This window comes from Gordonia amarae NBRC 15530 (assembly GCF_000241345.1).
GTDB lineage: Bacteria > Actinomycetota > Actinomycetes > Mycobacteriales > Mycobacteriaceae > Gordonia > Gordonia amarae.
In genome coordinates, this window is sequence record NZ_BAED01000040.1 from 1 (window position 1) to 57671 (window position 57671).

General features: G+C 67.8%; 51 protein-coding genes and 1 pseudogene (1 of these 52 running past the window's edge). 15 read left to right on the plus strand and 37 right to left on the minus strand.

The window, feature by feature from the left end; translation table 11 throughout:
- The first annotated feature begins 93 nt into the window (after positions 1–93).
- From glgX to GOAMR_RS10350, 3 genes are all read left to right on the plus strand, one after another.
- Entirely contained in the window at positions 94–2835 is a 2742-nt protein-coding gene (gene glgX / locus GOAMR_RS10340) for a glycogen debranching protein GlgX (RefSeq protein ID WP_005186763.1), read from the plus strand.
- Complete coding sequence (gene treY, locus GOAMR_RS10345) at positions 2835–5180, plus strand: malto-oligosyltrehalose synthase (protein WP_005186765.1); 2346 nt, start codon at positions 2835–2837, stop codon at positions 5178–5180. Before glgX ends, treY begins: the two co-directional genes overlap by 1 nt.
- A 158-nt stretch (positions 5181–5338) precedes the next feature.
- A complete protein-coding gene (locus GOAMR_RS10350) occupies positions 5339–6253 on the plus strand; it encodes a CE1 family esterase (RefSeq protein WP_005186766.1) in 915 nt (304 codons plus the stop codon).
- Positions 6254–6258: 5 nt separating this feature from the next.
- On the opposite strand, the gene GOAMR_RS10355 is transcribed toward GOAMR_RS10350, so the two are convergent.
- Positions 6259–6921 (minus strand): nitroreductase family protein, encoded by a 663-nt coding sequence (locus tag GOAMR_RS10355; RefSeq protein WP_005186767.1) that lies wholly within the window; start codon positions 6919–6921, stop codon positions 6259–6261.
- Positions 6922–6968: 47 nt separating this feature from the next.
- Here GOAMR_RS10355 and treZ point away from each other — a divergent pair, with 47 nt between their 5' ends.
- The 4 genes from treZ (at position 6969) to GOAMR_RS10375 (ending at position 11610) form a co-directional block, all read left to right on the plus strand.
- Positions 6969–8738, plus strand: coding sequence for a malto-oligosyltrehalose trehalohydrolase (treZ, locus tag GOAMR_RS10360; protein ID WP_005186768.1), 1770 nt, complete (start codon positions 6969–6971; stop codon positions 8736–8738).
- A 250-nt stretch (positions 8739–8988) separates the two neighbouring features.
- Complete coding sequence (locus GOAMR_RS25545) at positions 8989–10200, plus strand: DUF6745 domain-containing protein (RefSeq protein ID WP_040514946.1); 1212 nt, start codon at positions 8989–8991, stop codon at positions 10198–10200.
- Positions 10201–10241: 41 nt separating this feature from the next.
- A complete protein-coding gene (locus GOAMR_RS10370) occupies positions 10242–10739 on the plus strand; it encodes a DUF8820 family protein (protein WP_005186778.1) in 498 nt (165 codons plus the stop codon).
- A gap of 121 nt (positions 10740–10860) precedes the next feature.
- On the plus strand, positions 10861–11610 hold the full coding sequence (locus GOAMR_RS10375; RefSeq protein ID WP_005186781.1) for a carbon-nitrogen hydrolase family protein: 750 nt from the start codon (positions 10861–10863) through the stop codon (positions 11608–11610).
- Here the strand turns inward: GOAMR_RS10375 and GOAMR_RS10380 are convergent.
- From GOAMR_RS10380 to lspA, 6 genes are all read right to left on the minus strand, one after another.
- Positions 11607–11993: a PPOX class F420-dependent oxidoreductase gene (locus GOAMR_RS10380; RefSeq protein ID WP_050942675.1), complete on the minus strand. Its 387-nt coding sequence runs from the start codon at positions 11991–11993 to the stop codon at positions 11607–11609. The two genes, GOAMR_RS10375 and GOAMR_RS10380, sit on opposite strands and share 4 nt — an antisense overlap.
- A gap of 68 nt (positions 11994–12061) precedes the next feature.
- The gene (ilvA, locus tag GOAMR_RS10385) at positions 12062–13444 is read right to left on the minus strand and encodes a threonine ammonia-lyase IlvA (RefSeq protein ID WP_050942676.1); all 1383 of its coding nucleotides are present in this window, start codon (positions 13442–13444) and stop codon (positions 12062–12064) included.
- 152 nt (positions 13445–13596) lie between these two features.
- Entirely contained in the window at positions 13597–13836 is a 240-nt protein-coding gene (locus tag GOAMR_RS10390) for a hypothetical protein (protein ID WP_005186786.1), read from the minus strand.
- Positions 13837–13930: 94 nt separating this feature from the next.
- Positions 13931–17476 carry a DNA polymerase III subunit alpha gene (dnaE, locus tag GOAMR_RS10395; RefSeq protein WP_005186788.1) on the minus strand — a complete coding sequence of 1182 codons (3546 nt, stop codon included), beginning with the start codon at positions 17474–17476 and terminating at the stop codon, positions 13931–13933.
- Positions 17477–17720: 244 nt separating this feature from the next.
- On the minus strand, positions 17721–18644 hold the full coding sequence (locus GOAMR_RS10400; RefSeq protein WP_040514947.1) for an RluA family pseudouridine synthase: 924 nt from the start codon (positions 18642–18644) through the stop codon (positions 17721–17723).
- Positions 18637–19293: a signal peptidase II gene (lspA, locus tag GOAMR_RS10405; RefSeq protein ID WP_005186792.1), complete on the minus strand. Its 657-nt coding sequence runs from the start codon at positions 19291–19293 to the stop codon at positions 18637–18639. Before lspA ends, GOAMR_RS10400 begins: the two co-directional genes overlap by 8 nt.
- A gap of 146 nt (positions 19294–19439) precedes the next feature.
- On the opposite strand from lspA, the gene GOAMR_RS10410 reads away from it, so the two are divergent.
- A complete protein-coding gene (locus GOAMR_RS10410) occupies positions 19440–20375 on the plus strand; it encodes a hypothetical protein (RefSeq protein WP_244427380.1) in 936 nt (311 codons plus the stop codon).
- 77 nt (positions 20376–20452) lie between these two features.
- On the opposite strand, the gene GOAMR_RS10415 is transcribed toward GOAMR_RS10410, so the two are convergent.
- The gene (locus GOAMR_RS10415) at positions 20453–21013 is read right to left on the minus strand and encodes a WKL family lipoprotein (RefSeq protein ID WP_005186796.1); all 561 of its coding nucleotides are present in this window, start codon (positions 21011–21013) and stop codon (positions 20453–20455) included.
- Positions 21014–21183: 170 nt separating this feature from the next.
- On the opposite strand from GOAMR_RS10415, the gene GOAMR_RS10420 reads away from it, so the two are divergent.
- On the plus strand, positions 21184–22149 hold the full coding sequence (locus GOAMR_RS10420) for an asparaginase (protein WP_005186798.1): 966 nt from the start codon (positions 21184–21186) through the stop codon (positions 22147–22149).
- Here GOAMR_RS10420 and GOAMR_RS10425 read toward each other — a convergent pair.
- The 6 genes from GOAMR_RS10425 to GOAMR_RS10445 form a co-directional block, all read right to left on the minus strand.
- Entirely contained in the window at positions 22146–22367 is a 222-nt protein-coding gene (locus GOAMR_RS10425) for a YlcI/YnfO family protein (protein WP_005186799.1), read from the minus strand. The two genes, GOAMR_RS10420 and GOAMR_RS10425, sit on opposite strands and share 4 nt — an antisense overlap.
- Positions 22364–22678, minus strand: a complete 315-nt coding sequence (locus GOAMR_RS24140) for a hypothetical protein (RefSeq protein WP_005186801.1) — start codon at positions 22676–22678, stop codon at positions 22364–22366. Before GOAMR_RS24140 ends, GOAMR_RS10425 begins: the two co-directional genes overlap by 4 nt.
- Complete coding sequence (locus GOAMR_RS10430; protein WP_005186803.1) at positions 22671–23567, minus strand: hypothetical protein; 897 nt, start codon at positions 23565–23567, stop codon at positions 22671–22673. Before GOAMR_RS10430 ends, GOAMR_RS24140 begins: the two co-directional genes overlap by 8 nt.
- Complete coding sequence (locus GOAMR_RS10435; RefSeq protein ID WP_005186804.1) at positions 23549–24340, minus strand: helix-turn-helix domain-containing protein; 792 nt, start codon at positions 24338–24340, stop codon at positions 23549–23551. The genes GOAMR_RS10430 and GOAMR_RS10435 overlap by 19 nt, the downstream gene beginning before the upstream one ends.
- Before the next feature lie 62 nt (positions 24341–24402).
- Positions 24403–25719 carry a DNA polymerase IV gene (locus GOAMR_RS10440; protein ID WP_050942682.1) on the minus strand — a complete coding sequence of 439 codons (1317 nt, stop codon included), beginning with the start codon at positions 25717–25719 and terminating at the stop codon, positions 24403–24405.
- 97 nt (positions 25720–25816) lie between these two features.
- Entirely contained in the window at positions 25817–26272 is a 456-nt protein-coding gene (locus GOAMR_RS10445; RefSeq protein ID WP_005186807.1) for a nitroreductase family deazaflavin-dependent oxidoreductase, read from the minus strand.
- A gap of 178 nt (positions 26273–26450) precedes the next feature.
- Between GOAMR_RS10445 and GOAMR_RS10450 the strand changes: the two genes are divergently transcribed.
- Positions 26451–27161 (plus strand): TetR/AcrR family transcriptional regulator, encoded by a 711-nt coding sequence (locus GOAMR_RS10450; protein WP_170319147.1) that lies wholly within the window; start codon positions 26451–26453, stop codon positions 27159–27161.
- Between the two features lie 139 nt (positions 27162–27300).
- Here the strand turns inward: GOAMR_RS10450 and ileS are convergent, their stop codons facing one another.
- The 21 genes from ileS to GOAMR_RS10555 all read right to left on the minus strand — a co-directional run bounded on the left by ileS (position 27301) and on the right by GOAMR_RS10555 (position 53491).
- Entirely contained in the window at positions 27301–30570 is a 3270-nt protein-coding gene (gene ileS / locus GOAMR_RS10455) for an isoleucine--tRNA ligase (RefSeq protein WP_085949047.1), read from the minus strand.
- A gap of 323 nt (positions 30571–30893) precedes the next feature.
- Entirely contained in the window at positions 30894–31943 is a 1050-nt protein-coding gene (locus tag GOAMR_RS23615) for a hypothetical protein (RefSeq protein ID WP_005186811.1), read from the minus strand.
- Between the two features lie 26 nt (positions 31944–31969).
- Positions 31970–32788 carry a DivIVA-like cell division protein Wag31 gene (wag31, locus tag GOAMR_RS10465; RefSeq protein ID WP_005186812.1) on the minus strand — a complete coding sequence of 273 codons (819 nt, stop codon included), beginning with the start codon at positions 32786–32788 and terminating at the stop codon, positions 31970–31972.
- A gap of 362 nt (positions 32789–33150) precedes the next feature.
- Complete coding sequence (locus GOAMR_RS10470) at positions 33151–33471, minus strand: YggT family protein (protein WP_005186814.1); 321 nt, start codon at positions 33469–33471, stop codon at positions 33151–33153.
- A gap of 184 nt (positions 33472–33655) precedes the next feature.
- Positions 33656–34435, minus strand: a complete 780-nt coding sequence (locus tag GOAMR_RS10475) for a cell division protein SepF (RefSeq protein ID WP_005186815.1) — start codon at positions 34433–34435, stop codon at positions 33656–33658.
- A gap of 272 nt (positions 34436–34707) precedes the next feature.
- The gene (pgeF, locus tag GOAMR_RS10480) at positions 34708–35463 is read right to left on the minus strand and encodes a peptidoglycan editing factor PgeF (protein ID WP_005186816.1); all 756 of its coding nucleotides are present in this window, start codon (positions 35461–35463) and stop codon (positions 34708–34710) included.
- A gap of 28 nt (positions 35464–35491) precedes the next feature.
- A complete protein-coding gene (gene ftsZ, locus GOAMR_RS10485; RefSeq protein ID WP_040514991.1) occupies positions 35492–36679 on the minus strand; it encodes a cell division protein FtsZ in 1188 nt (395 codons plus the stop codon).
- A gap of 287 nt (positions 36680–36966) precedes the next feature.
- The gene (locus tag GOAMR_RS10490; protein ID WP_005186820.1) at positions 36967–37665 is read right to left on the minus strand and encodes a cell division protein FtsQ/DivIB; all 699 of its coding nucleotides are present in this window, start codon (positions 37663–37665) and stop codon (positions 36967–36969) included.
- Positions 37662–39215, minus strand: coding sequence for a UDP-N-acetylmuramate--L-alanine ligase (murC, locus tag GOAMR_RS10495; protein WP_005186821.1), 1554 nt, complete (start codon positions 39213–39215; stop codon positions 37662–37664). The genes GOAMR_RS10490 and murC overlap by 4 nt, the downstream gene beginning before the upstream one ends.
- Positions 39212–40303, minus strand: coding sequence for an undecaprenyldiphospho-muramoylpentapeptide beta-N-acetylglucosaminyltransferase (gene murG, locus GOAMR_RS10500; RefSeq protein ID WP_005186822.1), 1092 nt, complete (start codon positions 40301–40303; stop codon positions 39212–39214). The genes murC and murG overlap by 4 nt, the downstream gene beginning before the upstream one ends.
- A gap of 135 nt (positions 40304–40438) precedes the next feature.
- Positions 40439–42094, minus strand: coding sequence for a putative lipid II flippase FtsW (gene ftsW, locus GOAMR_RS10505; RefSeq protein ID WP_005186823.1), 1656 nt, complete (start codon positions 42092–42094; stop codon positions 40439–40441).
- The gene (gene murD / locus GOAMR_RS10510) at positions 42091–43647 is read right to left on the minus strand and encodes a UDP-N-acetylmuramoyl-L-alanine--D-glutamate ligase (RefSeq protein ID WP_005186824.1); all 1557 of its coding nucleotides are present in this window, start codon (positions 43645–43647) and stop codon (positions 42091–42093) included. The genes ftsW and murD overlap by 4 nt, the downstream gene beginning before the upstream one ends.
- Before the next feature lie 10 nt (positions 43648–43657).
- Positions 43658–44749 carry a phospho-N-acetylmuramoyl-pentapeptide-transferase gene (mraY, locus tag GOAMR_RS10515; protein WP_005186825.1) on the minus strand — a complete coding sequence of 364 codons (1092 nt, stop codon included), beginning with the start codon at positions 44747–44749 and terminating at the stop codon, positions 43658–43660.
- Between the two features lie 98 nt (positions 44750–44847).
- Positions 44848–45366 (minus strand): hypothetical protein, encoded by a 519-nt coding sequence (locus tag GOAMR_RS10520; protein WP_005186827.1) that lies wholly within the window; start codon positions 45364–45366, stop codon positions 44848–44850.
- Positions 45363–47060, minus strand: a complete 1698-nt coding sequence (locus tag GOAMR_RS10525) for a UDP-N-acetylmuramoyl-L-alanyl-D-glutamate--2,6-diaminopimelate ligase (protein WP_005186830.1) — start codon at positions 47058–47060, stop codon at positions 45363–45365. Before GOAMR_RS10525 ends, GOAMR_RS10520 begins: the two co-directional genes overlap by 4 nt.
- A 257-nt stretch (positions 47061–47317) precedes the next feature.
- The gene (locus GOAMR_RS10530) at positions 47318–49297 is read right to left on the minus strand and encodes a peptidoglycan D,D-transpeptidase FtsI family protein (RefSeq protein WP_005186832.1); all 1980 of its coding nucleotides are present in this window, start codon (positions 49295–49297) and stop codon (positions 47318–47320) included.
- Positions 49298–49318: 21 nt separating this feature from the next.
- Positions 49319–50221, minus strand: a complete 903-nt coding sequence (gene ftsL, locus GOAMR_RS10535; protein ID WP_005186834.1) for a cell division protein FtsL — start codon at positions 50219–50221, stop codon at positions 49319–49321.
- A gap of 3 nt (positions 50222–50224) precedes the next feature.
- Complete coding sequence (gene rsmH / locus GOAMR_RS10540) at positions 50225–51220, minus strand: 16S rRNA (cytosine(1402)-N(4))-methyltransferase RsmH (RefSeq protein ID WP_005186835.1); 996 nt, start codon at positions 51218–51220, stop codon at positions 50225–50227.
- Positions 51221–51486: 266 nt separating this feature from the next.
- Positions 51487–51927, minus strand: a complete 441-nt coding sequence (gene mraZ, locus GOAMR_RS10545) for a division/cell wall cluster transcriptional repressor MraZ (protein WP_005186845.1) — start codon at positions 51925–51927, stop codon at positions 51487–51489.
- Positions 51928–52393: 466 nt separating this feature from the next.
- Positions 52394–52801 carry an SCO2097 family morphological protein gene (locus GOAMR_RS10550; RefSeq protein ID WP_005186849.1) on the minus strand — a complete coding sequence of 136 codons (408 nt, stop codon included), beginning with the start codon at positions 52799–52801 and terminating at the stop codon, positions 52394–52396.
- A gap of 231 nt (positions 52802–53032) precedes the next feature.
- The gene (locus GOAMR_RS10555; RefSeq protein WP_005186852.1) at positions 53033–53491 is read right to left on the minus strand and encodes an SAV_6107 family HEPN domain-containing protein; all 459 of its coding nucleotides are present in this window, start codon (positions 53489–53491) and stop codon (positions 53033–53035) included.
- Positions 53492–53840: 349 nt separating this feature from the next.
- On the opposite strand from GOAMR_RS10555, the gene GOAMR_RS10560 reads away from it, so the two are divergent.
- Together GOAMR_RS10560 and GOAMR_RS25335 are read left to right on the plus strand one after the other, a co-directional pair.
- Complete coding sequence (locus GOAMR_RS10560) at positions 53841–54500, plus strand: GNAT family N-acetyltransferase (RefSeq protein WP_005186859.1); 660 nt, start codon at positions 53841–53843, stop codon at positions 54498–54500.
- Between the two features lie 140 nt (positions 54501–54640).
- The gene (locus GOAMR_RS25335) at positions 54641–55435 is read left to right on the plus strand and encodes a hypothetical protein (RefSeq protein ID WP_005186862.1); all 795 of its coding nucleotides are present in this window, start codon (positions 54641–54643) and stop codon (positions 55433–55435) included.
- Between the two features lie 7 nt (positions 55436–55442).
- Here the strand turns inward: GOAMR_RS25335 and GOAMR_RS25340 are convergent, their stop codons facing one another.
- The gene (locus GOAMR_RS25340) at positions 55443–55706 is read right to left on the minus strand and encodes a hypothetical protein (RefSeq protein WP_005186864.1); all 264 of its coding nucleotides are present in this window, start codon (positions 55704–55706) and stop codon (positions 55443–55445) included.
- A 58-nt stretch (positions 55707–55764) separates the two neighbouring features.
- Between GOAMR_RS25340 and GOAMR_RS25550 the strand changes: the two genes are divergently transcribed.
- On the plus strand, positions 55765–56121 hold the full coding sequence (locus tag GOAMR_RS25550) for a hypothetical protein (RefSeq protein WP_005186868.1): 357 nt from the start codon (positions 55765–55767) through the stop codon (positions 56119–56121).
- Here GOAMR_RS25550 and GOAMR_RS25880 read toward each other — a convergent pair.
- Positions 56035–56235: pseudogene (locus GOAMR_RS25880) on the minus strand (hypothetical protein); the annotation flags it as partial. The gene GOAMR_RS25550 and the pseudogene GOAMR_RS25880 overlap by 87 nt on opposite strands.
- On the opposite strand from GOAMR_RS25880, the gene GOAMR_RS10580 reads away from it, so the two are divergent.
- Positions 56173–57081: an LppM family (lipo)protein gene (locus GOAMR_RS10580; RefSeq protein WP_005186871.1), complete on the plus strand. Its 909-nt coding sequence runs from the start codon at positions 56173–56175 to the stop codon at positions 57079–57081. The pseudogene GOAMR_RS25880 and the gene GOAMR_RS10580 sit on opposite strands and share 63 nt — an antisense overlap.
- Positions 57078–57671 carry the beginning of a benzoate/H(+) symporter BenE family transporter gene (locus GOAMR_RS10585; RefSeq protein WP_005186874.1) on the plus strand. Its footprint extends 606 nt past the window's final position, so 594 of the gene's 1200 nt are visible here — the first part of the coding sequence; it begins with the start codon at positions 57078–57080; its stop codon lies off the right edge, out of view. Before GOAMR_RS10580 ends, GOAMR_RS10585 begins: the two co-directional genes overlap by 4 nt.

The following is a 57671-nucleotide window of genomic DNA, read 5'->3' on the forward strand; positions in this document are numbered from 1 at the left end:
GGTAGCCGCGCCGGGTGACGCGGGCAGAAAGACCGGCGAGTGAGATGCGCTGGTCGAGATGACCAGTCCGGTCATCACCGATAGGGTTCTCGCATGGATGCACCGAGCGCAGGACTGACCGACCCTGCACGGCCCGGCGAACCCGCTGACACCGCCGCCCCGGAACCCCCGCCCATTCAGGTGTGGCCGGGTACCCCGTACCCGCTGGGCGCCACCTATGACGGTGCGGGCACCAACTTCTCACTGTTCTCCGAGGTCGCGACCGCCGTCGATCTGTGCCTGATCGACGGCGCCGGCAACGAGCGCCGCATCCGCCTCGAAGAGGTCGACGGCTACTGCTGGCACTGTTATCTACCGAATGTGGGTCCCGGCCAGTTCTACGGTTTCCGGGTGCACGGCCCGTACGATCCGCCGGCGGGGTTGCGCTGCGATCCGAGCAAACTGCTGCTCGACCCGTACGGCAAGGCTTTTCACGGTGATTTCGACGGTGACGCGTCGTTGTTCTCGTACCGGTTGCCGGAGAAGCCGCGGCCCGAGACCGACGATGCCGATTCGGTCGCGGAGCCCACGGATACCGACGGGCAGTCGTCTCCGGACGCGGTGATCTCGTGGATTCCCGAGTCCGGGCAGACCGCGGAGTCCGCAGGTGCCGACGGCGCCGCCACGTCGCCCGGAACCGGGGCAGAGCCGGCCGGCCCGGATGCGGGGGGTGTCAAGTCCGCCGCCGACGTGGTCCCGGCCGAACCCGTCTCCCATGAATCTGCCGGTACCGATCCTGCTGGTGTCGATTCTGCTGGTGTCGATCCTGCTGGTGTCGATCCTGCTGGTGTCGATTCTGTGGGGGCGCCCGCCGTCGGTGACGGCGCGGCCGCGCAACCGGCCGACGGCACTTCGCTCGCTGAGGGTGCAGCACCGGCCACCGCCGCGACGGCCGCCACCGAGGGCGCGGATGCTCCGCAGGCCCCTGAGGCCGCAGCCGATTCCAGCGTATCGCCGGCGGAGGATGCGGTACCGGCCGACGCCGCGCCGGAGGCGATCGAGGAACCGGCAGCAGCCGCCGGGGACACCGGCAATCCTGCTATGCCCCAGCTCAATTCGCTGGGCCACACGATGCTGTCGGTGGTGATCAATCCGTACTTCGACTGGCAGAACGATCATGGCCCCGGCCACCCCTACCATCAGACGATCATCTACGAGGCTCATGTCAAGGGCATGACCGCCACCCACCCGGACATCCCGGAGGAGTTGCGCGGAACCTATGCGGGACTGTGCCATCCGGCGATCATCGATCACCTGAAGGAACTCGGGGTCACGGCGATCGAGCTGATGCCGGTGCACCAGTTCATGCAGGACACCGTGCTACGTGACCAGGGTCTACGAAACTACTGGGGCTACAACACATTCGGCTTTCTGGCCCCGCACATCGAATATGCCTCAGACCCGGACCGACCGGCGTCGGCGGTCACCGAGTTCAAGGCGATGGTGCGCGAATTCCACAAGGCCGGAATCGAAGTCATCCTCGACGTGGTGTACAACCACACCGCCGAGGGTAACCATATGGGACCGACCATCAACTTCCGCGGCATCGACAACCGCGCGTACTACCGGCTCGTCGACGACAACCGGGAAATGTACATGGACTACACGGGCACCGGGAACAGCCTCAACGCCCGGCACCCGCACACGCTGCAGTTGATCATGGATTCGCTGCGGTACTGGATACTGGAAATGCATGTCGACGGTTTCCGGTTCGACCTGGCCTCGACACTGGCCCGCGAATTGCATGATGTGGACCGGCTTTCGGCGTTCTTCGACATCGTGCAGCAGGATCCGGTGATCAGTCAGGTCAAGCTGATCGCCGAGCCCTGGGATATCGGCGAGGGCGGCTACCAGGTGGGCAATTTCCCGCCGCAGTGGACGGAGTGGAACGGCAAATACCGTGACACGGTGCGTGATTACTGGCGGGGTGAACCGGCGACGCTGGGCGAGTTCGCCTCCCGGCTCACCGGATCATCGGATCTGTACGAGGCCACCGGCCGCCGCCCGCTGGCCAGCATCAACTTCGTCACCGCCCACGACGGGTTCACGCTACGGGATCTGGTGTCGTACAACGAGAAACACAACGAGGCCAACGGCGAGGGCAATCGGGACGGCGAAAGCCACAACCGGTCCTGGAACTGCGGCGCCGAAGGACCCACCGACGACCCGGACATCCTGGAGCTGCGGGCCCGGCAGCAACGCAACGTCCTGGCCACCCTGTTCCTGTCGCAGGGCACCCCGATGCTCGCCCACGGCGACGAGATCGGGCGTACCCAGCACGGCAACAACAATGTGTACTGCCAAGATTCGCCGCTGGCGTGGATGGATTGGTCGCTGGCCGAGAAGAACTGCGACCTGCTGACCTTCACCCGCAAAGCCATCGCGTTGCGCACCAAACATCCGGTGTTGCGCAGGCGGCGGTTCTTCGCCGGGGTGCCGATCCGCTGGGGCGACCAGACCCTCGACATCGCGTGGCTGACCCCGGCGGGACAGGAGATGACCACCGACGACTGGCACAGCGGTTTCGGCAAGTCGCTGTCGGTGTTCCTCAACGGCGACGGGATCGGTGAGACCGATACGCGCGGACGCAAGATCACCGACGACAGTTTCTTCATCTGTTTCAACGCCCACCACGACACGATCGACTTTCATCTGCCGCCGTCGTGGTACGGGCTGAACTGGGAGGGTGTGCTTGATTCGGCGCATCCCACCGGCGACACCTCGGTGACGGCGTCGGCGGAGCAGCCGTTGCCGGTCCGGGGCAGGTCGGTGCTGGTGCTGCGGAAGACGGCCTGATGGTCGCCCCTGCCGCAGGCGGGTCGTATTTGGGCGGGCCTCCGGTGGCGACCTACCGGGTCCAGTTGACGCCGGACTTCGGTTTCGACGATCTGATCGCGGTGCTGCCGCACATCGCGGAACTCGGTGTGTCGCATCTGTATCTGTCGCCGATCGGCACCGCGATGCCCGGTTCGACGCACGGCTACGACTGGGTGCCGCCGCCGCAGGTGGCGGAGGTTCTCGGTGGTATCGAGGGGCTGACCCGGTTGCGCGGTGCGGCAACCGCACTCGGCCTCGGGATCATCGTCGACATCGTCCCCAACCACACCGGTGTCGCCGACACGATGGCCAACCCATGGTTCGCCGATCTGCTGGCGAAAGGGTCGGGTTCGGAGTTCGCCGACTTCTTCGACGTCGACTTCTCCGTGGACAACGGCGCCGACGGCAAGATCGCGCTGCCGGTGCTCGGTGCCGATGCCGATCCGGCCGATTTCACGCTCGATGCCGGCGGCACGGTGCTCCGGTATTTCGATCACGCCTTTCCGGTGGCCGAGGGCACCGGCGACGGAACGCCCGCACAGGTACATGAGCGGCAGCATTACCGGCTGGTGCCGTGGAACTCCGGGATCGTCGGCTACCGGCGGTTTTTCACCGTCAACGAGCTCGCCGGCCTGCGGCAGGAAGATCCGCGGGTGTTCACCGCCACCCATGAGTGGATCGCACGGCTGCTGATGGCCGACCTCATCGACGGGGTGCGTGTCGATCATCCGGACGGGTTGTGGGATCCGCAGGACTATCTGCGGGAACTGCGCGAACTCCTGGGTGAGGACCGGTTGATCTACATCGAGAAGGTCCTGGCGCCGGACGAACCGCTGGAGCCGACGCTGCCGGTGGACGGCACCACCGGGTACGAGCAACTGCGCATCATCGACGCCGTGTTCACCCCGTCCGCCGGGGTGGTCGAACTCGCCGAGATCCACGATCGGGTCGTCGGGAATCCCGGTGACTCCGGGTGGATCACAGAGGCCGAGCATTCCCGCAAGCTGCTCACCCTCACCGAGATGTTTCCCGCCGAACATCGTCGGCTCGTCCGGGCCATCGCGTCGTCGCTGCCGGAGGGCCGGAGCCTCCCGGACACCGAGATCGCCGAGGCCACAGCCCAGCTGATCGCCGGGCTCGGTGTGTACCGGGCCGACTATCCGTCGTTGCGGCAGCGCCTGCTGTATGCCGCGGACCGGGTGCTGGCCGACCGCCCGCACCTGGCTGATGCGCTCGCGGCCATCGCGGAACTGACCGCCCTGCCGGGGCGGGTGTCGTCGCGGCTGGCGCAGACGTGCGGTGCGGTGACGGCGAAGAGCGTCGAGGACAGTATCTTCTACCGGACCGCGCGGCTGCTGTCGGCGCAGGAGGTGGGTGGCGATCCGGCCAACCCGTCGCTGTCCCCCAACGAGTTTCACACCGCCAATATTGCTCGGGCCCGTGACTGGCCGGCGGCGCTGACCGCCACCTCGACCCACGACACCAAACGCAGCGAGGACGTGCGGGCCCGGATCGCGATGATCGCGCAGGTACCGGGCCGGTGGAGCATGCTGGTGCGTGAGGTGTGGCGTAATGCCCCACCACCGGAGCCGCTGACCGGATATTTTCTGCTGCAGAACATCGTCGGCGTGTGGCCGGTCGATGATGCGGGTTCGCCCGCACCGGCTCTCGATGCCGAGCTGCGGAGCCGGCTGCGCGACTACGCCTGCAAGGCCGCACGGGAAGGTGGAATCGGAACCTCGTGGATGACCGTCGACGAGGGTTTCGAGACCGGCCTGAGCATCTGGATCAACACAGTCACCACCGGCCCCGTCGCCGGGACGATCAGTGCCTTCGTCGGCCTGATCGCCCCCGGCTGGATCCAGGAATCCCTGTCACGCAAGGTGATCGCCGCACTCGGGCCGGGCGTGCCGGATATCTACCAGGGCACCCAGTGGTGGGACGATTCGCTGGTCGACCCGGACAACCGGCGTCCCGTCGACTACTCGCGGCCCGCGGACCAGAAAACGGAACTCATGAGGCTCGCGCTATCTGTCCGTGGTCGTCATCCGGCGGCATTCGGCCCCGGCGGCACCTACCTGCCGCTCCCGACCGACGGTCCCGCCGCGAGCCACGTGATCGCCTTCGCCCGCGGCTGCGGCGACACGTCGGACGTGGTGGTGGTGACCGCCCGCTGCACGCACCGGCTCGACCCGTCGGACACCACGGTGCGGCTGCCGGAAGGCACCTGGACCGATGCCGCAGGCAGCGGCACATTCACCGGCACAGCACTGCTGTCCGACCTTCGCGCGCATTCCCCGGTCGCGATCCTCGAACGCACCTGAACGCCGGACACTTCGAGGAAGTGGCGTCGTGCTGTGTCCTCGTCCATATCCGTAAACACTTGGTCGATCGCCCGGCAGCGGAACATTCCATAGATTGAATACCTTGTGGTATCGAAATCATGCCATGCTCGACTCCGTACCGAAAACGAGGGGGATCCATGCGAAGGTTCATCGTCGCGTTCATCACGGTCGTCGCCGCCCTGTGCTACACGGTCACCCCGGCTACCGCGGCGCCCGTCGCGCCCGGCGAACCGCGGGCCACCGGAGACCTGCGTACCGGCTCACTCACCACCCGCGCGGGAACGCGCGAATTCCAGGTGTATGTGCCCCGCACGCTCGGTCCCGGCCGGCCACTCATCGTCTGGTTACACGGCGCGAGCAGGGTCCGGCACGGCGACCCGCGCGAGTTACGCCGCACCAGTACCTTGCTCATCGAGGCGGACCGGCTCGGCTACGCGGTGGTGGCACCCCGGCAGTCGCTGCGCGCCGATCCGGCCGGTACGTGGCGGATCGTCGATCCGGCCAACCTCATTCGGGGATCCGGCGAGGCATCGATCGTCGCCGGGATCGTGCGCCGTAGCATCCGCGATCTGAAGGCGGACCCCGCGAGGGTGTATGTGGCCGGTCATTCGGCCGGGGGCGCGATGGCGCTGGATGTGGCCGCGCTGTACCCGGAACTGTTCGCCGGTATCTCCACGAGCGCCGGGATGCCGTTCGCGGCTGACCCGACGGGCGAGGCTACCCGCAGGGCCCGCGGCGGCATGCCATTGCCGACGTTCGTCGTCCACGGCGACAGGGACAGCTTCGCCCCACTGTTCGTGGGCACCGCCACGGTGTCGGCGGCGCTGGGAGCCAACGGAATCCCCGGTGGCCGCCCTTCGTCGAGGACCGTCGTCCCAGCCGGTCCCGACCCCTATCGGACGATCGTGACACGCTACGGCAGCGGACAGCGCGAGGTCGTGTCGGCCGTGGTGATCGGCGCCGACCACCCGACCGGTCCCGGTGGGCTCACCGTGAACGGCCCTGCGCTGGACCGGCGGGTGATCTCGTTCCTGCTCAGCAAGCATCGCTGACACATCTAGAACCCGTGCGCCGCAGCGGCCCAGGTGACGTCGGCGACCGATCGACGGTCTGCGGTCGAGGAGGCATGACCGCCGGCGGGAACCCGGGGCGAGTCGCCGTGCGGATACCCGATGGCCGCCATCGTGACCACCTCCCACGTCGTGGGCACCTCGAACTCGGCGGCCACCGCGTCCCGGTCGAAGGCCCGGAACTGGTGCACCGACAGGCCCATCGACGCGGCCTGGACGGTCAGGTGGGCGACGGCCTGCCCGAGGTCGTAGTGGGCGAACTCCGAATACTCGATCAGCTCTTCGGTACCGCCGGCGGTGTCAGTGTCGATGTACCGGTGGGCCAGGTTCGCGATCAGCAGCGCGGCGCGGGGCGCCCACATGCGGGTGCTCGGCGCGAGGTGACGCACCAGCGCGTCGTGCACCCGATCACCGCGTCTGCCGGCGATGAACGACCACGGCTGGGAGTTGCCCGCCGACGGGGCGCGGCGTGCGGCGTCGAGCAGCACGTCGACGGCCGCGGCATCGAGTTCGTGGTGCGGGTCGAAATCGGACGCGGAGAAGCGGTTCGCCAGCAGATCGAGCAGCGGGACGGTCGCGAGGCCGTCGGGCGTCGCGGTCGTGTGGTTGCGCATCATGGGGGTGTGCAACGCGGACCCGGCCGGTGCCATTCCGCCAACTCGTGCGCCCACCGCCGGGTACGCATAGCGTGAGAGCCGTGAGTTCCGCATCCGAGCATCCGCTGGTACCCGAGACCGTCGCCGACATCGCTGTCTGGGGGCCGGTCGCCGCACAGATCGACCTGCATCTGCAATCGTGTGTCGTGGCGCTCGCCAAGGACGGCGACGGCTGGTGGACAGTCCCCGGCGACGTTTCCGCGGAGCTGCGCGTGCCCGCCGAGGGGGTCCGCTACGCGTTCGCTGTCGACAGCGGTGACCCGGTCCCCGACCCACGGTCGCTGCGGCTGCCCGACGGTGTGCACGGCTGGTCGCAGGTACACACTCCCCCGGCTCCGGCGCCCTGGGCGGGGCGGCCGATCGACGGTGCGGTGATCTACGAACTGCACATCGGCACCTTTACGCCGGGCGGCACGTTCGATGCGGCGATCGAACGGCTCGATCATCTCGTCGACCTGGGCGTCGGGTTCGTGGAGGTGATGCCCGTCAACGCCTTCAACGGTGAGCACGGCTGGGGCTACGACGGCGTCGGCTGGTTCGCCGTCCACGAACCGTATGGCGGCCCAGATGGTTTCGTCCGGTTCGTCGACGCCTGCCACGATCGGGGTCTCGGAGTGATCGTGGACGCCGTGTACAACCATCTCGGCCCGTCCGGCAACTACCTGCCGACGTTCGGCCCGTATTTCACCGGCGGAGCCAACAATTGGGGGTCGACGATCAATCTCGCGGACGCCGACTCGGACGAGGTGCGCGCCTACATCGTGGCGAGTGCGTTGCGGTGGCTGCGCGATTTCGGTGCCGATGCCCTGCGCCTGGATGCGGTGCACGCGCTGATCGATCACCGGGCGGTGCACATCCTGGAGGAACTGTCGGTCCGCGTCGCCGAACTGTCGCAGGAGCTGGGGCGGCCGCTGTCGTTGATCGCCGAAAGCGACCTAAACGATCCGCGGCTCATCACCCCGTGGCACGGTGGGGGTCTCGGACTTGACGCCCAGTGGAACGACGACGTGCATCACGCGATCCACACCGCGGTGTCGGGCGAACGGCAGGGCTACTATGCCGATTTCGGATCATTCGAATGTCTGGCAAAGGTGCTGTGCGGCGGCTTCTTTCACGACGGTACCTATTCATCGTTCCGGCGCCGACACCATGGCCGGCCCATCCCGGTCGATCAGGTGCCCGCATCGCGGCTCGTTGTGTACACCTGCGATCACGACCAGATCGGCAACCGCGCCATCGGCGACCGACCGACCGCCTACCTCGATTCCGGGCAACTCGCCATCAAAGCGGCACTCGTGCTGCTGTCCCCGTTCACCCCGATGCTGTTCCAGGGCGAGGAATGGGCGGCGCGAACCCCGTTCCAGTACTTCACCTCCCATCCCGAGCCCGAACTCGGCGACGCGGTACGCAACGGTCGCCGGGCCGAGTTCGCCGAACACGGCTGGCACACAGAGGATGTCCCCGACCCACAGGATCCTGAGACGTTCCGGCGCTCGGTCCTCGACTGGAGCGAGCCGTCGCGGCCCGAGAACGCCGCCATGCTCGACTTCTACCGATCCCTGATCTCGTTGCGGCACAACGAACCCGATCTCTCCGACAATCGGTTCGAATCCGTGACGGTCACCTACGACACCGGTGCACAGTGGTTCGCGATGCACCGGGGCGCGTGGAGCATCGTGTGCAACCTCGGCACCGCACCAGTGGGCGTTCCGATCCAGCTCGGCGTCGCCCTGGCCTGGGGCGACTACCACGAGACCGGCTCCGTCCTGGCGCTGGCCGCCCACACCGTCGCCATCGGTCAGCGACGCTGACACCCGGCGGTTGGCCTGCCAACCTGTGGGCCGCAGCCAGTGATCCCCACAGCCGGTTGAGTGCGAGCCTGCGAGCCTCGAAACCTGGCGAGCCGACACTGTCGTCGCGCCGGATTCGAGGCTCGGTCGCCGGGCGACCTCGCACCTCAATCAGCGCGGTACAGGACTCAGTCGGGCCCTTGCGCGAATCGGGCGACCGAGTATTGTGAAACGCTATGACTACAGGAAAGGCGGACACCGCCACCGTCGCGTGAGCGCCGCACGGACCCGTTCACGGGTCGTTATCCCCGAAGAACCACCATGCACAGTTGATCTGGCTCGTGCGATAGTCGCAACCCGTGACGAATGGCTCGCACATGGCCTGTGCACCTCACCCGCCGACCGCCTCAACGCGGAATCCGCCGTGTCGGAGATCTATGCACGGTGCGGTCGCCGAAGGCCTTCGTTCGAATGGTTGCCCTCACCGCGGTCAGGAGTGGAAACCGTTGCAGCACTCGGTGTATCAACACTGGCTGCGGATGTCTTCGCGAGTCCGAGCGGCCAGATCGCCGAGCTCGTGGCAGCAGCGACCAAGAGCATGAACGCACGGCTGCGCAGCCGTGACATGGCTTGGCTGGAAGCACTCACGACGACCGAAACAACGCGCTTGCACCCACCCGACGAAGCCGCTCGCGCCGGTGCTCCACCCGGCCACATCATCGAGGCAACGGTATGGGAGTCATTGCAGGCCAGCCTGATCGACAGCGTGGTGGCACCGATCCGTGCATCGCTGCCCGGTCGCATCGGCGTCGTCACCTGGTATGGCCAGCACGAGGGTCATCGATTTGCCCACTACGACGCGTTCCGCCGACACGGACTGACAACGTTCCGGTCCGACGACAACCACTTTCTCGACATCTTTGCCGCCGTCACCGCATCCACCGGCTGGTGGTGGGCACTACCGGACGTCTGCATCATGGCCGATCGGCCCACTGCACTACACACCGAATCGATCCCCGGCAGCCTGCACGGTGAACGGCGGCTGCACCATCACGGCAGCCCGGCCATCGAATTCGCAGATGGTCAACAGGTATTCGCACTCCACGGCACGATCGTGCCGCAATGGGTGCTCGACGATCCCACTGTCGAACGCATCGCCAACGAACCCAACATCGAGATCCGGCGGTGCGCCATCGAACGGCTGGGCTGGGACGGCTATCTCGCCGCCGCCGACCTCACCCTGATTCACAGTGCACCCGATCCAGGCAACCCCGGACAGCGACTCTCCCTGTACTCCACCCCGCTCGCCTGGCTCAATGGTGAACGACTTCTGCTGGTGGAGAACGGATCTCTTGAGCGAGACGGACACCGTCGCCGCTACGGACTGCATGTACCGGGGGACGTCTCCAACGCTCTGGATGCCGCGGGCTGGACCTACGGCATCAGCGGCGCGGACTATGCCCGGCTCACCCGCCGCACCTGACCCCGCAAACCCATCATTCTCGACAACCACAGGTACACAACATGAATTCACTGACACTGTCCACCCTGACCGAACTCTCCGGACGCGACGTGCTCGACCACCTCGACACCAGCGTGACGATCCCCGTCATCGACGGCCTACAGGCCCAAGGCGATCTGATCGTCGTCCCCGAGCGGCTCCTCACCGGCATCGTCATGCCCATGACATGGACGCGGGCCGACAGCGTCCCGGCATCAGGTATCGAACTACTCCGAAGCGCCAGCGGCGGCAATCCCCATAGCCTGGTGGCCGACCAAGGATGTTGCACCTGGTACTCGCCGGTCTTCGACCGTCGCGCACTCGCGCTCGGCATCCTCGACGCGGGGACCGTCGCCTACCTCATCCACCCCGAACACGGCGCCAGCGGCATCGCCCCGGGTCGCTACGTCATAGGCCGCCAACGAGAGTCGGTGCCCCGGCGGCACCAGCCATTGCGCCCGCGCCCCCGCGGACGCAACACCCCCCACACCATCGACTGGACCACCTACGTCGAGGACTGACCTTCCCCGCGTCGTGATTCTCGTCCTGCGGATCAGATGTCGCGATATCCAATTCGCTGGACGACGTTGACGACGCGGGACCGGCACTGACAAGTGGCCTGCGACAGGAGACACTGGGTCTATGAACTCGCGACGGTCGACGCTGCGCGTTGCGGCCGCCCAACCGGAGGTCACCGATCTGGTGTCGACCGTGCGTGCACACGCTCGCGCCGTCGACGCCTGCAATGCGGATCTGGTTGTGTTTCCTGAACTTTCGCTGACGGGATACCACTACGACACATTACCCTTCTCGCTGGACACGGATGCTGCCGCGCTTGACGCGATCGTGTCCGCGTGCGCGCGCACAGACGCCGTGGCAGTCGTCGGGGCTCCTGTGACGTATCGAGACGGGAAGGCGATCGCGATGCTGCGAGTTGACACTTCAGGTGTGTCGGTGGCGCATATCAAGTCGAGTCTCGGGGCCGCTGAGAACGAGCACTTCATTCCTGGTCTGGGCCCATCCGTCATCGACGTCGGGGGGTGGCGGATCGGGCTGGCGATCTGCAAGGAGACCGGCGACGACGCACACACGCGCGCGCTCGCCGACGCGGGAATCGACGTGTACGCGTGCGGCGTCGTTCATCACGATCATGAACTTGACGAACAAGAACGCCGTGCTCGGTCAATCACGACCGAGTGCGGAGTGGCGGTGGTGATGGCCAGTTTCGCCGGCAGCACTGGCGAGGGCTATTCGTCGACGGCGGGCAATTCATCGATCTGGTCCCCGGACCGGAGGCGGTTGGCCTGCGCCGGTGCGGGCCCCGGCGAATTTGCGGTCGGTGACGTCAGCGGATGCCGTACGCAGATAGCCACACGACGGCGGCAAGACTAGTCGTCGATGCCGAATGCGATGACGCGGTCGGGGTGGATGCGGATAAGGGCGTCGTCGTGGCCGGGTTCCGAGGATGTGCCCGGCACCTGCTCTCCTCTGCCACGGATCTCGACCATCCGCACCTTCCACGGCCGCACCGAGAATACGTCGTCGACGATGAATGCGACGCGATCGTTGGTCGCGAGGTTGCGGTACTTGCGGCTCGTCGACATCGTGTAGCCGCCGATGTCGATGGTTCCCAGTTCCTGGTTGATTCGGAAACTCACCGGGGAGTTCTGGGGTGCGCCCGACTTGTCGACCGTCGCCAAACGTCCAAGTGTTTGCGATTCAAGGTATTTCAGAACGGCGGGGTCATCGAGCGCGGAATCTCCGAAAGAAGGCATAGCACCACCGTAGGACCTCAAGTCCGCTTGATGTCAATACTCCAGAACGTGGAACGTGCGAGGGGTGATCAGGTCAGATAGTCGTAGGCGGGGGTGCCGGGTTCGAGGCGTTCGCAATTCAGGCGCGAGTGGGACATGCGGTCCATCAGGCCGGCCAGGCCGGCGGGTTCGCCGAGTTGGACGCCGACGAGGGCGGCCCCGGTTTCGCGGTTGTTGCGTTTGACGTACTCGAACAGGGTGATGTCGTCGTCCGGGCCGAGGACCTCGTCGAGGAAGCGGCGCAGCGCACCAGGTTCCTGCGGGAAGTGCACCAGGAAATAGTGTTTGAGGCCCTGGTGGACGAGGGAGCGTTCGATGATCTCGCCGTAGCGGGACACGTCATTGTTGCCGCCGGACACCAGGCACACAACGGTGGCGCCGGCGGGGATGTCGAGTTCACTCAGGCCCGTGACCGACAGTGCGCCCGCGGGCTCGGCGATGATGCCCTCATTCTGGTACAGGCCCAGCATCGCCGAGCAGATCGCGCCCTCATCGACGTGGGTGATGTGTGCCGCCCCCCGGGGCAGCGACACCGGACCGGCCGGTTTCACCTCAACGCCGGAGGTGACGCCGATGTCGGTGAGCACCGGATGTTCGCTGACGCTGGCGCCCATTCCGGCCATCACCCGGTAGCCCAGGCCACCGATGCGTTTGACGGCGGCACCGTCGACGAACGGGTCGATCGTGTCGAGGGTGTACGGACCGCCGGTGGCCAGGGCCGCGGCCAGTGACACCGCACCGGTCGGTTCGACGCCGACGATGGTCACCTCGTCACTGATCGCGCGCAGGTAGCCCGCGACACCCGCGAGACAACCGCCACCGCCGACCGGCGCGATCACGTAGTCGGGCACCGTGCCGAGCTGGTCGACGATCTCGCGGACGATGGTGCCCTGACCGGCGGCCGTGCGGACGTCGTCGAAGGCGTGGATCCAGGTGGCACCCGAACGCATGACGTCGGCCTGCGCGGCCGCGGCGGCGGCGTCGTAGGTGTCGCCCACCGCCAGCAGTTCAACGAATTCTCCTCCGTGCCAACGGATTCTGTCGCGTTTCTGTTTGGGGGTGGTGGTGGGCACGTAGATCCGGCCGTGTACCTTCATCGACCGGCAGGCATAGGCGACGCCCTGGGCGTGGTTGCCGGCGCTCGCGGCCACCACACCTTTCGCCAGTTCTTCGTCGGACAGCTGGGCCATCACGTTGTAGGCGCCGCGGATCTTGTACGACCGCACCGTCTGCAGGTCTTCGCGTTTGAGATAGATCTGGGCGCCGGTGTCGGCGCTCAGGCGGGGGCAGGCCTCCAGCGGGGTACGCGCCACCGCGCCGGCGATTCGTTCCGCGGCCGCTTCCACGTTCGCCACACCCAATGCCGACGCGAGGTCGGCGTCTGCCGTTTGCTGCACAGTCACGGGTTCCATGGTCTCACCGGTGGTGCGTGGCTGAACGGTAAGGGTGGTGGTCCGGTCAGGTGGTCGGGTCACCGGCCCCTTCGAGACCCTCGCTCCTCCGTCGCTTCGGCCTCAGGGATCACGTCGGGTGGTCCCTTATGCGGGCGCTTCGGGGTGTTCGTTCACGATGTGGGGTTGCCGTCGAGCAGGCGGGCGGCCCACCAGACGGTGGTGAGGGTGAGGGCGCAGGCCCACATGGTGATCTCGCCGGAACCGGTGAGCACGACCGCGAACAGTGCGGCGACGACCGCGGCGATCAGGGCCCAGACCTTGTAGGCGGGCCAGGCGACACCCGCGATGTCGATGGTCGCGTGGACGCGGCGGGGCCGATCGGTGTCCATTGACTCGATGATCGTGGTCATGGCGCCTCCCAACACGGTTTCCACCATCCTAGAACCCGAATGTTCGGTTCGCCGAACATTCGCGCAACGGTGTGACTGAAAACGCAGGCGACCGCTACGAGGTGAGGCAGCTCGGGCCCAGCAGCGCCTTGAGATCGCCCATCAGCGCCGAGGTGGGATTCACCCGCAGGCTCTCGGTCAGCTTCAGCAGCGTCTGGCGCTGATCAGCGACAAGAGTGACGTGCACATCAGCCATGCCGGGGTGCCGGGTGAGCACCTGCTTGAGCTGCTGCACCCGGTCGGGGGTGCACATCCGGGCAGGCAGCGTCAGGCTGACCGGTTTGGTGGCGCCGGCCGACGCGAGGTCGGGCACCGCGAGGTCGTTGGCGCTGATCATCATGCTGTCGTCGCGCATGTTGACGCGGGCCTTGATGAGCACGATGTTGTCGGCGACGATGTCGAGCCCGTACGTCTGGTAGGCGCGCGGGAAGAAATACACCTCCACACCACCGACCATGTCCTCAAGGGTGACAGCCGCCCACGGCTCACCCTTCTTGTTCACCCGGCGGGTGACCGAGGAGATGATGCCGCCGATGGTGATCTGCGCACCATCGGAGATGTTGCCCTCGAGCAGTGAGGTGATGGAGGTGTCGGTGTGCTGGGCGATGGCGTGCTCGACACCGGCGAGCGGATGCCCGGACACGTAGAGGCCGAGCATCTCCCGTTCGAGGGCCAGTTTGTGTTTGGTGTCCCATTCCTCGTCGGGCACCTTCACGGCGAACACGTCGGCCATCGAATCGTCGGCACCGCCGGCGTCACCGAACAGGTCGAACTGGCCGACGGCTTCGGCCTTCTTGGTGCCGAGCACCGATTCGATGGCGTCGCTGTGTACCAGGAACAGGCCCTTGCGCGGATGGTTCAGTGAGTCGAAAGCGCCTGCCTTGACCAGGGATTCGGTGACCTTCTTGTTGCAGGCCACCACGTCGATCTTGTTGAGGTAGTCCGAGAAGCTGGTGTACTTCCCCTTTTCCTCACGCGCGGACAGGATCGACGAGACGACACCGGTGCCGACGTTGCGGATGGCGGCGAGACCGAAGCGGATGTCGGCGCCGACGGCGGCGAAGTTGCGCTGGGATTCGTTGACGTCGGGCGGCAGCACGGTGATGCCGAGTTTGCGGCAGTCGGCGAGATAGATGGCGGCCTTGTCCTTGTCGTCGCCGACCGAGGTGAGCAGACCGGCCATGTATTCGGCCGGAAAGTTGGCCTTGAGGTAGGCGGTCCAGAACGAGACCAGACCGTAGCCGGCGGCGTGCGACTTGTTGAACGCGTAGCCGGCGAACGGGAGCACGGTATCCCACAGGGCGGTGATCGCGGCCTGGGAGAATCCGTTGCCACGCATGCCGTCGGCGAAACCGTCGTAGGCCTCGTCGAGGATCTCCTTCTTCTTCTTGCCCATCGCGCGGCGCAGCAGGTCGGCCTGTCCGAGCGAGTATCCCGCGACCTTCTGCGCGATCTGCATGATCTGCTCTTGGTAGACGATCAGGCCGAAGGTTTCCGCGAGGATGTCCTTCAGTGGCTCTTCGAGTTCCGGGTGGATCGGCTTGATGTCCTGCAGGCCGTTCTTGCGTTTGGCGTAGTCGGTGTGCGCGTTCACACCCATCGGGCCGGGCCGGTACAGCGCCAGGACGGCCACGATGTCCTCGAAGCCGGTGGGCTGCATCAGTTTCAGCAGGTCACGCATGGCCGCGCCGTCGAGCTGGAACACGCCCAGGGTGTCGCCGCGGGCGAGGAGTTCGTAGGTTTTGTCGTCTTCGAGAGCGAGTTTGTCGAGGTCGAGGTCGATGCCGCGGTTGAGTTTGATGTTCTCCAGCGCGTCACCGATCACCGTCAGGTTCCGCAGACCCAGGAAGTCCATCTTCAACAGGCCGATAGCCTCACACGACGGGTAATCCCAGCCGGTGATGATCGCCCCGTCCTGGGCACGCTTCCACACCGGAATCGCGTCGGTCAGCGGCTCCGAGGACATGATCACCGCACACGCATGCACACCGGCGTTACGGATCAGACCCTCAAGACCCAAAGCGGTGTCGTAGATCTTCTTCACATCCGGGTCGGTCTCGATGAGCGTGCGCACCTCGGTGGCCTCGGAGAACCGCTCATGCTCGGGGTTGGTGATACCCCACACCGGAATGTCCTTGGCCATGATCGGCGGCGGCAACGCCTTGGTGATCTTGTCGGCGATGGCGAAACCCGGCTGCCCGAACTGGACGCGCGCCGAATCCTTGATCGCGGCCTTGGTCTTGATCGTGCCGAAGGTGATGACCTGGGCGACCTTGTCCGACCCCCACCGATCGGTCGCGTACCGCACCATCTCACCGCGGCGGCGATCGTCGAAGTCGATATCGATATCGGGCATCGACACACGCTCAGGATTCAGGAACCGCTCGAACAGCAGACCGTGCGGGATCGGGTCGATATTGGTGATACCCAACGCCCACGCCACCAGCGAACCGGCAGCCGAACCACGCCCCGGCCCCACCCGGATCCCCACCTCCAGCGCATGCCTGATCAGGTCACCGACCACCAGGAAGTAGGCAGGGAAACCCATCTGATTGATGACCCGCAACTCGTACTCAGCCCGCGTACGGTACTCCTCGGGAACCGTCCGCCCGGCGAACCTGCGCTCCTCCAGACCGGCGAACACCTCGCGACTGAGCCACGACTCCTGCGTATAGCCGTCCGGCACCGGGAAGATCGGCATCCGGTCCCGATGGGTGAACACGTCCTTGTACGACTCGACGCGCTCCCCGATCTCCAACGTCGAATCACACGCGCCCGGCACCTGCGCATCCCACAGCTCCCGCATCTCGGCCGCGGACTTGAGGTAGTAGCCGTCACCGTCGAACTTGAACCGCGTCGGATCCGACAACGTCTTGCCGGTCTGCACACACAACAGAGCCTCATGCGAGGAAGCGTGCTCACGCGTCACATAGTGACAGTCATTGGTCGCCAGCGGTTTGATGCCCAGCTTGCGACCCACATCCAACAGGCCCTCGCGGACCCGGGATTCGATCTCGATCCCGTGCTCCATCAACTCCAGATAGAAATTCTCCGGCCCGAAGATCTCCTGCCACTTCGCCGCCGCCTCCAGAGCCTCACGATCATGGCCCAGGCGCAGCCGGGTCTGCACCTCCCCCGACGGGCAGCCCGTCGTCGCGATGATGCCTTCGGCGTGCGCGGCGATCAGATCCTCATCCATCCGCGCCCACTTACCCAACTGACCCTCGATCGAGGCGAGCGAGGACAGCTGGAACAGATTCCGCAGACCCGTCGCGTTCGCCGCGACCATCGTCATATGGGTGTACGCACCCGAACCCGACACATCATCGGACTTCTGATCACGGGTACCCCACAGCACACGCTTGGTGTCGAACCGCGAACCCGGCGCGATGTACGCCTCGATCCCGATGATCGGCTTGATGTCGTGCTTGACCGCCGAGTTGTAGAACTCCGACGCCCCGAACATGTTGCCGTGGTCGGTCATCCCGATCGCCGACATCCCCAACCGCTTGGCCTCGGCGAACAACGGCGACACCTTCGCCGCACCGTCGAGCATCGAGTATTCGGTGTGATTATGCAGGTGAACGAAGGAATCGGTCACGGAGTCGGGTCACCTCGCCGGCTAGGTACGTCACGCAGTCATGCGTCAGGGCTTCACCCACTCTAGGCGCAGGGTGCGACATCGTCCGACCGGCACACCGTTGGGAGCCTCGGGTCGCCGGACCCTTCGAGACGCTCGCTCCTTCGTCGCATCGCCCTCAGGGATCAAGAAGGTCGGCCACCCACTCGAACCCGACACCACCCTCAACGACCAAAAACGTCGGCCACATTCTTGATCCCCGAGGTCAGCCGCGCAGGACGTCGAGCGCGTGCTGCAGGTCCTCCGGGTAGTCGCTGGTGAACTCGACGCGCCGGCCGTCGGCGGGGTGGGCGAAGCCGAGGGTCTTGGCGTGCAGCCACTGCCGTTCGAGACCCAGTTTGGCGGCCAGTGTCGGATCGGCGCCGTAGGTCGGGTCACCGCAGCACGGGTGATGCAGGGCCGAGAAATGCACCCGGATCTGGTGGGTGCGTCCGGTCTCCAGGTGCACGTCGAGCAGTGAGGCCGAGGCGAACATCTCCAGCGTCTCGTAATGGGTGATGCTGGGTTTGCCGTTCGCGGTGACCGCGAACTTCCAGTCGTTGCCGCGATGACGGCCGATCGGGGCGTCGATGGTGCCGACCGGCGGATCGAGGTGCCCTTGCACCACGGCGTGATAGCCCTTGTCGACGGTGCGCTGTTTGAACGCCCGCTTGAGCAGGGTGTAGGCGCGTTCGGAGACGGCCACCACCATCACACCGGAGGTACCGACGTCGAGCCGGTGCACGATCCCCTGCCGTTCGTGGGCGCCTGACGTGGAGATCCGGAAACCGGCCGCCTCCAGCGCGCCGATCACCGTCGGCCCGCTCCAGCCGAGAGACGGATGCGCCGCCACCCCTACCGGTTTGTCGACGACGACGATGTCGGAGTCGTGGTAGATGACGTCGAGATCCTCGACCGGTGTCGGTTCCACGCGCAACGGTTCGGCGGGTGCCGGCAGCACCACGTGCAGCAGCGACCCGGCCGACAGCTTGTGAGATTTGCCCACCTCGACGCCGTCGACGGTCACATCACCGGCGTCGGCCAAACCGGCTGTGACGGTGCGGGACAGACCGAGAATGCGGGCCAGTCCAGCGTCGACGCGCATACCGTCGACACCGTCGGGAACGGGAAGCATCCTGGATTCACGCATCGTCGTCACCGGCTCCCGGGCGATTGCGGGCGGCGAAACCGGTGCGTGAACCGTCGTACTCGAAACCGAGCAGCGACAGCACGACGAGCAGGATCGCTCCGCACACGACGGCGGAGTCGGCGACATTGAACACCGGCCACCAGCCGACGGACACGAAGTCGACGACATGACCACGCAGCACGCCCGGCGAACGCAGCATCCGGTCGATGAGGTTGCCGATCGCACCACCGAGTACCAGCGCGATCCCGACGATCCACCACGTCGACACCAGCCGGGAGGCGTATCGGAGGATGCCGATGACCACGACGAGCGCGACGAGGGTGAGCACCCAGGTGTAGCCGGTGGCCATGGAGAACGCGGCACCGCTGTTGCGGACCAGGGTCAGGGTGACGGTGTCGCCGATGATCTGTATCGGGTCGCGCGGGTCGATATTGGCCACGGCCAGGGCCTTCGTGAGCTGGTCGAGGCCGATGACGATCAGCGCGATGACGCCCAGCACGCCGAGTGTCCGGCGGGCCCGGGAGTCGGTGGCCCCGCCGTCGCTCGCCTGGGTGCGCTGATCGTCACCCATCTGATCCGGGTTCACCTGCCCGTCGTCAGCACGCTCTTCCTCAGTCGGGAGCGCGGCGCTGCCTGTCGAATCGCTCATCGGGTCCTCATCCACCTGTCCATCATCCCTGAATCCTGCAATAGTCTGGCCCCGTGCCCCCGTTTGACCGTATGCCCCCACTCATTCGCGTGTCCCTATTGCCCGAATCGGCCGCTACGGCTGCGACTCGCCGACGGCGGCGCGTGGTGACCGTACCGGCGATCGCCACGGCATGTGCGATCACCGTGGCGCTGACCGGGTGTGGCTCGGACGACGGCGGCACCGCCACACCGTCCACCTCCGCCGCGGGATGCGCATCGGAGTCGACGGCCGGGCGCGACGACGTCGAACCGATCCCGATCGCACCCGCCAAGATCACCGTCACCCATCCGGGCGCCGAACCGCGGAAGGTTCCGGCGGCCACCCCCGCACGCGACACCGCGCAACGCACGACGGTGTCGGTCACCTCGACCGCCGTGTCGCGGACCGCCCAGGACGGCATCGACGACCGGAAACAGACCGTCGACATCCCGCTGACCGCGCGGTTCGGCTGCAAGGACTCCACCGACCTGGAACTGGCGCTGGACCAGCCCACCTCCCCGGATCCGACGCTCAACGGTCAGCTCGCGAAGTCCGCCGGCGGCGGGGCCGGGATGGCGGTCGGGCCGGGCACCATCCCGATCTCGCTCCGCATCCTGCCCACCAAGGACTCCGGCCCGGAGGCCCGCCACGCCATCGAACAGTCGCTGGTGCAGGCGCTGCAGGTGTCCGTCGGACTGCCCACCCAGCCGGTGGGCGTGGGCGCGGTGTGGACGTCGCAGCGCTCGATCAGCGGCGCGGTGACCGTCACCCAGACGATGACCGTCACCCTGAAATCGTGGACCGCCAACCGGCTCGTGCTCGGGGCGACATTCGAGGAGACACCGATCAACTCGGTGTTCGCGGTACCTGGCACCAGCGAGACCGTCACCCTGCGGCGTTACTCCAACGAGGGCACCGGCACGGTGACGCTCGACCTGGACCGGGCGCTGCCCTCCGACGCGACCATCACCCTGTCGGGTGCGCGCGAACTCGTCGGATCGGACGCGTCCGCCCCCATCGTGCAACAGACAGGGGCCACCGTGAACTGGCGTGCGCGCTGACGGTGGTCAGCCCGCATCCAAGTCCACGGTGGCCCGTGTCACCGGCAGTACCGGGTAGAGCGTTCAGGAAGCGGTGATCAGCTCGCGGCCGGGCACATCTTGGTCTTGACCGAGTCCCCGCCCAGCGCGACCAGACCGCAGACCGTGGCCTGCGACAGCTTCCAGCGGCCATCGGTGTAGGAGATACCGGCATCGGTCGTGGTCGCCGGGTTGTCGGGCAGCTTGATCTGCACCTTGACCTTGGCCTTGTTCGGGCCGTCCGAGGTGACCGGCGGGATGATCTTGTAGGTCACGTCGGGGTTGTCCTTGACGAGCTTGACCAGCGTGTCGAAGATGGCCGGATCCTTCTCGGCACCTTCCACCAGGTCGACCTTCTCCGAGCTGTCCACAGCCGGGTCGAGGGCGGTCTCGAGCATCTTGTTCAGCGTGGCCGCCGACGGGCGCACCTTGGCATTGGTCACGTCCTCGTCGGCGCCGGAGGTGCCGGAGGTTCCGGTGCCCGCGTCGGTCGCGGTCGAGGTCTGTGCGGCGGTCGTGGTGGGCAGCGGCGGGTCGTCGTCATCGGAACCACAACCGGTCGACACCAGTGCAATGGACCCCGCAATGACTGCTGCCGTAATCAACTTCGGATACTTCACCGATCTCCCTTACTGTCTTCGAATCGTTGGTTTCGCGGCGTGAGAACCCAGACGTTCTGACTGTCCCCCGGTTCTCGGCTCACACCACTATGCCAAACGATGCTGAGGAGATGTAAAGGAGGAAAGCGATACCGGTTGACGGGGCAACGCGCAGCCGACAGGGTGGATCCATGGCAGCGTCGAGGATCGTCTTGCTCACCACCGGCGGCACAGTGGCCGCCACCACCACCGCCGACGGTGCGGTCCCCGCACTGGCCGCGGCCGATCTGGTTCCGGATCTGGCGGCACCCCGGACGGACCCGCTGCCGGACATCTCGGTCACCGCGACCGACCTCATGTCGGTCGACAGCTCGGCCATGACGGCCACCGAACGGTTCCGCATCGTCGGGGGGATCGCCGACGCCCTCACCGACCCGGACGTGACCGGGGTGGTGGTCACCCACGGCACCGACACCATGGAGGAGACGGCTTATCTGGCCGACCTGTTCCACACCGACGACCGGCCCGTCGTGTTCACCGGCGCCCAGTTCCCCGCCGACGCACCCAATGCCGACGGCCCGCGCAATATCGAGGACGCGCTGCGGGTAGCGGCCGACCCGTCCTCACGCGGCAAGGGCACCCTGGTGGTGCTCGGCGGCCGGATGTGGTCGGCGCGCGGCATTTTCAAGGTGTCCACCGACAACCCGATCGCCTTCGACACCGCGCATCCGGACCTGCCGCGGCCGGTGATCGACGCCGACGTGACGAAGATCGGGCATGCGCGGGTCGACGCGTTCACCCTCTATCCGGGCGTCTCTCCGGGCATCATCGCCGCGGCGGTGTCCCAGAATGCCGCCGGAATCGTTCTCGCCGCAACAGGTTCGGGCAACACCCACCCTGATGTGACCGCCCAGGTGGCCGGTGCGGTACATGACGGCGTCGTCGTGGTGGTGACCAGCCGGGTGCCGTACGGCCCGATCGTCCCCACCTACGGCGGCGGTGGCGGTGCCGTCGATCTGCAACGCGCCGGTGCGATCATCTCCCGCTGGCTGCGCGCACCCCAGGCCCGGATCGCGCTGGCCGTGCTACTGGGCACCGGCCACGACGCCCCCCGCATCGCCGAGTTCTTCCGGGCCAGCGATCCGACCGGAGACTAAGCCGAGTGGCGTAGTTCGTGCTCGACAGCTCGGCGAATCCAGGCTGACACCGATCTGTCGTCGGCGGCGGCTGCGTTGCGGACTTGCTCCAGCAGTTCTTCCGAGAACCGGACGGGAACAGTGGCCGTCAACCGGCGCCGTCCGGGGCCCAGTGGTTCATGATTCTCCGGCTGAGCGTAGAAATCGTATTCCTGATCTGGGGTCATGTCGTCGTTCATCGATCTCTCCGATACTGGTCTGTAAGTTGTTTGGACGCTTCATAGCACCCGATCGGCCGACATTTCGCGGGGTCACCACTTCGCGACGGCGCGAGCGGCACCATGAGGATCTTGCCCGCGCACTCAGCCACCATGAGCCAGTGGGCGGGCGGTTTTGCCGGATAGAACAGTGGGTCGGACGCCCAGACATCGTGGATGTCTTCAAGGCCGAGGTACGGGTGCTTGAACAGATGCGCGGCTTGAACGCCTATCTCGAACGGATCAGCGTCATCGAGCGCTTCTAGATCGAAGCGTTCTGCCCGCTCAGTCACATGATGAGTGTATTACAAACGGATACAATCGGCTACGTTCGTCAATGGCTCGGACGAGACCCGCAGGATCATCTACAGAGATCCGCAGTCTGCGAACGGGTACGTGGCCGAGGTCCTTGATCGACACGGACTCGCGGAGGGAGATTTCGACGTTGGCGATGCCATACGCCATGACTGCGGTCCGATCTGCCGGTGAGAGTTTCAGCCCGGAACGTCCGGAGTTCGGGTGGTCGACCTGGGCCACCCCGAGGATCGCGTCGTAAGGCACTGACAACTCATTGAAGACCGAATCACGGACCACCAGCCCGGTATCGGTGAGCAGGTGCGGGCGGGTGTACATCGAAGCAAGTAGACCCATCAGCCACATCGCGCCGTAGACATGCAGGCCCAGAACGACCCAGATCCAGGCACTGCCGGGTATGACTGCGGCGAGGATCAGGTCGATCAGGGCTCCCTCTACGAGCACGACGACTACGAGCACACCGACGAACGTGCGCAACTGCGCGCCGTACCGGAACGACTCGACATTGTCTGGCCGGGGTTTTCCGAACGAACGTATCCAGGCCCCGATGCAGGCGAGCATCCTGGGCTCGATCAGGATGGCCTTCACCGCTTTGCGGGGGATCATCTCGCCCAAGCCGTCCTCTGCGGCGCGCCAGCGGTCCGCTCCTTCCGCGCGGCCGTTGTTGAATCGTCTGACCGCGGCAACTATCCGAATGACCGCGGCGACCAGCAGCAGCGACTCCACCGCCAGTATGATCCATACAGCGACGCCGAGTCCGATCCTCCCGGTAAGGACCAGCATTGCTTCGACCAGCACCAGTGCCGGCAACAGCCACGGCGCGACCCGCCGCCATGCTCGCGCCGACTTCACGACTGTTTCGCCCACCGCGCGAACGCCAAGCGTAGGCAGCGCTCCTGAGCCGGACTCATTTCGACGGCCAGCGCGTCCAACAAGTGATGCGCCGACGCGGGGTCGCCGTCCCCGTCCATGATGTCCCGAGGTAGCAACGCGCGGACCGCATCACCCAGACGCGCCGCGAACTCCACCAACTCGTCGACTCCCGGATCGTCTGCGGACGCTTCGGCAAGTCCTTCGAACCCCTCCGACAGAACCGCGAGTTGCGACGACAAATCGGAATCCTCCGCGATGAGTTCGTACGTCTGCCATAGGCTTTCTGACTGCTCATGCCCTACAGCGGCTTCCACCAGTTCACCCGTGATCGCTTCGCGATCAAGACCGGGATGCCCGACCGGCCGCGTTTGGCGTAAGCGAGTCAGCGCGTGCTGATGCGAGGCTGACTGGAGGAGACCATCCGGTCGCGCCAACAGTTCTTCGACCGCTTTGCGACGGGCGGCTAGTCGGGCCTCCTCGTCGGCGAGTCCGTCACGCAGTTCTTGGAGGATCTCCGCCATGTCACCGTCACCATCAGGGCGGTCGGCAAGCGCATCCTTGACCGCCGCGAGTGACAGGCCCAGATGCACCAGTCGTCGAACCCGCAATAGATGCACGACGTCGACAAGCCCGTACTGGCGATAGCCACCACTACTACGAGGAGGCTCGGGTACCACGCCGGCATGGTGATAGTGGCGAATTGTCCGTGTGGAGACGCCGACCAACTCAGCTACCTCACCGATCTGCAGGTCCCGTCCGTCAGCCATGAACCAATTCCACACCTTGACGCCACGTCAAGGTCAAGCGCGCAGCACAGGTCGACAGGCAGCTAGTCCCACGGCAGACTGTCGAGGGGGTCGGCTCGGCGGAGTTCGGAGGTGGTGGCCGGGAAGGTGACGGCGCGGCCGGGGGCGGTGGCGCTGGTTTCGAAGCGGACGGTGACGACGCCGTGGCCGGCGCCCTGGACCCAGCCGTGGCCGTGTTCGGGGTGGACGACGTCGGCGCCCGTCGACCATTCTGTGGTGTCCGGATCTCCCTTTTGCACGCTCACCACCCCTTCGGACACCGGTTCGGTTGCCGTGGTGGGTGACTCGGATGCGGGGTCGTCGAACAGTGCGTACTGCTCGGTGTCGGTGAGGCCTGAGAAGCTCACGCCGACCAGGCGAATCGGGCCGATCTCCAACGGGTCGAGGGCCAGGCGCTGGGCTGTCGCGGTGAGGGTGTCGAGGTCGGCGGTGCCCGATGCGAGAGTGGCCGAGCGGGTGAGGATCGACATGTCGGTGCGTTTGAGTTTGAGCACCACGGTCCGGGCTCCGCGGCCGTCGGTGAGTAGTCGGCGGTGGGCGTCGGTGGCGGCGCGGGCGATGGCGGTCCGCAGCGCCGGCATCACCGTGATGTCTTCCGGGAAGGTCGATTCGGCACTGATCTGTTTGGCGGAGGCACGTTCGGCGACGGGCCTGTCGTCGATGCCCTGGGCGAGTCGGTGCAGCGCCGGACCGAGGGTGACGCCCAGAACCGAGGACACCTCCATGTCGGACAGTGCGGCGAAGTCGCCGATGGTGTCGACGCCGAGCCGGGTCAGCTTATCCCCCGACACCGGGCCGATCCCCCACAGTTTGCGGACCGGAAGGGCGTGCAGGAAGCCGAGTTCGGCACTCGGCGCCAGCGCCAGCACCCCGTCGGGTTTGGCCATGCCGGACGCGATCTTGGCGATCTGCTTCCCGCTGCCGAAGCCCACCGACGCGGTCAGTCCCGTCTCCGTCTTGATGCGGGTACGGATGGTCTCGGCGAATGCGGTCGCCTCGGCCACCGACGCCCCGGCGAGTTCGGCCGGTTCGCCGAACGCCTCATCGAACGACAGCATCTCGATCACCGGAATAGCCTCGCGCACAATGGAAAAGGTACGTTCACTGGCCTTGCGGTACACGGACCCACGGGGCGGCAGGACCACCGCCCCTGCCCCCACCAGACGCCGGGCCTGATGCATCGGCATCGCCGACCGGGCGCCGAAGACGCGGGCCTCGTAGCTCGCGCCGGCCACCACTCCCCGGCCACCGAGGCCGCCCACCAGAACCGGGCGCCCGCGCAGCGTCGGGCGGGTCAACTGCTCGACCGAGGCGAAGAACGCATCCATGTCCAGGTGCATCACCCAGCGCGCACCGCGTTCGTCATCGGATGCTTCGGCCACCCTCGCATGGTAGATGGGGCCCCGGACGGGCCGGCCGGACGACCGTCGACACAGATCAGGCGGCCGGACGTACGGCGAAGACCGGGATGGTGTGGGCGTACGGGGCGATGTCAGCGGCGGACGCGTCGGCGGCCAGCTCCCCGGGGAGGAACTTACCCACCTCCCAGCCCCAGCGGCCGAGGTAGGCCGCGATGATCGCGGCACGATCGGCCACCGGGACCTCGGCGACCACGATGCCTCGGACCTTCCTGCCCCGACGCAGTTCCGCGGCCGGGGTCACCCGCACGTTCCGGACCCACTGGGTCTCGCCGCGGACCGCGACCAGGTACTCGGTGCCGTCGAGGGTCATCGGGTTGACCGGGATCCGTTGCGGTTGACCGGTTTTCCGCCCGGTGACGGTCAGTGTCCAGGCACCGGCGAGGTTGATACCGAGCCGGGTGAGGCCTCCGACGACAGCATTGAAGGCGCGATCGAATCCGGTGGGCGCAACGTAGTGGACGGTGGTGTTCATGGGAACCTCCGGGATTGTCTGAGAATTCAAGAGCACTGCTCTCGAAACAATGGTGCGCCATCGTTCGCAAGATTGCAAGAGCGGTGCTCTCGTTTGTGGCAGAATCGGGGTCGTGACCACGATCGAGACACCCGATTCCGGACGGCGGCGCGGCGGCCGGGCGGCCAACCGTGAGGCGATGGAACAGCAGATCCGCGAACTCGGACGCAGCCATCTGCGCACGCACGGGGCCGCGGGGCTGTCGCTGCGGGCGATCGCGCGGGACCTCGGTGTCGTGTCGTCGGCGGTGTACCGGTATGTGCCCAGCCGGGACGATCTGCTCACACTGCTGCTGGTGGAGGGGTACACCGATCTTGCCGACGCCGTCGACGCGGCCGTCGGGCGGGTCGATGACGAAGACCCGGAGTCACGGCTGCTCAATGCGGCGACGTCGGTACGGCTGTGGGCCGTCGCGGATCCGGCGCGCTGGGCTTTGCTCTACGGCAGCCCGGTGCCCGGGTATGCCGCACCCGCCGAGCAGACGGTGGTGCCGGGGACGCGGGTCGTCGCGACGCTGCTTCGAGAGTTGGGTGGCGCCTACGGGCGCGGGCTGGTGCGTGACGATCTACCTGGCGGCTCCGCGGTACTCTCGTCGGATCTGGCCGCGATTCGTGACGAGTTCGGGCCGGCCCTGCCTGACGCAGTGATCGCCGCGGGGTCGATGCTGTGGGCCACGTTGATCGGGGCGGTCAGTCTGGAGGTGTTCGGGCAGTACGGAGCCGGGACGTTCCGGCATCCGGAGGAGTTGTTCGAGGCACAGATGCGGCTGGTGTTGTCGCGGATTCTCTTGGGGAGTACCGGTTCTGGGGTGGTTGCGTCAGGTGGCGAAAGGTCGCCGGACCCTTCGTGACCCTCGCTCCTTCGTCGCTTCGGCCTCAGGGATCAAGATGTTTGGGCGCGCAGTCGTCGCGCAGTCGTCGTATCGCCTCAGGGATCACGACGGGGCCCGGGTGGCCGCCGCGGGCGCGAGTCCCGCGGCGGCAAACACGTCAGGTGTCGGCCTTGGCGATGTCGGCGGTGACGCCGTCGCCGAGTTCGATGGCACCGGAACCGGAGTCGGCGGGCACCACGTCGAAGACGACGGCAAGGACCTCACCGGCGATCAGGGCGGCGTGGCGCTGTGCCCATTCGAGGCGTTCGGCGGGTACCACCAGGCGGACCTCGATGCGGTCGGAGACGTCGAGATCCAGTGAGCGGCGGGCGTCCTGGAGTTCGCGGACGCGGTCCTTGGCCCAGCCTTCGGCCTCCAGTTCCTCGGTGACCGTGGTGTCGAGCACGACCAGCCCCGCCCCGCCCGGCAGCTCGGCCGTCGAATCGGGTTCCACCGCGACGAGCTTGCGCGAGTATTCACCGTCGACAAGGTCGACGCCGTCGGCGGAGACCACCTCTGTGCCGTCGGATTCGGTACGCACCGACCAGTTTCCGGACTTGACCGCCTTGATCACCTGCTGCACCTGCTTGCCCAGGCGGGGACCGGCGGCTCGGGCGTTGACGGTCAGCTCGTAGCGGCCGAAGCGGTCGGCATCGGTCGCCAGCGTCACCGACTTGACGTTCATCTCGTCGGCGATCAGATCGGCATAGGGACGCAGCCGCTCGGCCGTCGGCGAGGCGACGGTGAGTCCGGGCAGAGGCAGGCGCACGCGCAGCTTGTTGGCCTTGCGGACGCTTGACGCGGTCGAGCACACGGCCTGCACCTCGTCCATCGCGGCCACCAGCTCGGCGTCGGCGGGCAGGTCGCCGGCCTCCGGCCAGTCGGTGAGATGCACCGACCGCTCCCCTGTCAGGCCACGCCAGATAGCCTCGGTGGCCAGCGGCAGCAGCGGCGACGCGAGCCGGCACGCCACCTCCAGCACCGTGTACAGGGTGTCGAAGGCGTCGGCCTCGGTGTCCTGCCCGGTCCAGAAGCGTGACCGCGACCGGCGCACGTACCAGTTGGTCAGCGACTCGACGAACTCGCGGAACGCCTCGCACGCACCGGCGATGTCGTATACGTCCAGGGCCTCGGTCATGGTGTCCCGGGTGGCGGCCAGCTTGGCCAGGATGTACCGGTCGAGCACATGCTCGGAGTCGGTACGCCAGGTGGCCGGACGGTCGGCGTAAAGCTGCAGGAAGCTGTAGGCGTTCCACAGCGGCAGCAACGCCTGCCGGACTCCCTCGCGGATGCCGCGTTCGGTGACGATGAGGTTGCCGCCGCGCAGCACCGGTGAGGCCATCAGGAACCAGCGCATCGCGTCGGAGCCGTCGCGGTCGAAGACCTCGTTGACGTCCGGGTAGTTGCGCTTGGACTTGGACATCTTCTGGCCGTCGTCGCCGAGGACGATGCCGTGGGCGATGACGCTCTTGAACGCGGGCCGGTCGAACAGCGCGGTGGCCAGCACGTGCAGGTTGTAGAACCAGCCGCGGGTCTGCCCGTTGTATTCGACGATGAAGTCACCCGGGTTGTGCGCGACCTCTCCCGACTCCGAGTCGCCGTCGAACCAGCCCTTGTTCTGGAACGGGTAGTGCACCTGTGCGTACGGCATCGAGCCGGACTCGAACCAGCAGTCGAGCACCTCAGGTACCCGGCGCATCGTCGAATTACCCGACGGGTCATCAGGATTGGGCCGGGTCAGCTCGTCGATGTAGGGCCGGTGCAGGTTGGTCGGACGCACCCCGAAGTCGCGTTCGAGCTCGTCGAGCGAGCCGTACACGTCCACGCGCGGGAACTCCGGGTCGTCGGAGACCCACACCGGGATCGGCGCACCCCAGTACCGGTTGCGGCTGATGTTCCAGTCGCGGGCACCCTCCAGCCACTTACCGAACTGGCCGTCGCGGATATGCGAAGGCGCCCAGGTGATCTCCTGATTCAGTTCCAGCATGCGTTGCTTGATCGGGGTGACCGCCACGAACCACGACGGCACCGCCATATAGATCAGCGGCTGTCCCGACCGCCACGAGTGCGGGTAGGAGTGCTCGATCGTCTCGTGCCGCAGCACCTTACCGGCGGCCTTCAGGTCTTTGATGATGACCGGGTTGGCGTCGAAGACCATCAGCCCCTCGTACGGCGGCACCTGCGAGGTGAACTTGCCGCCCTGATCCAGCGGCTGCACCACCTCGATGCCGTTGGCGGTCGCCACATCCATGTCCTCTTCACCGAACGCCGGCGCGAGATGCACGATGCCGGTACCGCTGTCGGTGGTGACATAGTCGGCCAGCAGCACCCGGTGCGCGTTGGGATGACCGGCGAAGAAGTCGAACGGCGGTGTGTACGAAAGGTTTTCCAGATCGCGACCCTGGTACGACGCGACCACTTCGGGCTCGCCGAACTCCTTGGCGTACACCCCGAGCCTGGCCTCAGCCAGCAGGTAGTCCTGCCCGTCGGTCGCCTTCACGTGCACGTAGTCGACGTCGGGGTGGACGGCGACGGCGAGGTTGGACGGCAGCGTCCACGGCGTGGTGGTCCAGATGACGGCGTTGACGCCGTCGAGCGGGTTTCCGGGTGCGACGATGGGCATCCGCACGGTCAGCGCGGGGTCCTGCCGCATCCGATAGGCGTCGTCGAGTTTGGATTCCTGGTTGCTCAACGGGGTCTGCTCGTACCAGGAATACGGCAGCACTCGGTATCCCTGGTAGATCAGGCCCTTGTCGTGCAGGCGTTTGAACGCCCACATCACCGACTCCATGAAGTCGAGATCGAGCGTTTTGTAGTCGTTGTCGAAGTCGACCCAACGGGCCTGGCGGGTCACATAGTTGCGCCATTCGCCGGTGTACCGCAGCACCGAGTCGCGGCAGAAGTCGTTGAACTTCTCCACGCCCATCGTCTCGATCTCGGACTTGTCGGTGATACCGAGTTGCCGTTCGGCTTCGAGTTCGGCGGGCAGGCCGTGGGTGTCCCAGCCGAAGCGGCGCTCCACCTTCTTGCCGCGCAGCGTCTGGTAGCGCGGCACCACATCCTTGACGTAACCGGTGAGCAGGTGACCGTAATGCGGCAGGCCGTTGGCGAAGGGCGGACCGTCGTAGAACACGAACTCGTCGGCGTCGGCGCGGTTGTCGATGGACGCCTGGAAGGTGCCGTCGGTCTGCCAGTAGTCCAGGACCAGCTTCTCGACGTCGGGAAAGCTGGGGGCGGTGCGGCCGGTGCCGCCGGTGAGATCGACGAGCGGGTAGGTGCGCCCGGGGGTGCCCGATTCTGGATTCTCGGGGGATGCTGTCACTGCTGTCTCCTCGTGCCGGACTCTCGAAGTGCCGAACTTCTCGAAAGTGCTCGCACGGGGACGCATCGGTGCCATCGTTGACACCGCGGCGCGGTACCACCCCGCTTGCGCCGCGGGTGCGGCGCCTCTCTACGGCCTGCGCATCCGGGGTGGACGCACACGCCTGCGGCTGTGACGGGCCGCTACCCGCCTGGGTCTAGTGAGAACCGCCGTTGTCGTTGCCGACGACTCGCGGTCCCGTTCTTCCAGGTGCTCCCCGGTGATGGCCGGATCGACGCGAGCGCACACTGTGCGACTTGGGCACAATGCGGCGCAAACGACAGTGTAGCGCTGCCGGAGCAGCGCTACACAATCGGTTTTTCGTGCTGTTCAGTTATCGCGAAGTCCGCTCAGCTACCGGGACGCCACTCGGGATCGAGCGGGTCGATCTTGCGGCGGCGCCCGGTGACCGGCGGTGTGCCGCCGTCGGCCTGCCCGGGCTGCGGGGATTGACCCGAGGGCGACCAGGGCCGCGGGATCTCCTGCGAATCCGCGCCCGGGCCGAACTGTCCCTGCTGACCGGTGGGCGGCTGATACTGCGGACGCGGCTGCTGCGGCATCCGACCCGACTGGGGCGGGTTGCCCCAGCGTTCGGAGAACCCGGGTTCTGAGAAACCCGGTTCGGGGCGCCCCAGGTCGGAGCGACCGATGTCGGGTCGGCCGCCGGCCGGGTTCTGCGGCGCCGGGCGCTGCTGCGGGGCCTCCGGCAGCCCACCGACCGACCGGAGGTAATCGTCGTAGCCGCCTGCCGGACGTCCGGTCGGCGGCGCGGGCTGCGGCCGCGGCGACGGAGGTGTCGGCTGCGAGTAGCCCGCGGCCTCCGGCTGCTTGTTGAGGCCGAGCCCCGGGGGTACCGCGGTCTGGCCGGTGGAGCCTACGGCCGACGGACCGGCCGTGGGCGCTCCGAGGCGCTGTGTCGAGGCATTCCCCGGCCCCGACGCCCGAACCCCTGGTTCGCGAGCGGCCGGCTCTTCGATGTCGGCGAACTTCCGCGGACCCGACGCGACGTCGTCGTTCCATGCGGGCGCGGCCGACGGTGGCACCGCCCCGGCGCGCGGCTGTGCGGGTATGGAACCCGACCGCGCCGCACCGCGTGGGCCGCCGGGCCGATGCCGGACGCTGGTGCCGCCGCTGTCGACGGCCTCGTCGTCGGCGTCGCTGTCGTTGGTGAGGGTGCTGGTGGAGCCGGCGCGGCGGCCGGCGGTCGATGCCCCGACCATCTGCTCGACGCTACGGGACGGCGCGCGGCGCGCGGACCCGACGACGTCGGCGATCAGGAATCCCAGACCCGCCAGACAGATGACGATACAGGTGATAGCGAGCCAGACTGTGCCGGTGACAAGTCCCAGAATCAGCAGGACGAATGCGACAAGTGTGGCGCCGAGTGCCAATGCGAGCACGATGTATGCCTACCCTGTCTTCCCGGTCAGCCCGTGTATCCCGCTGAGTATCCGCCCGCGTTCTGCTGTTCGGCCGGATATCCGCTTTCGACCGGTGCGGCACTGCCTCGCTGCTGCAACTCTTCGAGCTGCGATTCGAGGTAGGACTTGAGGCGGGTGCGGTACTCGCGTTCGAAGGTCTTGAGCTGCTCGATACGACCTTCGAGGACGGTGCGCTGCTGGTTGATAGTGCCCATGATCTCCGAGTGCTTGCGCTCGGCATCGGCCTGCAGGGCGTCGGCGCGCTCCTGGGCCTGGCGGACCTGGGTCTCGGACCGGGTCTGCGAGTCGGCGAGGATGGCCTCGGAACGCTGACGTGCGTCGCTCAGGAGCGCGTCGGCCTTGGTCTGGGCCTCGTTGACCATGGTGTCGGACCGGGTGCGGGCATCGCCCAGCAGGGTGTCGGCCTCGGCGCGTGCGCTGCCCGCGACACGATCGGCGGTGTCCTGGGCGAGGGCGAGAACCTTGGCGGCACGCAGGCTTGCGTCCTGGTCGACGGCAGTGGGTCCGGCCGGGGCCTCCGGGGCAGGTGCCGCAGGCGTCGAGGGCGTCACCTTGAGGACCGTGGTCTGGTCGTCCATCTCCGGCGTGCCGGCGGGGGCAGCTCCGCCTTCGCGGGCGGCGGCGAGGTCGGCTTCGAGCTCCTCGACCCGCTGCTTGAGGTCGGAGTTCTCCTCGAGCAGCCGCTCCAGCTCGGTCTCGACGAAGTCGAGGAACTGATCGACCTCATCCTCGTTGTAGCCGCGTTTACCGATCGGCGGTTTACTGAACGCGACGTTGTGCACATCAGCTGGTGTCAGCCGCATGTCGGTTCCCCTCATTCTCATCCTCGAGGCCGCTTGTCGTCTCGAGTTCGTTCGTAGGTTCTCGTGTTCTAGTGGTCCAGGCTATCGGAGTCCGGGCCACCGGGTGAGCGACCCGCTGGAGCGAACCCGGTTAGGCTACAGCTCCGACAACGTCACCCCTACAGTTTGACACTACTAGCAATTCATGCCAGTCAAAATTTGCCACTTTGGCGTCACACTGTCGCATCAGCCCCATCTGTCACACGGGATCGATGCAGTCTCGCAATACAACGGTGATTCAATCATGACATCTGCGGTTACCGTTTCCCAGTTTTCCGGTCGGTGGGTCGCAGGATTGCAGGTGAGCGACGTGCCGATCGCCGTCAGACCAGGAGGGCGAGGGCGGTTCCGGAGGAGTTCGCGGCCCCCTGGGCGATTCTCATCCCGATGATCACAACGATCATGACGATCATGAGCGAGAGATCCAGGCGCACCGGGCCGAGCGGAATCGGCGGTATCAGGCGCCGGAGAAGCTTGATGGGCGGGTCGGTGGCGGTGAATACCGCTTCGATGATGACCACGGCGATGCCGGTCGGCCGCCACTCGCGGGCAAAGGAACGCACCAGCTCCACCACGAGCCGTGCCAGGAGCAGGAGCCAGTAGACGAAGAGGATGTAGTAGAGAACCAGATAGAAGGTCGTCACATCACAAGGTTGCCTGATAGGTCGGCACCCATCGCAACGCGGTGCCTATTTTGCGGAGTTTCACCCCAGGTCTGGTGAAAGGCCGGGCCGCATCGTCTGGACCGAGGAGCGCGAGGGAGCTTGCGACCGAGTGCGACGAGGGAAGACGATGCATTAGGCCCGGCCTGTCAGCAGACCCGATGACTCAGTGGTTGTAGAAGCCGGTTTCGGCGATCTTGCGGCGGTCTTCGGGGGTGACGTCGACGTCGGCGGGCGACAGCAGGAAGACCTTGGTGGCGACTTTGTCGAAGGAGCCACGGAGCGCGAAGGCGAGTCCGGCGGCGAAGTCGACGAGTCGTTTGGCGTCGTCGTTACTCATGTTGACGAGGTCCATGATGACGGGGCTGCCGTCGCGGTAGCGTTCGCCGATAGTGCGGGCTTCGCTGTAGTCGGAGGGCCGCAGGGTGGTGATCTTGTGCAGCGGTCCGTCGGCGAAGATGCGGTCGAGTTCGTGCTGGTCGCTGCCGGCCCCGGGCCGGGCGTTGGCGGACCGGAGGGTGGAGGCGGCGCTGCGCTGGAGTGGTTCGAGGCGTGCAGGCTGCCGCAGGCGCTCGTTGGTCTCTTTGATGTGCCGTCCTCCGGCGTAGGCGTATTCAGGCTTCTCGTAGGCGCGGTCGTCGTAGCGACGGTCCTCGTCGCAACTGTAGTCGGCGTCACGGGGGCCGTCGGCGAATCCGCCGCTGCGGTAGTCGGGTTCCCGGTAGTCCGGGTCCCGGTAGTCGGCGTCGCGGTAGTCGCTGCCCCGGTAGTCGCTGTCGAGGTAGTCGGAGTCTCGGTAATCGGTGTCGCGGTAGTCGGCCTCGTAGTCGTCGCGGTATCCGCGGACAGCACGCAGCGGGGCACCGGGCTCTTCGAGGTAGTCGTCTTCGTACTCGCTCGGAGGCACCATGCCGAAATATGCCTTGAACTTCTGCATTGTGGTCATTGCGGGTCTCCGATCGTTGCGCACCGGCGAAAACGGTTGTTGTCACAGTGCTTGGTGGTTCTCATGTGACCGATGTGATTAGTGAGAGATTAGCGTCGCAGGACCGGCGACACCGGGACCGACACGCAGGGAACACCAACGATCTTCAATCGCCTCTTCACGATCGGATGGTTCACGAATTCCGTTGCGCCACAGCCCTGCCACCGGCCGCAGCCGCCGGTGCGCACGAATCGGCCGCGCTGCTGCGACGAATACCGGCTGCCCATCGCCCGTCAGCCTTCCATCCAGATGACCGATGCCAGGCGACCCGTCGGCGCACCTCTGCGGTGGCTGAAAAGGGTGGGATCGGAGATGGTGCAGCGGGGATCGACGGCAACGGCGCCGACACCGGCGTCGAGAAGTTGCCGGTGCACGCCCGCGCGGATGTCGAGGCCCGGGGTGTTCTTGGTGGTCGCGCAGGCGCTGCCGGGCAGGTGCGTCTCGACATCACGTTGCATCTCGGCGGGCACCTCGTAACGCGCGCCCGAGGCGGCGGGGCCCAGGAGCGCACCGATTCGCTCAGGCCGCGCGCCGAGTTCGGTCATCGTCCGCAGCACCTCGGCGACGATGCCGATCCAGGCGCCGACGCGGCCCGCGTGCACGGCCGCGATGACGCCGGCGTCGTCGTCGCTGAGCAGGACGGGCACGCAGTCCGCCGTGAGCACGACGAGGGCGAGTCCGGGGGTGGTGGTGACAAGCGCGTCGGTGGCGGCGACCGGCCCTGTGGCCGGTCCGTCCACCACCGAGACGTTGCGGCTGTGGATCTGTTCCATCCACACCAGGGAAGCCGGCGGGAGCCCGATGCTGCCGGCGAGGCGGCGCCTGTTCGCAGCCACGGCCGCCGGGTCGTCGCCGACGTGGTCGCCGAGGTTGAAAGAGTCATACGGAGGCTTGGAGACGCCTCCGGAGCGGGTGGTGACGACACGCCGCACAGTGGCGCGCCCGGGCGCGGAACGCCCGGGCCCGGCACCTGCGATGGATCCGGACATGCCGTTCATTATCGGGGCTGAGCGGGCCTCAGCGCTTCATGAACGACGGCACGTCGACGTCGTCGTCATCGATCCGCACGCTGTTGGGGCGAGGCGCCTCCTCGCGCGCGGCGAACGGGTCGCCGCCAGAGGCCGGCACCTTGCCGAAGAGCGGATCGTTGGCCGTGGCACGACCGACGTTGCCGGCCTGGCCGGGGACGACACCTGTGCGGGCGGCGGTGGGTGCGGCCGCCTTGGCCGGAGCGGCAGCGGCCTCGCTCCGTGTCCGCGGTCCGCCGTCGAAACCGGCCGCGATCACCGTGACGCGGACCTCGTCTCCGAGGTTGTCGTCGATCACGGTGCCGAAGATGATGTTGGCCTCCTCGTGCGCGGCCTCCTGCACCTGCGTGGCAGCGTTGTGGATCTCGAAAAGACCGAGGTCGCTGCCGCCGGCGATCGAGATGAGGACGCCGCGGGCACCCTCCATCGACGCCTCTAGCAGCGGCGAATTGATCGCCGATTCGGCGGCCTTCTTGGCCCGGTCCTCCCCCCTGGCCGAACCGATACCCATGAGCGCGCTGCCGGCATCGCTCATGACGCCCTTGACGTCGGCGAAGTCGACGTTGATCAGGCCCGGGGTGGTGATCAGGTCGGTGATGCCCTGGACACCGTTGAGGAGCACCTCGTCGGCGCTGCGGAAGGCGTCCATCAGGGTGACCTGGGCGTCACCGAGCTGCAGCAGCCGGTCGTTGGGGATCACGATGAGTGTGTCGCAGGACTCGCGGAGCGCGACGATGCCGCTTTCGGCCTGATTGCCGCGGCGCTTGCCCTCGAAGGAGAAGGGCCGGGTGACCACACCGACGGTCAGCGCACCGAGCTTACGGGCGATCTGCGCGACGACGGGCGCACCGCCCGTGCCGGTGCCACCGCCCTCACCGGCTGTCACGAACACCATGTCGGCGCCCTTGAGCAGTTCCTCGATCTCGTCCCGCGCGTCTTCGGCAGCACGCCGGCCCACCTCGGGGTCGGCTCCGGCACCGAGGCCGCGGGTCGAATCACGGCCGACGTCGAGCTTGACGTCGGCGTCGCTCATGAGGAGCGCCTGGGCATCGGTGTTGATCGCGATGAACTCGACTCCCTTGAGTCCCTGTTCGATCATCCGGTTGACGGCGTTGACGCCGCCGCCGCCGATGCCGACGACCTTGATCACGGCCAGGTAGTTGTGCGGTGGCGTCATGTCCATCGCCTTCCTCATCGGTGTTAATGCTGCAGCTGCGGACGGAACCCGTCGACGGTGTGACGACATACCGACGCCGAACCCTGACACCCTCGCGGCAAACTCTAAACCTCAACCATAGACTTAGAGTTATGTCAAGTAGTTCCGTGTTGGTCATGACGCTAAGCACGCGGACGCCGATGAGCCAGTAACGGCGCGGCGTGTCGCGAAGTTGTTGGGTGAATTCACGTTGCCGACACACATTTCACCTTGTCGGCCACCAGGAACGATCGCGTCTGAGACCACTCTCACTTGAAGGCGGGGAAGTCAGGGCTCGACACGTTATAGAGGGTTCCCTGGCGACTCAACAGGTTTTTCAGCGCCCGGGCCTTCTCGTCTCCCCTGGCACTGTCACCCCAGACGACGCGGCGGTCGCCCTTGAGGGTCAGCTCGATGTCGACCGGCGAGGTCGCGGCGACGGACACCAGGACGCGGGTGAGGTACGAGGGGAACCCGGCGACCGCCTTGACCGCGGCCTTGGTGGTCGGGTCGGTCGGGCCGGGGTGGGCGGTGGTGAGCTGTGGCAACGACGCCAGCTGGGCCGGGACCTTCTTGCCTTCCGCGTACGTCAGGTACGCAACACCCAGCCGGTCCAGGATCTGCGTGGTCTGGCCGTCGACGATGCGGACGACGGGTTGCCGTTCGACGACGGTGATGGTCAGGGTCGACGGGTACGAACGCTGCACCCGTGCGGACTCGATCGACTCGATGGCCGCCACCCGCCGGGCCACCGCGGCGGTATCCACCTGCAGCAGCGGGGTCCCCGATTCGACGCCGGCGACAGCGAGGATCTGGCTCTCGGAGACGACCTTGTTATCCAGGACCTCGGTGTCGCGCACCGACATCAGTGGGGTGTAGTACGCGACGAGGGCCCCGGCGACGACCACCACGACCACGAGCACCGTCCAGATCAGTCCCCGTCGCCGCAGTGCCGGGCGCCCGATCATCCCGTCGGCTCCCCCGCCCGCGCGCCGGACCTGTCACCGGGTCCGGCGGCCGCGGCGAGCGCGGTCAGGATCTCCGGTCCCTGCATCGTGATGTCGCCGGCACCGATGGTCAGCACGATGTCACCGGGGCGTGCCTCGGCGGCGACCACCGAGGGCAGCACGGACAGATCCGCGACGAATCGGCCCGGGACGGTGAGCAGGTCGCTGATCGTGGCACCGCTGACACCGGGCCGCGGAGCCTCGCGGGCACCGTAGACGTCGGCGACGAACACCTCGTCGGCGAGGTCGAGCGCTCCCGCGAACTCGGTCGCGAACTCGACCGTCCGCGAGTAGAGGTGTGGCTGGAACACCGCGATGACGCGGCCCGCCGGCCTGTCCGCCCCCGCGGCCGCGGTCACCACGTCCCGAGCCGCGGTGAGGACCGCGCGCACCTCGGTCGGATGGTGGGCGTAGTCGTCGACGACGGCCACCTCGCCGGCCACGCCCCGCAGCTCGAACCGCCGGTGCACGCCGCTGAAGGATGCAACACCCTCCAGCACCGCACTCAGGCCACCGCCCGCCCGCACGCACCCGAGCACCGCGCCGATCCCGTTGAGCGCCATGTGTTTTCCGGGCAAGGTCACGGTCACCGGCACGGTTTCCGGCTCGCCGTCGGTGATCCGGTCGGCGAATCGCACCTGCGCCTCACCGCCGGCGACCCGCGGTGTATACCGCTGCAGCATGGCCACATTGGGCACGCCGGGGGCCAGATCCGCATGTGTTCCCTCGCCGTATCCGATGACCTCCACACCGCGCTCGGCGAGCGCCGCCGCACAGCGCCCGGCCAGCGCGGCCGATCCCGGATCATCCAGACAGACGATCAGGGTGCCGTTGTCGACTATGCACTCGGCGAACCTGTCGAAAACCTCGACGTAGGCCTCGCGGGTACCGAAGTGATCAAGATGGTCGGCCTCGATGTTGGTCACCACGACGACGTCGGGCCGGTATTCGAGCAGCGAGCCGTCGCTCTCGTCGGCCTCGGCCACGAACACCGCGCCGGTGCCGTGGTGCGCGTTGGTTCCCGACTCGTTGAGCTCACCGCCCACCGCGAACGACGGATCGAGACCACAATGCTGCAGCGCCACCACCGACATCGACGTCGTCGACGTCTTGCCGTGCGTCCCGGCGATCAACAGCGTCCGGAAGCCCGCCATCAGCTCGGCGAGCACCACCGGGCGCAGCAGCACCGGGATGCCGCGGGAGCGGGCGGCGACGAGTTCGGGGTTGGTCTTGGGGATGGCGGCATAGGTGGTGACGACGGCGGTCGGTCCACCCGGGAGCTGGTCGAGGGCCGACTGATCGTGCCCGATCTGTACCCGCGCACCCCGGGTGCGCAAGCCCAGGATGGCGCGGCTGTTCTTGGCGTCCGATCCCGACACCTGACCACCCCTGGCCAGCAGGATCCGGGCCAGCCCCGACATCCCGGCGCCGCCGATGCCCACCATGTGCACCCGGCGGAGCAGCTCGGGAAGGGGACGTTCGGTGAGCACACCGCGCCCGCCGCCGGTCATCGTCGGCTCCGGGCCAGCTCGAGAGCGGCCGCCGCGACGGCCTCCGCGGCGTCCCGATGACCGGTCGACAGCGCGGCCTGCGACATCGCCGCCAGCGCGTGCTTGTCGGCCATCATGGCCGGCACATGTGTGGCCACCCACTCGGTGCTCATGTCGGCATCGTCGACGATCACGCCGCCGCCGGCGTCGACGATGGGGACGGCGTTCAGGCGCTGCTCACCGTTTCCGTGGGGCAGCGGCACGTAGACCGCGGGCAGTCCGGTGGCCGATACCTCGGCGACGGTCATCGCACCGGAGCGGCAGATCACCAGGTCCGCGGCCGCGTAGGCGAGGTCCATGCGCTTGAGGTAGCCCACCCCGCGGTACGGCGGCGCGCCGTCGGGCGACTTGGGGTCGATCGAGTTCTTGGGTCCGTACGCGTGCAGGACGCCGATTCCGGCCTCGCCGAGTGCCTCGGCTGCGCCGGCGACGGCGTCGTTGATGCGCTGCGCGCCCTGCGAGCCACCGAAGACCAGGAGCGTGGGGACATCGGCCAGGCCGAAGTACTGGCGCGCCTGGGCGCGCAACGCGTCGCGGTCGAGGGCGGCGAGCACTCCCCGCACCGGCATCCCGACCACCTGCGCGTCATCGAGACCCGAGTCGGGCACCGCCGCGAGCACCTTGTCGGCGAACCGGGCGCCGACCTTGTTGGCCACCCCCGCGCTCGCGTTGGCCTCGTGGATGACGATCGGGATCCGCCGGCCGCGGCGCACGTGCAGCCGCGCCGCCAGATACGCGGGCAGCGAGACATACCCGCCGAAGCCGATCACCACGTCGGCGCCGACCTCCTTGAGCACGGCGCGGGTGGCCTTCACCGACTGCACGACTCGCAGTGGCAGCCGGGCCAGGTCTTTGTTGAGCTTGCGCGGCAACGGGACGGGCGGGATCAGTTGGAGCGTATATCCGCGCTCGGGAACCAGGGTGGTCTCCAGGCCGCGGGTGGTACCCAGGGCGGTGATGGTGGCGGACGGCTCGAGCCTGCGGACGGCGTCGGCGACCGCGAGCGCGGGTTCGATATGACCCGCGGTGCCGCCGCCGGCGACCACCACGGACAGACCTCCGGGACCCGCTGTGCCGGGTGTTTTCGCCTCGGGTTGATCAGCTGATCCCGAACTCGTCACTGCAGTACCGCTCCATTCCGGTTGCCTGGTTTCCGGTCGCGCCGGCGCCCACCGGCGAACCGGTCAGGCGGAGTAGCGCCCGCCGCCCCCGGATCCGCCCCGACGGCTCCGGCCTTGCGTGCGCGGGGCCGGGTCCGTCCGGCGGTTGGCGCTGTACCCCGTACGGTAGTCGATCCGCAGCCGTGCGGTCCGCTCCCATCCGTCCGCGCCGCTTGTGCCGGTGCCCACATTTCCGCGTCCTGTGTTTCCCCGGGTGCGGCGCACTCCCGCGCCGCGGTAGCCACCGCCACGGGTCGACGTGGTGCGCTCAGCGGATCTCGGCGTACCGCCCCTGCCGGTCGGCCACCCCACGCGCAGAGCGGACGGACGGTTCGCCGGCGCCGACGGGACCTGGCCCTGGTCCCGGCGACGCTCCTGCGGGCGCGGGGATTTTCCGCGCTCGGTGGGGACGCGTGCGGCCCGGTAGGGCACCGGCGCGGGCAGGCGCAGCCAGCGGCCCGCACCGGATCGGCGGCCTACCGACAACGCCGCGACGGCATCCGGTTCGTGCCGGGCGGCGTTGGCCATCAGGCCCAGCATCGCCAGCACCGTGAGCGCCGAGGTACCGCCCGCGGACACCAGCGGCAGCTGGATGCCCGTGACCGGCAGCACACCGATGACATAGCCGATGTTGATGAAGGCCTGGGCGACGATGAGCACGGTGATGGTCGAGGTGAGCAACCGCAGGAACGGATCGACCGACCGCGACGCGATGCGGAAACCCACGTAGGCGAGCAGACCGAACAGCCCGACCACCATCAGGCCGCCAAGCAGGCCGAGTTCTTCGCCGATGATCGCGAAGATGAAGTCGTTGTGCGCGTTGGGCAGGTAGTTCCACTTGGCGCGGCTCTGCCCGAGTCCCTCGCCGAACACGCCGCCGTTGGCGAGTGCGTAACTCGCCTGCCTGGACTGGTATCCGGCGCCCTGCGGATCATCGATGTGCCCGAGGAAGTTCAGCACGCGCTGCGACCGGTAGCCGGCCACGAGCGAGAGCATCACCGCCAGGCCCGCACCGATCACCGCGAAGGATCCGAACACGACAAGCGGAAGTCCGGAGAACCACAGCAGGGCACCGACGATGATGGCAATCGTGATGGTGGTGCTCAGGTTGGGTTCGAGCATGATCAGCACACAGATCAACAGGGCCATCGGCAGCAGCGGGATCAGCAGTTCCTTCAGGCCCGCGTTCTCCTTGCGGCGGGCTGCCAGCACGTGGGCGCCCCACACGCAGAGCGCGACCTTGACCAGTTCGGACGGCTGGACCGACAGGCCCGCGACGACGAACCATCGGCGCGCGCCGCCGCTCTCGATGCCGATGCCCGGGATCAGGACGAGGACCAGCAGGATCGTGGTCACGGTGATCATCACCGCGGCCAGCCGCCGGAACATCCGCACCGGCATCCACAGCGTGACGTAGAACACCACCACGCCCATGAGTGCGAACACCAGCTGGGTGGTGAACAGGCCGTAGGCGGAGCCCTCCTTGGAGTACCCCTCCACCGACGACGCCGACAGGATCATCACCAGGCCGAGCAGCGTGAGCAGGCCGGCGAGCGCCAGCACAAGGTGATAGGAGGCCAGCGGCCGGCTCAGCAGACTGCCCGCCACCTCGCGGACCGCGGACACCACCGAGGTGACCTGTCCGCGGACGCCCCGGGGCGTCGACGACGCGGTGGTCATCGCGAAGCCGATACGTCCGTACCCCGCAGCAACCGCGCCGCGTCGGCGAACGAATCACCGCGACGGCCGTAGCCGGCGAACATATCGAGCGAGGCCGCGGCCGGGGCGAGCAGGACCGCGTCGACCGGCGTGGCGCCGGGCTCCGCGTTCGCGGTGGCCGCGAGGGTCGCGGCCTCCCGCACCGCATGCCGCATCACCAGGTCCGCCGATCCGGTCCCGTCGTCGCTCTGCCCGGAGCCGAGGGTCACGGGCGCCGGGGCACCGTCGATGAGTCGCTGCACATTCACCGCTCCATCGTCACCTGTGAACACTGTGACAGCTGGGACATCTGGGGCGTGTCGTGCGATCGAATCAAGGATGATTTCGCGATCGGTGCCGATGGCCACCACACCGGCGAGCCGTTCCCGCATCTCGGTGAGCAGATCGTCGACGGACGCACCCTTGAGCAGCCCACCGGCGATCAGCACCACCCGCTGCCGGGCCGCGATCGCCGCCCGGGCCGCGTGCGGGTTGGTGGCCTTCGAATCGTCGACGAACTCGACACCGTCGATCGTCTCCACCACCTCACCGCGATGTGCGGCCGGCGTGAACCGGGCCAGGCCGGCCGTGACCGACTCCGCTCGCACCCCGATGGCCAGCGCCAGCGCGGCCGCCGCGAGCGCGTCCGACCACCCCGACGGACCCACCGGCCGCACCTGGGCGGCAGGCAACAACGTTCCGCCGCCGAAGGCGCGGTCGATCAGTTCACCGTCGTCGATGCCCAGCTCGCCCTCGCCGGGCCCGCCGAGCGTGAAGCCGACACGGCGGGTGCCGGGGCCGGTCCCGATCGCCGCGGCCACCGCGTCGTCGAGGCCGACTACGCCGACCCGTCCGCGCAGGGCGGTCGCCTTGGCGTCACGGTAGGCGGCGAACGAACCGTGCCAGTCGAGGTGATCCTCGGCGACGTTGAGGACCACGCCCGCATCCGGCACGATCGACGGCGCCCAGTGCAGCTGGAACGACGACAGTTCGGCGCACAGGACCTCGGCCCGCGGCTGCGCGGCGAGCGCGTCGAGCACCGGCAGGCCGATGTTCCCGCAGGCCGCGGCGGCCCGGCCGGCGGCCGACACGATGGCCTCGAGCATCGAGGTGGTGGTGGTCTTGCCGTTGGTGCCGGTCACCACCAGCCAGGTGCGGGGCGCCCCGAACCAGCCGTCGTGGTCGATCCGCCACGCCAGTTCCACCTCGCCCCACACCGGCAGCCCGGCGTCACCGGCGGCCACCACCAGCGGATGGGTGGGCGCGAATCCCGGCGACACGACCACCAGGCCGGTCCGTGCGGTCCACTCCGGGTCGGCGAGCAGGTCGTCGATACCGACGCACCGCGCGCCCGCCGCCCGCAGCTCCGCGGCCACCGGGACCTCGGTGGTCTGGCCGGCCCCGAACCGGGTGTCGGCGACGACCACCGGCACACCCGCGGCCAGCAGGTGACGGGCGGCCGACGAACCGGCCACACCCGCCCCGCCGACGACGACCTCCCCGGCGGTCAGCTCCGCGATTCCCGTCTCCCGCACTCCGGTCACCTCAGCCGCCCGTGACGAATTCGCTGTAGAACAACGACAGGCCGAGCGCGCAGGCGATGGCCGTCAGCAGCCAGAACCTGATGATCACCGTCGTCTCCGCCCAGCCGCCGAGCTCGAAGTGATGGTGGAACGGCGCCATCCGGAACACCCTGCGCCCCGTCGTCCGGAAGAAGGCGATCTGGATGACCACCGACATGATCTCCGCCACGAACAGCGCACCGATGATCACCGCCAGCAACTCGGTGCGGGTGGTGATGGACAGACCGGCCAGCATGCCGCCCAGTGCCAGCGAGCCCGTGTCGCCCATGAAGATCTTGGCCGGCGCCGCGTTCCACCACAGGAAGCCCAGACAGGCGCCACCACCGGCGACCGCGATCACGGCGAGGTCGAGCGGGTCACGCACCTGATAGCAGCCGGAGGTGATCTCGGCTGTCGACTTCGGACCGCCCGAGCAGGCGTTGCGGTACTGCCAGAACGTCACCAGCACGTACGAACCCAGCACCATCGCCATCGATCCCGCGGCCAGCCCGTCGAGACCGTCGGTGAAGTTGACCGCGTTGGACCAGGCCGCGACGACGAGCCAGCAGAACACCACGAAGGCGATCGAGCCCATCTCCATCACGTCGATGTCGCGGACATACGAAAGCTTGGTGCTGGCCGGGGCGTACCCGGCGTCGTTGCGGAACTGCAGCAGCAGGATGCCGAACAGGATCGCGGCGACGAACTGGCCGACCGACTTGGCCGTCTTGTTGAGGCCGAGGTTGCGGTGTTTGCGGATCTTGATGATGTCGTCGAGGAAACCGACACCACCGAGCACAGTGGCCAGGCCCAGAACCAGCAGACCGGAAGCGGTGGGACCCTCCCGGTCGGTCAGCCAGGCGACCAGGTGCGAGCCGAAGTAGCCCGCCCACAGCGCGGCGATGATCGCGACGCCGCCCATGGACGGCGTACCGCGCTTGGTCTGGTGGCTCTGCGGCCCCTCGACGCGGATCTCCTGCCCGAAGCCGCGCCGGGAAAAGATGCGGATCAGGACCGGTGTCAGCAGGATCGACACCGCCAACGCGATGCCACCGGCGATCAGGATCTGTGTCACGGTCGTGCCCCACCCGTCAGTCGTCCCGGCCGGTCACCCGGCCGCACAGGGCCAGGACAGTACCTCTCGCCCACCCAGCTCGTCACGTCGTACTCCATCTACTCGTCACCGGCCCCGGCGGCGTCGTCGCCCGCCCAGACCAACTCGTATCCCAGCACCGTCTGCCATTGCCCCACCACCGCGTGCAGGTCGTCCGGTCCGGCGACGACGACGATGTCGCCGGCGGCGGGCCGCCACTGCTCGTCATCGACGGTCACCGTCAGCGCCTGGGCCGCGTCCGGCACCAGCCGCACCTCGTCTCCCCAGGAACCCTCCATGATCGCGCCCTGATACAGCGCCCGCACCGACCGCGAATCCCCCACGCACAACGTCTTGTCGATCGCCAGCCGCACCACGAGCCGGCCGACCAGATCGTGCTCGACGACGCGTTCGTTCTCGCTGCGGCCCGCATCCTGACCGTCCTCGGGCAGGTCCAGTTCACCGATGAGCGCCCAGATCCGCACCGGTGCATCCCTGCTCCCGGCACCGGCCCGTAGCTGGGCGGCGGTACGCAGCAGTTCCCTGATCTGGGCGACACCGGCGGCGCCGGGCGCGCGCAGCACCGTCATCGTGGTCATCGGTCCGCTCCCGTCACATCCCCGGCTCGTAGGGCGTCGATCGCCGCGGCGAGTTCGACGCGGTCGTCGAAGGGATGTTTCACCCCGTCGATCTCCTGGCCGGTCTCGTGGCCCTTGCCGGCGACGACCACGATGTCACCGGGCCGCGCCCACGCGGCGGCCGCGGCGATGGCCTCACGACGGTCCCCGATCTCCCGGACGTCGTCCGCACCGGCGGGCCGCTCGTCGCCGGGCACCGACTGCGCTCCGGCCGCGACGGCTGCCCGGATCGACGCCGGGTCCTCCGAACGCGGATTGTCGTCGGTGATCACCACGAGCTCGGCCCCGCGGGCCGCCGCGGCGCCCATCAGTGCCCGCTTGCCGGTGTCGCGGTCGCCGCCCGCACCGAGCACCACGGCGACACGTCCCGTGGGCGTCGCCTCATCCGCGCCGGTGTCGCGCTGGGCGCGCAACGTGGCCAGCACCGCCTCGACCGCGCCCGGTTTGTGGGCGTAATCGACCAGCGCCAGGAAGTCCTGTCCCCGCTCCACCCGCTCGAGCCGGCCCGGCACCCTGGTCTGGGCGATGCCGTCGATCGCGACCTGCGTGGCCACCCCGGCCGAGGTCGCGATCGCCAGCGCGGTGAGCGCGTTGGCGATGTTGTAACGTCCCGGCAGCGGCACGGTCAGCTCGTATTCCAGGCCCCGCGGACCGGTCACCGGCACGACCTGCTTGCCCTCGGCCGTCCCCTGGGTCCGTCCGGCGGTCCACTGGGCGCGGCGCCCGGTCGTCGTCTCTCGCGGATTCGCCGACACTGTCACCGGGTCCGGCCGCGAGCCCGTGGCCGCGCCGCGGGCCACCTCGGCCATGCGCCTGCCCCACTCGTCGTCGACGCAGATCACCGCGCGCGAGGCATGGGTGGGCGAACCCGCCGCGAACAGCCTGGCCTTCGCATCGAAATACGCCTGCATGGTGTCATGGAAGTCCAGGTGGTCCTGCGACAGGTTGGTGAAGGCACCGATGGCGAAGTGCGCGCCGTCGACGCGGCCGAGTGCCAGCGCATGACTGGACACCTCCATCACCACCGAGTCGACACCGTCCTCGACCATCGCGGCGAGCAGCGCCTGCAATGTGGGCGCTTCGGGGGTGGTGAGCGAACTCGGGATGGCCACGCCGTTGATACGTGTCTCGACGGTGCCGATCAGGCCGGCCGACCTGCCGGCGGCCAGCAGCGCCGCCTCCACCATGTAGGCGGTGGTGGTCTTGCCCGACGTCCCGGTGATCCCGATCAGCTTCAGCCGTTGCGAGGGGTGCCCGTAGATCCGGGCACTGACCGCGCCCAGAATGCGGCGCGGCTCCTGCTGGATGAGGACGGCGCACCGTGCGTCGGTCGGCAGCACCTTGGACAGCTCCGCGCGGCCGGCCGGATCGGTGAGGATCGCGGTGGCACCCGCTGCCACGGCATCGGCCGCGAACCTGGCGCCGTGCGTGTTGGCCCCGGGCAGCGCCGCGAACAGATCACCGGGCTGCACGTCCTGACCGCGCAGGGTCACACCGGTGACCTGTGCGTCGTGACTGTCGGCACCGATCAGATCCAGCCGCGCGCCGGTCGCCGCGGACAGCACCGTCACCTCGGTCGGCGCCACCACCCGTGGCCGGCGCGGACCGTCGGGACGGTCCGCGCCCTGCTTACGGGAACGGCGAGTCGAGGCCATGAGATCTCCTCTGCTCACTCTTGCTCGGACCGGCACTCGTGCGCCGATCGGGGACGTTCGGTTCGGGACTCTGCCATGCTCGGACCCCGCCCACCGAGGAACGGTGACGGCGCGACCGGCACCGCACGACGGCCCGGGGAGCCGCCGACGGACAACTCACGATACCGACACGCCGGGCCGTCACCCGCACCAGCACCGTCGGCCTCAGGTTTGCCGGGACCGGACCTCGCACACCTCCGGACTGTCCTCACCGGCCGCTAGTCCGCCTGCAGAACCAGCCGCGGCGTCGGGTGCGCCGACAGCGGCACCCGGTCACGCTGCAGCATCCAGGAGGCGATGCTCGAGAACAGCGGCGCCGCCGACTGCCCACCCGAGCCGTCCGAGCTGCGCTTCGGGTTGTCCAGCATGATCCCGATCACATACCGCGGCTTGTCGGCCGGGGCGATGCCCGCGAACGTGATGTTGTACGAATCGTTGGAATAGCAGCCGCAGTCGGGGTTGACCTGCTGAGCGGTTCCGGTCTTGCCGGACACCTGGTAACCGGGGACCGCCGCCTTGGCCCCGGTGCCGTTCTGCACTCCCATCGGGTCGTCCTGGATGACCGCCCGGAACATGTCCCGGACCGTCTTGGCCGTGGCCGGACTGACCACCCGCACCCCCTGCGGACGTGACTCGTCGCTGCCCGCCGAATTGTGGGCGCCCGTGCCCTCGTCGACGATGATCCGCGGCGGGATCCGGACACCGTCGTTGGCGATCGCCTGGTACATGGCCGTCATCTGCAGCAGCGTCATCGACAGGCCCTGACCGATCGGCAGGTTGGCGAACGATCCGCCGGACCACTGGCTCAGCGCCGGGACGTTGCCCGCGCTCTCGCCGGGCAGCCCGACACCGGTACGCGAGCCGAGACCGAACTTCGCCAGCATCGCGGCGAAGCGCTTCTCCCCGACCTTCTTGGCCAGCATCAGCGTTCCCACGTTGGACGACTTACCGAAGATTCCGGTGGTGGTGTATGGAGCGGGACCGTGCGCCCACGCGTCGTTGACCGTGACGCCTGCCAGCTGAATGGACCCGGGCACCCGGTGCACCTCGGTGGGCGTGGTCAGGCCGTACTCGATGGCCGCCGAGGCGGTGACCACCTTGCCCACCGAGCCGGGCTCGAACGGCGAGGTGACCGAGGAGTTGCCGAGGTTCGCGTTCTGCTGCTCCGACAGCGGTCTGGAGGCGTTGAAGGTGTTGTCGTTGGCCATCGCGAGCACCTCGCCCGTGTGCGCGTCGAGCACCACCGCGGACGCGTTCTTGGCGCCGGAGGCGTTCTTGGCCTGTGACACCGCGGTCTGCACGTACCACTGGACGTCGGAGTCGATGGTCAGCCGGACCGTCTTGCCGTTGATCGCCGGATGCACATTCCGGGTGCTGCCCGGGATCACCGCGCCGTCCGAACCGCGGTCGTAGGTCCGCGAGCCGTCGGTGCCGCCGAGTACCGGTTCCAGTGACGCCTCCAGGCCGAGCAGGCCCTGTCCGTCGTAGTCGACGTCGCCGACGATGTTGGCGGCGAGCGAACCGCCCGGATACAGCCGGATCGGCTGCGGGTCGGCGCCCACCTCGGGGAACTCCTCGGTGATCCGGGCGCTCACCTCCGAACTCACCGACCGGGCGAGGTACTCGAAGTCGTTGGAGCTGTTGAGCTTCGCCAGCAGGTCGGCCTCGCTGATCGATCCGCCGAGCGCCGAGGACACGCCCTTGGCGATCTCCCCCAGCCGTGTCTTGACGTCGGGTGCGGCGGAGTCCTTCGCGTGCGCGTCGGCGATGCTCTTACGCACCGCTTTGGGGAGGAAGGTCAGTGAGCGTGCCTCATCGGTGTAGGCGATGGGCCTGCCGTTGCGGTCGATGATGGCGCCGCGCTTGGCCGTCAGAACCTGGGTGAACTCGCGTTGCTCGGAGGCCTGGGCGGACAGCGATCCCGCGTCGATCACGTGCACATACACCATGCGGATAGCCACCACGATCACCGCGACGACGATGACGACCCCGGCGGCTTTGGCCCGGAAGGCGAATCCGCCTGTGCCCGTGGGTTCGTCACCGGACCCCGGACCGCCTGGACCGTCGGCGCCACGGGTGGGGCGGGACCCCGGACCGGCGTCGCTCCGGGATTGCTTCCGGCCCGTGCTCGCGGCCGGACCACTGCGCGGACCGCCGCCCGATCGGGCAGTCGGCCGATCAGAGGTGGTTCGTGTCATGGTTGGTCATTGTCCATCCGATCACCGCGGCTGCCCCGAATTTCCGCCCGGCGGGTTGCTCTCGGTCGGCAGGACGTTGGGCGCGGGGGTCTGCGTGGGCGCCTGCGACGGCTGCGTGGATGCCTGCGAGTTCACCTGTGTTCCAGTGGAGTTCGGCGAGTTGGCGACCCGTCCGGACTGATCCGACGGCGCGTTCTGATTCTGGCTCTGTACCGACCGGTCGGTATCGGCCTGCGGTACGGTTGTCTGATCCGTCCGACTCTGCCCGCTCTGGGTCTGGTCGGTCTGGGCCTGGTCGGAACCGCCGAGACCGTTCGAATCGTCCACCTTGGACTTGTCGATCTTCGCGAGCGGATCCTCGGTCTTACCCGTGTCGTTGATGGACGGCAGCGACCGCCCCTCCGCTGGCGACAACTGCCCCACCACCCGGCGTTTACCGTCGGCGCCGACGATCATCCGCGGCGGGTTGTCCGACGGGATCATGCCCAGCTTGCCCGCCTTGTCCGACAGTGCGGCGGCCGAATCCCCGGACTCGAAGGTCTGCTTGAGGGTGTCGACCCGATCCGACAGGCTCTGGTTCTCGCTGCGCGCCACACCGAGCCGGTACGAATCCTGCGCCGCCTTGGTCGAAAGCCACAGGCTCAGCCCGAGTCCCGCGACCAGCACGACGATGATCGGGACCACGAACGGCACGCGCCGGTTCCGGGTGGTGCCGCTCACCCCGGACTCACCGCCGCGGGCGATGCGGCGCTGCCGGCGATCGATCGCCCGCTGCGCCAGCGCGGACCTGCTCGCACGCTCCCCACCGACCGTCCGTCCGGCTCTGCGTCCGCCCCGGGCCGGGGTCGCCTTGTCCGACTTGGTCGCCTTGTCCGACTTGGGTGCCGGATCCGTCCTGGTCACCTTGTCGTGTAGGAGGGTCATAGGTCAGCCCTTCTCCTCTATCCGTTCGATCACCCGGACACGCACCGGGGCCGAACGCGGGTTGGTCTGGAGCTCATCGTCGTCGGGCCGGACCGCACCCCGCGTGACGAGCGAGAACTCCGGTCCGCTGCCCGGCAGCTCGACGGGCAGCCCGGGCGGGGTCCGCGACGCGGTACGGGAGGCGAACTCGCGCTTGACGATCCGGTCCTCGAGGGACTGGTAGCTCATCACCGCGACCCGCCCGCCGACGCGCAGTAGGTCGAGCGCCGCGGGCAGCGCCTCCGACAAGGCCGCCAGCTCGCTGTTCACCTCGATCCGCAACGCCTGGAATGTGCGCTTGGCCGGGTGGCCGCCCGTCCTGCGGGTGGCCGCCGGGATCGCGTCGTACAGCAGGGCGACGAGCCGGGCGCTGGTGGTGAACGGCTCCCGCTCACGCTCCCGCAGCACCGCCGAGGCGATCTTTCCGGCGAACCGCTCCTCGCCGTATTCGTGCAGCACCCGGGCGAGTTCGCCGTGCGAGTAGGTATTGAGGATATCCGCGGCGGTAAGAGTTCCCGACGGGTCCATCCGCATGTCCAGCGGCGCGTCGACGGCGTACGCGAAACCACGATCGGGCCGGTCGAGCTGCATCGACGACACCCCGAGGTCGAACAACGCCGCGTCGATGAGGGTGCGTCCGGTCGCCGCGATCACATCCGGCAGTTCGTCGAATCGCGCGTGGTGGAAGGAGATCCGGTCACCGAATCCGGCCAGCCGGGCCCGGGCGATCGCCAGGGCGGACTCATCCCGGTCGATGCCGATCACCGTGATGTCCGGATAGGTGCGCAGGGCGAGTTCGGCATGCCCGCCGGCGCCCAGAGTGGCGTCGACAAGAACCGGGGCCGGACCGCCCGCCGGAGGGGTACCGGTCAACGCGGGCCCGACAAGGTCGATCATCTGCTGGGCCATCACCGGGATGTGGCCGTGGTCGGCACGCCCATCGGGGGGCTGTTCGGTCATCTGGCCCCCTTCGGTCCTACCGGGTCGATCTCACCGGCACGCCCCGGAACCCGGTTGCGGGCAGCCGGAAACAAGCCACGATTGATTTGAGGGATACCGGTCTCTGCCGAGACCGGGAGGCGCACGATCCAGTTGAGGAGGTTCCGGCGCGAAGAGGTCCCGGTCCGGACACGCACCTGGCGTTGGGGAAGTACGCCAGGGTCGCTCCGGGCCGAGGCCTCACCGCGCCGGCACTACCTGCCTCGTGGTGACACCCGTTGGGCCGACTACAACAGCGAATCCAGTGCAGCGGAGTTCGCGGCCGAGAAGTTCTCCTCGTGTTGGCCTTGGTATTCAGTCCATGTCGGTGCGTCCCAGATCTCCAGATGATCGAACGCGCCGATCACCACGCACTCCTTGACCAGACCGGCGTATTCCCGGTGACCCGCGGACAGGGAGATCCGCCCTTGGGCATCGGGACGTTGTTCGTCGGAGCTGGCAAAGAAGTAACGCTGGAAAGCTCTGGCTTCAGGGTCGTTTCGCGAAGCCTCGCGCAGTCGCTCGGCAACCGCGTCAAAGTCGTCCAACCGGTACACCGACAAGCTGCGGTCTTGGCCCCGTGTGACCATCACGCCTCCTGCCAGTGCTTCGCGAAACTTCGCGGGCAACGTGAGTCGCCCCTTGTCGTCCATCTTTGGCGTGTAGGTGCCGACAAGTCGTGCAGACATGCCGCCTCCTCACACACCCACCAAGTTCGGGCGACAAGGTCACTCTTGCTCGGTAGCAGCCACTGTACCCCACTTTCCCCCACTTTCCACCCCTACCGCCCCACCCGTCCCCCACCGATCGGAAACTTGCAGTTCAGGGCGTCAAAACTCTCGACACGAAATCCGACACGCCGAAGCACAATCGGGGATACGCGTGTGGCAAAAGTGTCTCAAGAGGTAATTGTGATGCCGAATGTGCCCGGATCGAATCCAACGACCTATCGGTGGGGCGAAGTGGGGGGACCCGGTGGGGCAATGTGGGGAGGATCCGGTGGGGCGCCCAGAAAACCGGGGCAGAAACAGACAACCGTCGCCCACACTGAAGGGACCGCGCAACGACAGAGGCGGCGCAAAGACAGAGGCCGCACATCCGGGTGGGATGTGCGGCCTCTGCCGAGTCTGTGACTGTCTGGGTTGTCGCGGCGGACTATTCCTGTTCGAAGCGCCGGTTGAAGCGTTCTTCCATGCGGACCGACAGGCTGCGCTTGCCGGGATTGCCAGATCGGCCGCCCCGGGCGCCTTTACCCTTTGCCGGCCCGGCGGCGCCACGGGAGGGCGGGCCACCTCCCCACAGAGCAAGCAGACCACCACTGAACATGACCAGGAAGCCGATGAGGCTGACGATCGGGAAACCCCCCACCTTGAGGCCGATCGCCAGGCCTCCGACAAGCAGGACCAGGCCGATCACGAACACGGCGAACGCCTGCAGCCGACGCCGTCCGTCAGCTTTCCCGAGACGCCGGCTCTTGACGCTCGACGCGAACTTCGGGTCTTCGGCATACAGAGCGTTCTCGATCTCTTCGAGCATCCGCTGCTCGTGCTCCGAGAGTGGCACCGACCCTCCTTACTCCTGCTGATCGTCCGCCCCCGAGTCGTCCCGGAGGTGAAGTGTCATGCCGCGACCTGATGTACGCGGCCGTACGATTCCATGATACGAGGTCATAGCCCCCACGACCACAACTACATCAGCACATCCACCACGCCAGGCATGTCCACCGGCTCTCGTGGACTGCGAGGCAGGGAACGTCCGGGGACGTGGCCGGATCCGCGTGAGGTAACACGGCCGTCATGCAGTATATATGCCCGCCGACTGTTGATGCGCCAGCTTGCCCTGCTCATAGGCCACAACGAGACGTTCGGCCCGGTCGAACAGATCCAGCACCTCGCGTCGCAACGATTCGAGATCCCCGGCGTCGACGGTGCGCGTGAGCCCGGCCTCGATATTCATCCGCGTAGATGACCTGTCCTCCATCCGCTGCGCGGCCCCGGCCAGCTCGGGAATCACCAGGGCGATGCGCTTCCACGCGCTCCGCGATCCACGCCGCGCACGGACCGGGACCACCCGCGGTTCGAAGACAGCCAGCGCCGCACCCGCCGCGCGCAGGGCCGCGAGGTAGTACTGCCGGAACCGCTCGGGTGCGTCGGGGACCGCGTCCGCGTTGCCGAACAACATGTGAGCCCTCTCGAGCATGCCCCGTGCGCGGTCGACGATCACAGGGTCGATGACCACCTGCCTACCAGGCATGTCACACCTCCCTCGAACCCGGAACACCGGCCTTGCTGGGCCACCGGGCACATCATCACAGCCGGTTACGACATTCGGCTCGGGACGCCGGTGGCCGTGCGCGGTGTGGTGATGCGGCGCTTCCCTCGCCCATCACCACACCGCGCACCGCATTCGCCGCGCACGCACCGCGTATGGACCTGCGTCCGTGTTGTGACGCGGACGCGTGCGCGACATGATGTCGAGGAGCTGATGCGCGGCTTGCGGAGGCCAGAACATCGAACACCCGTTCGACATATTCAATATAGCCAGACATCCGCACACTGACAAGGTGCGGCGGCCACGTCGCGACCGGAGAGGACGCCACACCGTGACGGTTCGTCTCGTCAACCTCCTCGGGCAGGATTCCAGGATCTGGCTCGAGCCCGCGCTCGACGTCTACGTCACCGCCATGAACTATCCGAGCGGCACGCAGGCCCATCGCGCCCCCCTCTGGCGCGAACACATCTCCCGCCCCGGCTGGCGCGCCGTAGGTGCCATCGCAAAGGTGACACCGCAGGAGGCCGCGACGCCGTGGGCCGTCGCACGCCGGATGCGCGCACCCGTCGCGATGGCCGACAACGAGATCCTGGTCGGCATTGCTTACGGCTACCGTGGCGCGGGCGACCAATGGTGGAATCAGCAACTGCGGCAAGGACTCCGACACGCGGGCGCACCCACCGAGTACATCGAGCGGGTCACCGCCGACTACTTCGAGCTGACCGAACTGCACGTACATCCCTCGGCACAGGGTGGCGGCATCGGCAGGCATCTGCTCACCCGGCTGCTGGCCGACCGCCCCGAGGCATCGGTTCTGCTGTCCACACCGGAGAACCCGGCGGGCCCCAATCGTGCGTGGTCACTGTATCGGCAGATGGGCTTCGCCGACGTCCTGCGCCATTTCACCTTCGCCGGGGACCCGCGGCCATTCGCCTTCCTCGGCCGGCCACTCCCCCTGCTCGACGCCACGGAACCCGCCGCCCGCCGCTGAGCCGGACCCCGGCGAGCAATCGTATAGGTAATGCTAGCCTTACACCTTGCTGTGTCCGTTTCTAGCAGTTGTGTTCGTTCTGCGAGCCGCCTGTGTCCCAATTCGCTCCGCGGAGCACTCGTGAAAGGCGATCGAGGCCGATGCTTCGTGACGTGACGTCGTCGGGAACCGCGCGAAGGACGCGCCGCCGAACACGTGCCGGCGCGGGAATCCTCGCAGCGGCCGCTCTCGCCTCTGCCCTGCTGGCCGGATGTTCGGAGGAGAAGGACGAGATCCCCGAACCCGTCGACGGCCGCGTCAGCGCGAGCAACGACGGCACCGACTTCGAGCCGTGCACCGGCCTGAACGCCACGGGTGTGGGTGAACTCGGCTTCGACAGCAGAACGTGGACCGACGTGTCGATGAGCGGAGGCGGGCCTCGCGGTTGCCGGGCGACCAACGAGAAGGAGACCGTCACCCTGCTGGTGCTCGACGCCCCGCCACAGGTGCTCTATCCGCGCTCGGTCGCCGAGTGGGTGGGCAACGACCAGGGCTCCAACATCGACAAGTACCGCTTCCGCAACGCCCCGGCCTGCGCCGCGGTGACCTACGCCGACGATTCGGTGGTCGTGGCGGCCGTGTCCAACGACGACCCGGAGGCCGTCGAACCGAAGGATCCGCGCTGTGGCAAGGCCGTCGCGGTCGCCCGGGAGGTCGTCGGGAAGCTCAACGCCCCCACCGTGAAACCGAAGTTCGGCGTGACCGCCGACGACACCTTCGACCTGGCGTACACCCACGCCCTGCAGATCGGGCGCCTCCCGCGGGAGACCAGGGTCGAGGTCGCCGACATCGTCGACGGGGCGGGGCGCATCCGCCCGTTCGTGGACATCGTCGCCGACTCCGATTCGGCCGAGGACCAGATCACCCTGATCGAGAAGTCCCTCACCGACGACTGACCCGCGGTCACCGGCCGAAGACGGCCGCCGCCATGGCGATCTCGTCGGTGTAGACGGCGTCCAGGCCCAGCGTCGCGGCCCGCGACAGACGAGCGTTGTCGTTGAGCAGCGACCCGAACGCCAGGATCCCGCGCGTGTGCGCCGCCGCCACCGCGTCGGCGGTCCACCCCTCCGGGGGCGAGTTCTGCGCGTCGATCCGGTCTGCGGCCAGCGAGTCCAGGTAGTGATCGTGATCGAAACCCGCCGCGCCGGATGCGCTCGGTGGCCTCATGCACCAGCCGGACCGCCGGTTCGTGGGCGCGGAGTGAGCGCAACAGGCCCCGGTCCTCATGTACGAGCCACATCCGTTCCACCGCACCCGCGGCCCGCGCCACCTCGATCGCCGGCAACGCCGCATCGACCACCTTCACGTCGAGGCTCAGCTCGAACGCGGTGCCGAACATGCGGTACAGGTCGGCAAGCCGGAGCACCCCGACGGACCCGAGCGCGTCGGCCGACAACAGCGCCGGTGCCACCGGCACCCCCTCGATCAGGCGGACCACATCGTGGATGAGGACCGGTTCGCCGTCGCGCGAGAGCCGGATATCCGACTCGAGCTGAACGCCGGCCCGCAGGGCCCGAGCGAACGCGGCCGAGGAGTTCTCCCGTCCACCGTGGTCGGCGCCGCCGCGGTGCGCGAACACTAGCGTCACAGCCGACGATGCTGCCAGCGGCACCGGCCCGGCGCAACGAAGCCGATGACCGCCCCCGGGCGCCTGGGTACGGACCACGGGCGCATCTGGCACGATGATCGGGTGCACCTGTCCCCCGGTACCGTCACCGCATCCAGCGCCGTCGCCGGCGCTTCGGCATCCCGCACGAGCACCCCGCCTCGGACTCCCAGACGGATCGTCGCCGTAGTCGCGCTCGCCGCGCTGCTGATGTGTTCGCCGTTGCTGACGGGGTGCCTGGAGCGGTCCACCACGGTCGGTGATCGTTTCTCCGGTTCCATCGTCGCCGCCTCCTCCCCCGACAATCCGGCCGGTACACCGCAACTCGACGTCCCCGACTCGATGGCCGACCAGGTCAGCGTGTCCGAGTTCAGCCAGGACCCCAAGCAGGACACCGGCTCCGCCGCGAGCGACGACGACAAGAACCCGTCGGCGAAGCTGCGGCTGGCCGGCACCAAGGCGTCGTTCGTGGACCTCACCATGGGACAGCTGGCGCAGCTGAGCAATGTCATCGCCGACTCGTTCGGCGACACCGGCGTCAGCGTCGACCTGTCGGCGACCCGGCGCGACGATATCGTCCGCTTCCGGGGCACCGCAGACCTGACCGGGCTGCTGCCGAGCCGCGACTACCTGGAACTCAACATCACCTTCGGCGGGCCGATCAGCGCGACCAACGGTGAGCAGCTCAGCGACGCCTCGGTCACCTGGTCCCCGACCGTCGGCAAGGGCGCCGACTTCACCGCCGACGCCGAGTACGCCGACCCCGCCACGGCGGCGCTGCCGAGCTGGTCGGCCTTCTTCGGCCTCATCTGTCTGCTCACCGTCGGCGCCGTTGTGCTGCTCGCGTACCGTTCGCGCAGCACCGCGCCCCGGCCCGGCAGGCCCGCACCGTCCGCGGCCGGATCGACCGGCACCCGGTCGACGGGCACCCGGTGACCGCGCCTCACCAGCGTTCTCACACCTCACAATCGGTCATCACCGGCATCGCCGCCGCCCTCATCGGGTACACCAGCACCTTCGCGGTGGTCCTCACCGGCCTGCAGACCGTCGGCGCGGACCGTCGGCATGCGGCCACCGGCCTGGTCGCGCTCTGCTTCGCCATCGGCGTCGTCAGCCTGACGCTGAGCAGCCGGTACCGGATGCCGCTCACCATCGCCTGGTCCACACCCGGGGCGGCGGTCCTGGTGAGCGCCGGACAGATCACCGGTGGCTGGTCCGCCGCGGTCGGCGCGTTCATCATCGCGGCGCTGCTGGTGGTGCTGACCGGGATGTGGCCGCTGCTCGGCAGGCTGGTGGCCGCCATCCCCGCCCCCATCGCGCAGGCCATGCTGGCGGGCATCCTGCTCGACCTGTGCCTGACGCCCGTGTCGGCGGTCGCCGAGTTCCCCGCGCAGGTCGTCCCGATCCTGGTGGTGTGGCTGGTGACGTTCGCACTTTCCCCGCGCTGGGCGATCGTCGCGGCCTTCGTCACGGCGATGGTGGTGGTCGCCTATGACGCGATCACCGGTGACGTGCCGGTGATCCAC

Coding starts and splice junctions, on each gene's coding strand:
- GOAMR_RS10450 (WP_170319147.1), top strand. CDS start 26,451: ATGGAACAGCAGATCCGCGAACTCGGACGCAGCCATCTGCGCACGCAC.
- murC (WP_005186821.1), bottom strand. CDS start 39,215: ATGACCGGCGGCGGGCGCGGTGTGCTCACCGAACGTCCCCTTCCCGAG.
- rsmH (WP_005186835.1), bottom strand. CDS start 51,220: ATGACCGAACAGCCCCCCGATGGGCGTGCCGACCACGGCCACATCCCG.
- GOAMR_RS10375 (WP_005186781.1), top strand. CDS start 10,861: ATGAACTCGCGACGGTCGACGCTGCGCGTTGCGGCCGCCCAACCGGAG.
- GOAMR_RS10475 (WP_005186815.1), bottom strand. CDS start 34,435: ATGACCACAATGCAGAAGTTCAAGGCATATTTCGGCATGGTGCCTCCG.
- GOAMR_RS25340 (WP_005186864.1), bottom strand. CDS start 55,706: ATGAGGCCACCGAGCGCATCCGGCGCGGCGGGTTTCGATCACGATCAC.
- GOAMR_RS10490 (WP_005186820.1), bottom strand. CDS start 37,665: ATGATCGGGCGCCCGGCACTGCGGCGACGGGGACTGATCTGGACGGTG.
- GOAMR_RS10380 (WP_050942675.1), bottom strand. CDS start 11,993: ATGCCTTCTTTCGGAGATTCCGCGCTCGATGACCCCGCCGTTCTGAAA.
- ilvA (WP_050942676.1), bottom strand. CDS start 13,444: ATGGAACCCGTGACTGTGCAGCAAACGGCAGACGCCGACCTCGCGTCG.
- pgeF (WP_005186816.1), bottom strand. CDS start 35,463: ATGTCCGGATCCATCGCAGGTGCCGGGCCCGGGCGTTCCGCGCCCGGG.
- GOAMR_RS10350 (WP_005186766.1), top strand. CDS start 5,339: ATGCGAAGGTTCATCGTCGCGTTCATCACGGTCGTCGCCGCCCTGTGC.
- GOAMR_RS10355 (WP_005186767.1), bottom strand. CDS start 6,921: ATGGCACCGGCCGGGTCCGCGTTGCACACCCCCATGATGCGCAACCAC.
- GOAMR_RS10445 (WP_005186807.1), bottom strand. CDS start 26,272: ATGAACACCACCGTCCACTACGTTGCGCCCACCGGATTCGATCGCGCC.
- lspA (WP_005186792.1), bottom strand. CDS start 19,293: ATGAGCGATTCGACAGGCAGCGCCGCGCTCCCGACTGAGGAAGAGCGT.
- GOAMR_RS10530 (WP_005186832.1), bottom strand. CDS start 49,297: ATGACACGAACCACCTCTGATCGGCCGACTGCCCGATCGGGCGGCGGT.
- GOAMR_RS10390 (WP_005186786.1), bottom strand. CDS start 13,836: ATGACCACGATCATCGAGTCAATGGACACCGATCGGCCCCGCCGCGTC.
- glgX (WP_005186763.1), top strand. CDS start 94: ATGGATGCACCGAGCGCAGGACTGACCGACCCTGCACGGCCCGGCGAA.
- mraZ (WP_005186845.1), bottom strand. CDS start 51,927: ATGTCTGCACGACTTGTCGGCACCTACACGCCAAAGATGGACGACAAG.
- GOAMR_RS10435 (WP_005186804.1), bottom strand. CDS start 24,340: ATGGCTGACGGACGGGACCTGCAGATCGGTGAGGTAGCTGAGTTGGTC.
- GOAMR_RS10420 (WP_005186798.1), top strand. CDS start 21,184: ATGGCAGCGTCGAGGATCGTCTTGCTCACCACCGGCGGCACAGTGGCC.
- ftsZ (WP_040514991.1), bottom strand. CDS start 36,679: ATGACGCCACCGCACAACTACCTGGCCGTGATCAAGGTCGTCGGCATC.
- GOAMR_RS10555 (WP_005186852.1), bottom strand. CDS start 53,491: ATGCCTGGTAGGCAGGTGGTCATCGACCCTGTGATCGTCGACCGCGCA.
- GOAMR_RS10525 (WP_005186830.1), bottom strand. CDS start 47,060: ATGGCCTCGACTCGCCGTTCCCGTAAGCAGGGCGCGGACCGTCCCGAC.
- ftsW (WP_005186823.1), bottom strand. CDS start 42,094: ATGACCACCGCGTCGTCGACGCCCCGGGGCGTCCGCGGACAGGTCACC.
- treY (WP_005186765.1), top strand. CDS start 2,835: ATGGTCGCCCCTGCCGCAGGCGGGTCGTATTTGGGCGGGCCTCCGGTG.
- GOAMR_RS25550 (WP_005186868.1), top strand. CDS start 55,765: ATGTACGAGCCACATCCGTTCCACCGCACCCGCGGCCCGCGCCACCTC.
- GOAMR_RS10580 (WP_005186871.1), top strand. CDS start 56,173: ATGACCGCCCCCGGGCGCCTGGGTACGGACCACGGGCGCATCTGGCAC.
- GOAMR_RS10440 (WP_050942682.1), bottom strand. CDS start 25,719: ATGCACCTGGACATGGATGCGTTCTTCGCCTCGGTCGAGCAGTTGACC.
- GOAMR_RS10370 (WP_005186778.1), top strand. CDS start 10,242: ATGAATTCACTGACACTGTCCACCCTGACCGAACTCTCCGGACGCGAC.
- GOAMR_RS10425 (WP_005186799.1), bottom strand. CDS start 22,367: ATGAACGACGACATGACCCCAGATCAGGAATACGATTTCTACGCTCAG.
- GOAMR_RS10400 (WP_040514947.1), bottom strand. CDS start 18,644: ATGCGTGAATCCAGGATGCTTCCCGTTCCCGACGGTGTCGACGGTATG.
- wag31 (WP_005186812.1), bottom strand. CDS start 32,788: ATGCGGCTGACACCAGCTGATGTGCACAACGTCGCGTTCAGTAAACCG.
- ftsL (WP_005186834.1), bottom strand. CDS start 50,221: ATGACCCTCCTACACGACAAGGTGACCAGGACGGATCCGGCACCCAAG.
- GOAMR_RS10520 (WP_005186827.1), bottom strand. CDS start 45,366: ATGACCACGATGACGGTGCTGCGCGCGCCCGGCGCCGCCGGTGTCGCC.
- GOAMR_RS25335 (WP_005186862.1), top strand. CDS start 54,641: ATGCTTCGTGACGTGACGTCGTCGGGAACCGCGCGAAGGACGCGCCGC.
- ileS (WP_085949047.1), bottom strand. CDS start 30,570: ATGCGTCCCCGTGCGAGCACTTTCGAGAAGTTCGGCACTTCGAGAGTC.